A 57,671-nucleotide genomic window follows, 5' to 3' on the forward strand; every position below is an offset into this window, starting at 1 on the left:
GGCGTTCACGCCCTGCGTGCCGGAATCCGTCACATCCCCCACGAACCGTGCCCCCCGTGATGTGCCGCTGGGCCTGCGCCCGGCGGCAGGTCTCAGAACCGCCGTGTCGCGGACGGGAATTGACCGCACCGAAGGGCATCGTACCCGGGCGGATGGTCCCGGACTAAGGGTGGCGCAGGCCCAAGAGAGACGGTGACCGAGGGTGAGCGAACCGCGTCACCAGGGGCCCCTGAGGGGGGCTGAGGGCAGAACGAAGCCCCCGATCACGGGGGAACAACCGGGGGCTTCGCGTCTGCGGCGGCTTCGAAAAGCCGCACATTGAGAACGTAAGACCTGTACGCCCCCCGGGTCAAGCGGAGTTGAGGCACTCAGGGGGGAGGTTTTCAGGCCGTTGTGGAGGGCGGGCCCTGATGGTCACCCACGGTGACGGAATGGTTCGGCAACGCTGTCGCGTAAGGTCCCGGGCGCCACTCGTACCCCTCCTGGCACTGGCGTACCAACAGGTCGGCGTAGGGCCGCGAGGGGTCCGTGGCGAAATGACGTGTCTCCGCCGCCGTCCACCCGTCCCAGAAGTCCGCCTGCGCCGGCCCGTCCCTGCGCCGCCCGCGCGCCCACGACTCCCGGGCGTCCAGATCCATCCAGAGCAGCCGCGCGAGCTCCGTCCGTACGGCGGCCCGCCCGGCCCCCACGCCCTCGACCAGCACCACGGGCGCGGGCTCCAGCGGGCGCGCCGGCCCGAAGCGGCGCAGCGTCCAGTCGTACGCCGCGTACCGGGCGCGCTCGCCGCGCGAGAACGGACCCGTCACCTGCTCGCGCAACCGGTCCGTCCACGCGAAGAGCTCCTCGTGGGTCGCCAGGTCGTCGAGGTGCAGCACGGGCGCCCCGCCGAGCGCCGCGGCCAGCCGGGCGGCGAAGGTGCTCTTGCCGGACCCGGCGTGCCCGTCCAAGGCGACCAGGCGCACCGGGCCGCAGGAGGGCTGTAGCGCGCGCAGGGAGGCGGCAAGCTCGTCGAGGCGTTCCACGCCTCCACCCTAGGCGGCGGGTGCGGTGCCGGCTCACGCCACCGGTCCACACCAATATTGGTGGAGCGACGCGGTCCGAAGTGCTGGCAGAAGCCCGTCGTCGGCGTCCATAGTTGGCGCACTGTCGTGCACCTGCCCGCGCATCCGCATCCGACTCGGGGGCCATGACCATGACCAGATCCACCTCCCGCCGCACCGTCCTGACCGCCGCGATCGCCGCGGCGGCGGGCGCCGTGGCGGCGCCCGCCTCCCCGGCCGCCGCCCTCGGCGCCGCCCCGCCCCGCCTCGTGGACAACCGCTTCTGGTCCTCCCTCAAGGACTGGCGCTCCGGCGAGGCCGCCGGCACCCGGGTGGTGGCCGGACGCAGGCCGGGCGTGGTCATCGGTACGCCGTCGGGCCGCACCGAGTACACCGACCCGCACACCGGCACCACCTCCACCTGGGAGAGCGCCACCTGGACCTCCCCGGTCCACCGCTCGGCGGTCCCGGCGAGCGAGGTCGTCGCCTCCTGGAACGCCCGCACGCCGGCCGGCACCTGGATCGAGGTCGAGCTGCGCGGCACCTACGCGGACGGCGCCGCCACGCCCTGGTACGTGATGGGCCGCTGGGCGGCGGGCGACACGGACATCAGGCGCACCTCCGTCGACGACCAGAGCGACGGCCGCAGCAGCGTCTGGACCGACACGTTCGCCATGAACAGCTCGGCCGGCGCGCTGCGCCTGGCGTCGTACCGGCTGCGGCTGACTCTGCACCGCAGGCCCGGCACCGGCCTGACCCCCACGGTGTGGCGCGTGGGCGCGATGGCCTCCGACATCCCCGACCGCTTCACCGTGCCGGCCTCACCGCCCCGGGTCGCCCGGGAGCTGGACGTGCCGCGCTACTCGCAGAACACGCACATCGGCCAGTACCCCGAGTACGACAACGGCGGCGAGGCGTGGTGCAGCCCCACCTCGTCGCAGATGATCATCGAGTACTGGGGCCGGCGGCCCACCGCCGAGGACCTGGCCTGGGTCGACCCGGCCTTCGAGGACCCGCAGGTGTGCCACGCGGCGCGCTTCACCTTCGACCACCAGTACAGCGGGTGCGGCAACTGGCCCTTCAACGCCGCCTACGCCGCGACGTACAGGGACATGAGCGCCGTCGTCACCCGCCTGCACTCCCTCACCGAGCTGGAGACCCTGATCCGTGCGGGCATCCCGGCCATAACGTCGCAGTCCTTCCTCAAGGAGGAGCTGACGGGCGCGGGCTACGGCACGGCGGGCCACCTGATGACCGTCGTCGGCTTCACTCCCGACGGCGACGTGATCGCGAACGACCCGGCCTCCCCGGACAACCCGGCCGTACGCCGCGTCTACCGGCGCCGCGAGTGGGAGAACATCTGGCTGCGGACCAAGCGCTACAACGCGAGCGGGAAAGTGGTGTCCGGCACAGGAGGCGTCTGCTACCTCTACTGGCCCGCCCACCCCACGGCCGCCCAGCGGCGGGCCCTCGCGGCCGTCGGCATCCGCTGACCTCGCCGGCCGGTCCCCCGGGGCGTGACGAACGTCATCTTCCCCGGGGGCGGTCCCGGTGGGCACTGTGGATGCCATGACAGCGACCACTGCCGACATCACCCGCACCGCGTCCAGGGCCGGCACCGGCGGCCCCGACGACGACGGCCCCGCGATCCTGGAGCACGTCATGGGCTGGACCCTCGTCGTGGTCCTCGCCATGTTCGTCACCCGGGCCGGCCTCATGTAGCCGACGCCTCCAGGGTCAGCCCGTCCGTGACGATCGAGTCCGAGGTGACCAGCGCCTGTTCGGCGCGCACGTCGGTCATGAAGACGAACGGGGGAACCACCGGCGGCACCGGCAGGCCGTCCGGGGTGAAGGTGAGGCAGAGAACGCCCTCCAGGCAGCCGCTGAACTTGGTGAGGTAGAGCGTCACATCGCCGCTCAGGTCCAGGGTGTCGGCCCCCAGGGCGAGTTCTTCGCGGCCGTCGCGGGTCCTGAGGCGGTAGTCGGTGAGGGACGCGGACCGCATCCTGAGGACCATGGCCTTCACCGGACCTCCCGCGGTCGGCACCTCCCGCACCCCCGCGATCAGGAAGCCGTGCGGCGCGAACAGCGTCGTGGTCACGACCGGCGGCGTACGGGCCGCGACGACGCCTCCCGGCTCCGGAGCCTCGCGCACCGGGCTCTGACCGAGCGCCGCCAGCAGGACGACCGGCAGCGCGGCGGCGAGCGTCCGGGTCCCCTGCCCGTCCCGCGCGCCGTCCCGTACGGGCGTCCAGCCGAAGCCCATCGCGCTGCCCGCGATCCCCAGCGCCGTCCCGGCCACGAAGCCGCCGAGGTTGGTCGCGGTGAAGGCCAGCACGGACAGCAGCAGCGCGTGGACGCTCACGTAGTGGCGGGTGTGCGGCAGGAACCACAGGAACAGGCCCGCCGCGATCAGCGCGAGCCCGATGCCGATCGCCGCCAGCCCGCCCAGTCCGAGACTCACCAGCACCGTCAGCGGCGACAGCGGGACCAGCAGCAGCTCGGCCCCGCCGAGGATCAGCAGCAGCCCGCCCCAGAACGGGCGGGTCCGCCGCCAGGACCGCAGCCGGCGTCGCGCGTCCGGGTACGGCAGCCGGTCCGCGAGCCGCCCCCTCGCCGGACGGCGGCGGGTCAGAAACACTTCTTGCCGTCCAGGCTCACATCGATGCCGAGCCCCTTCAGCCGGAAGTTCCCGCCGGTCGCCGACCAGGCGTGCGACTTCACGCCCGCCACCTCGATGTCCCCGGCCTGCAGCCCGAACTTCCCGGCCTCGCCCCTGACCCCCGGCACCTGGTCCAGGGTCGAGGCGTCCCGGCCGATCTGCGCCGTGCCGAAGCGGGCATCGCCGACGAGGTCCTCGGCGTCGATGACCAGGCTGCTGGCCGTCACCTCACCGGCCTTGCCGCCCGCCGTCAGCTTGAAGACGACCTTGCCGACGGGAGTGCCGACCTCGGCGGCCTGGCAGATGTCGCTGAGCCGGGCGTCGCCGATACCGAGCAGCGCGACCGGATGCCCCTTGCCGTCCGCCGACCGGTCCGTCTGGACGTAACTGGACAGTCCCTGGCTCGTCAGCTTTCCCGACGCCACCTGGAAGCTGGTCCCCGACACGGCGAACGACGCGGCCAGCGCTCCCTGGCCCATCATCGACGCCATCACCGCGACCGCGAGGACCGCCGGCGTCGCGACGACCGCTGTCTTCTTCCATGCCGTCCTGCCCTCGGCGGGCGGCTGTTCGGATGCGCTCACTTGTTCCTCCCGTACGTCGTCCGGTGCGCAGGGGAAGTGCGTGGGGGTGCGTGATGCGTGGAGGTGCTCTGGAAAGTACGCGCGCACACGTGCGGAATCCGCCGACAGACCGACAGGGAAAGGGAGTTCGCGCAGGTCTGCCATACTGCGGACATCCTGTGGCAGTTGGAGACTAGGGCCGGTATTGAATATTAGTCAACAGCGTGGATCCACCGGGCGATCTCAGGTGCGCCGCGCCGAACTCATCGCGACCGGGCGGAAGTTGTTCGCCGACACGTCGTACGACGCCCTGTCGATGGACGACATCGCCCGGCACGCGGGCGTCGCCAAGGGCTTGATCTACTACTACTTCAAGAGCAAACGCGGCTACTACCTCGCCATCGTCGAGGAGTCGGTCGCCGAACTGGTCGCCCGGGCCGGCAGCGACCGCGACCTGCCGACCGCCGAGCGTGTCCAGCGCACCATCGACGGCTATCTGCGCTACGCCCAGCACCACCAGGCGGCGTACCGCACGATCGTCACCGGCGGGGTCGGCTTCGACGCCGAGGTGCAGGCCATCCGGGACGCGGTGCGCGAGGAGCTGATCGCCACCCTCGCGGAGGGCGCGTACGGCCGCCGCGACATCCCGCTGACCGCCCGGTTGGCCCTGATCGGCTGGATGACCGGGGCCGAAGGGGTCACGCTGGACTGGCTGGGTCATCAGGAACTCGGCCGCGACGCCGTACGCGAGCTGCTCACCAGGCTGCTGCGCGCCACGCTTCGTACGATCGAGGAACTGGAACCGAGCTGCCCGGCGCCGTCCACCACCCCGTGACGGAAGTCGTTCCATCGGGCATACTCAACGCGCCACAGCCGCTGGCCAGCGACTTCCGTGATCCGGAGGGGTGCCGGCGGCCAGGCAGTGAGACCGGCGGCGCGGCCACACCCTGCGCGCGCGACCGCCGCAGCGCCCGACAGGGAGGAGAGCGCCCCCATGCCCGACCGTGCCCCGCAGCCGGTGGAACGACAGCTGCCCACCGAGGAGTCCCGGGATCTGCTCGCGCTCGTGCGCGACATGATCCAACGGGAGATCGCCCCCCGGGCCGCAGCCGAGGAGGACGCCGGGCACTTCCCGCGCGAGGTCTTCGCGCTGCTCTCCGAATCCGGTCTGCTCGGTCTGCCGTACGACGCCGAGCACGGCGGCGGAGACCAGCCGTACGAGGTCTACCTCCAGGTTCTCGAAGAGCTCGCCGCCGCCCGCCTCACGGTCGGCCTCGGCGTCAGCGTCCACAGCCTCGCCTGCCACGCCCTCGCCGGCTACGGCACCAAGGAGCAGCAGGCCGCGCACCTGCCCGCCATGCTCGGCGGCGGCCTGCTCGGCGCCTACTGCCTCTCGGAGCCCGCCTCCGGGTCCGACGCCGCCTCGCTGCGCACCAAGGCCGTGCGCGACGGCGACGACTGGGTCGTCACCGGCACGAAGGCGTGGATCACCCACGGCGGCATCGCCGACTTCTACACCGTGCTCGCCCGTACGGGTGAAGAGGGCCCCCGGGGCATCACGGCCTTCCTGGTGCCCGGCGACGCCGAGGGGCTGAACGCCGCGGCGCCCGAGAAGAAGATGGGGATGAAGGGCTCGCCCACGGCCCAGCTCAACTTCGACGGCGTACGGGTCCCGGACGCGCGCCGCATCGGCGAGGAGGGGCAGGGCTTCGCGATAGCGCTGTCCGCGCTCGACTCGGGGCGGCTCGGCATCGCCGCCTGCGCGATCGGCGTCGCCCAGGCCGCCCTGGACGAGGCGGTCTCGTACGCCACCGGCCGGCAGCAGTTCGGCCGGCCGATCTCCGACTTCCAGGGCCTGCGGTTCATGCTCGCCGACATGGCCACCCAGATCGAGGCGGGCCGGTCGCTGTACCTGGCGGCGGCGCGCCTGCGGGACGCCGGGCGGCCGTTCTCGCGGGAGGCCGCGATGGCGAAGCTGTTCTGCACCGACGCGGCGATGCGGGTGACGACCGACGCCGTCCAGGTGCTCGGCGGCTACGGGTACACGCTGGACTTCCCCGTCGAGCGCTTCATGCGCGAGGCGAAGGTGCTCCAGATCGTCGAGGGTACGAACCAGATTCAGCGCATGGTCATCGCCCGCCGTCTCGTGGGTCCCGAGACGCGCTGAGCCGCGCCGTGTCCGGCCAGGCCGGGGACGCCACGAGCCGGACCCACTCCGGATCGCGGCGTCCCGGCAGGGTGCGGCCTTTGCTGTGCCACTGCCGCAGGAGCGCTCGGAACAGGGGCGGGTCCGAGGGATGCGGAACCGATTCTGCGGTAACGGAGGGCGGGGGAACGAGGCGCCGGCGTCCGTCGCCGACCGGGGTGTACTGCAGGGTCATATCGGGCCAACAGCCGCAAGGCCGCCCGGGTTATCGCCGACACCATTCGGGCGTCCGTTCGCGCGGTGAACCGCGCCGGCCCGGGCGACGACGCGCGTATGGCCCTGGGAGGGGATTCTGACGTACCGTCAAATTCGCCGCCGTGGACCGCACCTCCGGGCGACGCGCACGCCGTATCCCGCTGTGTCCGCGCCCAGGAGGACCGCCGTGGCCGAGGACCGTCCCATCGCGCTCGACGAATACCCGATCCACCAGGCCCCGTTGTCGATGAAGCACGTCGCCACCGGCGACCGCAACGCCTACGACCGCTGCATCTTCCACCTCGTCGACCACACCGGCCGCGCCCTGCTCATCGCCGGACTGGGCGTGTACCCGAACACCGGGGTGATCGACGCCTACGCCACCCTGCGCGTCGGTGACCGGCTGCACGCCGTACGGGCCTCGGACGCCCTCACCGACGACCGTATGAACCTCTCGGTCGGCCCGCTGCGGATCACCGTGGACGAGCCGCTGCGCCGCTTCACGCTCCACTGCGACGCCGACCCCGCCGACCCGGACTCCCTCGCGTACGACGTGAGCTGGACGGCGCACTTCCCCGCCGTCTGGGAGCCGCACCACGTCCAGCGGCGCGGCGACCGCCTGATGCTCGAAGGCCGTCGCTTCGTCCAGGCGGGCGGCTGTACGGGCGTGATCCGCGCCGGGGGAGAGGAGATACGGCTGGCCGCGGGGGAGTGGACCGGCACCCGGGACCGGAGCTGGGGCGTGCGCCCGATCCCGGGCGAGGACGGCGGCCGGGCCGCCGAGGAGCACCGCCCCGAGGGCTTCCACTGGCTCTGGATACCCGCACGCTTCGACGACCGCTTCCTGATGGTGATCGCCCAGGAGGACGCCGACGGCCACCGGACCCTGAACGAGGCGCTGCTCGTGCGCGAGGGCGAGCGCGACGTCCAGCTCGGCTGGCCGCACACCGACATCACCTACCGCCCCGGCACCCGCCACCCCGAGCGCGCCGTCGTCCACCTGACCGGACCCGACCGCAAGCCGCTGGAACTCGGCGTCGAGATCCTGAACTCCTCGCCGCTGGCCGTCGGCGCCGGCTATCCGCCGGCTACGGACTGGCAGCACGGCAGCTGGCAGGGGCGCGGCTGGACGGACCGGCGCACGTACGACCTCTCCGATCCCGCGGCGCACCCCATGGCCGCGTACGGCGTGACCGACCACGCCGCCCGCTTCACCCTCGACGGCCGGACCGGCCACGGCGTCTTCGAGCACGGCACCTTCGGCCGCCACGACCCGAGCGGCTTCACCGGATACGACTCGCCCGCGCCCTGAGAGCCGCCTCACGACAGGAGTACGGCATGGCAACCGCACCCCGCCCCCGCACCACCACGCGCGACCCCGAGGAACTCGTCCGCCGCCTGACCGCCTGGCTCGGCGCCCGGCTGCCCGGAGCGCGGGTCGGCGGCGTCGACGCGCCCGCCTCCAACGGCATGTCCAGCGAGACGCTGCTCTTCGACCTCGTCCACCCGTCGGCCCCGGTGTCCGCCTGCGCCCTGCGGCTCGCCGCCGACCCCGCCGCGTACAGCGTCTTCCCGGTCTACGACATGGCCCGCCAGCACCGCGTGATGAGCCTCGTCGCCGAGCACACCGACGTGCCGGTGCCGCGCGTCCTGTGGCTGGAGGAGGATCCCGGGCCGCTGGGCGCGCCCTTCTTCGTCATGGAGCGCGCCGCCGGGCGGGTCCCGCCCGACGTGATGCCCTATACGTACGAGGGGAACTGGCTGCACTCCGCCACCGACGCCGAGCGCGCGCGCCTCCAGGACACGACGCTGAGCGTCCTCGCGCGCCTGCACGACCAGTTCCCGGCGGAGGAGGCGCGGTGCCTGACGGAGCCGGGCACGGGTGATCCGCTGCGCCGCCACGTCGACGCCCAACGCGCCTACTACGACTGGGTCGTGGACGGCGTCGCCCGCTCGCCGCTCATCGAGGCGGCCTTCGACCGGCTGGAGGAGCTGTGGCCCCGTGATCCGGGCCCCGCCGTGCTGAGCTGGGGCGACGCCCGTATCGGCAACATCGTCTACGACGGCTTCGAGCCCGCCGCCGTACTCGACTGGGAAATGGCGTCCTGTGGCCCGCGCGAACTCGACCTGGCCTGGACCGTCTACCTCCACCGCTTCTTCCAGGACCTCACGGTGGGGTTCGGACAGCCGGGCCTGCCGGATCTCCTGCGGCGCGACGCCGTCGAGCGGAGGTACGCCGAACTGACCGGCCACACACCGCGGGACATGGAGTTCCACACGCTGTACGCCGCCCTGCGCCACGCCGTGGTGATGCTGCGCATCGCCTACCGGCAGGTGCACTTCGGCGAGGCCCGGGTCCCGGAGGACCCGGACACGATGATCCTGCACCGGGCGTCACTGGAGGCGATGGTGCGCGGGACGTACTGGCCGGCGCCCTGAGGGCGTTGCCCCCTAGGCGGCGCGGCGCAGCTGCGACGCCTTGAGCGGGCGCGAGCCGGGGCCGCCGACGTGCGAGAACGGCTGCGTCCGCCAGTCGAGCCCCTGAGGGAGCGTCAGGAGCAGCGCCGTCTCCTGCTCGTGGACCTCCAGCGTCTCGTCGGCGGGCTCGGCGTCCGCCGCGGGGCGGCCGGTGCCCTCGCACGCCGTGAGCCCGAACGGGTTCCACGGGGTGGGGCACTTCGCGTGCTGGGGCAGGACGTTCTCGTCCGCCAGCAACGCGATCGGCTGGACGCAGTCCGGGCAGATCACCCGGAACATCTCAAAGGTGTCGTACCCGTCGAGATCGTCGATCTCGTCGTCGTCGACGCGTTCAACAGGCTCCGGTTCGGTACGTCCGGTGCGCTTCAGGTTCTGCATGGAGACACTCCCCCTCGGGTGGGCCGACAAGGTGCTGCGACCTCGACCACAGCAAGCACTTCCCCCCGCGCACGCGCGGTAATCGCGTGGGCCCGATGGACACGGCCTGCACCCTGTGGCGTTCGTCACATGCCCGCCGCAGGTGCCCCTCCCGTGAGACTCCGGCTGTGCCTGAGGGCCTCCGGGGCAATAGGTTGACCCGCTATGGAGGAGCTGGATCGTCAGATCGTGGATTTGCTCGTCAAGGACGGGCGGATGAGCTACACCGACCTGGGCAGGGCCACGGGCCTGTCCACGTCAGCCGTGCACCAGCGGGTGCGCAGGCTGGAACAGCGGGGTGTCATCCGCGGCTACGCCGCTGTGGTCGATCCCGAGGCCGTCGGGCTGCCGCTCACCGCTTTCATCTCGGTGAAACCGTTCGACCCCAGCGCCCCCGACGACATCTCGGAACGGCTCGCGGGCGTTCCCGAGATCGAGGCGTGCCACAGCGTGGCGGGCGACGAGAACTACATCCTCAAGGTACGGGTCGCGACCCCGCTCGAACTGGAGCACCTGCTGACCCGGATCAGGTCCCTGGCCGGCGTGTCCACCCGTACCACCGTCGTCCTGTCCACCCCGTACGAAGCCCGTCCGCCCCAGGTCTGACCGCCGGGGCCGACCGCTGTCCACGCCCCCGCGCACGGCCCGTCCGGCGCGAGGGGCGAGACTGTTCACCATGACCGAGCACAACGCCTCCACCCCCCGGGCCGACCACCGCACCGTTCTGCTGCGGGGCGGAGAGGTCCACAGCCCCGCCGACCCCTTCGCCACCGCGATGGTCGTCGAACGGGGGCACGTCGCCTGGGTGGGCTCCGAAGGGGCGGCCGACGCGTTCGCCCCGGGCGTGGACGAGGTGGTCGACCTCGAAGGGGCACTCGTCACCCCCGCGTTCACGGACGCACACGTGCACACCACCTCCACCGGCCTCGCGCTCACCGGCCTCGATCTGTCCGGGACGCGCGGCCTCGCCGACGCGCTGGAGCGCGTGCGGACCCACGCGGCCGCCGCCCCGGCGGGCCGGATCCTCCTCGGACACGGCTGGGACGCCACGCGCTGGCCCGAACAGCGGCCCCCGTCCCGCGCCGAACTCGACGAGGCGGCCGGCGGCCGTCCGCTGTACCTGCCCCGCGTCGACGTCCACTCGGCCGTCGTCACCACCGCCCTGCTCGACCTGGTCCCCGGCATCACCGCCCTCGCGGGGTACCACCCGGACGCCCCCCTCACCGCCGACGCCCATCACGCGGTGCGCGCCGCGGCGCACAGCGCCGTCACCCCGCGGCAGCGCGCCGAGGCACAGCGCGCGGCGCTCGCCCACGCGGCCTCCCTCGGCATCGGCACGGTCCACGAGTGCGCCGGACCCGAGATCTCCTCCGAGGAGGACTTCACCGCCCTGCTGAAGCTGGCGGCCGGTGAGCCCGGCCCCCGTGTGTTCGGTTACTGGGCCGAGCAGGTCGAGGGCGCCAAGAGCGCCGAACGCATCCGCGAACTCGGCGCTTCCGGCGCGGCGGGCGACCTCTTCGTCGACGGGTCACTCGGCTCGCACACCGCCTGCCTCCACACCCCGTACGCCGACGCGTCCCACACGGGCACCGCCTTCCTCGACACCGCCGCCGTGGCCGCCCATGTCACCGCCTGCACCGAGGCCGGGCTGCAGGCGGGCTTCCACGCCATCGGCGACGCCGCGCTCACCTCGGTGGTCGACGGGGTGCGCGCCGCGGCCGACAAGCTCGGCCTCGCCCGGGTCCGCGCCGCCCGCCACCGGGTCGAGCACGCCGAGATGCTCACCCCCGCCACCATCGCCGCCTTCGCCGAGTTCGCCCTGACCGCGTCGGTGCAGCCCGCCTTCGACGCCGCCTGGGGCGGCGAGGACGGGATGTACGCCCGGCGCCTGGGCGCCGGGCGGGCCCGGACGCTCAACCCGTACGCCGCCCTGCTGCGCGCCGGTGTGCCGCTGGCCTTCGGCTCCGACAGCCCGGTCACCCCGCTCGACCCGTGGGGCACGGTCCGCGCCGCGGCCTTCCACCGCACTCCCGAGCACCGCGTCTCCGTACGCGCCGCGTTCACCGCCCACACCCGCGGCGGCTGGCGCGCCGTCGGCCGCGACGACGCCGGCACGCTGGTCCCCGGGGCGCCGGCCGACTACGCGGTCTGGCGCGCCGACGCTCTCGTGGTGCAGGCGCCCGACGACCGGGTCGCCCGCTGGTCCACCGACCCGCGCTCGGGCACGCCCGGCCTGCCCGACCTCACACCCGGCGTCCAACTCCCCGTCTGCCTGCGGACGGTGGTCTTCGGACAAACTGTTTACGAGCGGCCGAACGAGTGATGTGCGCCGGCGGCTTACGGCCGATCGGTGATCCACCGGGGTCTCGTGCCACCTGCGTATCTTCCGCACTGACCTGGTGATTTGTGCAAACACCCCAGGTCAAACGACTGTTGACAGAAAGCGGCCACCGGCGGGTAGGTTCGGCGGAGTCCACCGCAGGACGTCCGGCCGGCAAACCTCCACGCAGTCGTCGAACGCCGCTGGGTCATGGGGTGGTGCGCCGCACCGGCGCACCAGTACTCGGAGCCAGGTTCAGCGCCCGCGCCTCGGGGGCGAGGGAAGGTTTCGGCCGACCGGCAGGTGGGACCGGGGTGGGGCCCGGACGTTCAGTAGACAACGGCTCTCGGCCGACCCGCAGCCGGCGGGCCCGGGGCCGGCCCGAAGGACACCGGGCCCCGACCCGCAGAAACGACTTCTCGCTTCCCGGCCGCCGGCCGTGCGGGCCCGTCGACCATGCTCGCTATGGTGGGGCAACGGTGTACGGACATTAAGGGGAAGCAGTGAACGACGGCGGTCAGAGGCGTTACGGCCCGCTCGGCAGAGCCTTGGTGATCATTCCGACCTACAACGAGGCCGAGAACATCAAGCCGATCGTCTCCCGGGTGCGTGCCGCGGTGCCCGACGCGCACGTCCTGGTCGCCGACGACAACAGCCCCGACGGCACCGGCAAGACCGCCGACGAGATCGCGGCCTCGGACGACCAGGTCCACGTACTGCACCGCAAGGGCAAGGAGGGGCTGGGCGCGGCCTACCTGGCGGGGTTCCGCTGGGGCATCGAGCACGGCTACGGCGTGCTCGTCGAGATGGACGCCGACGGTTCGCACCAGCCCGAGGAGCTTCCCCGGCTGCTGACCGCCCTGAAGGGCGCCGACCTGGTGCTCGGCTCGCGCTGGGTGCCGGGCGGGCGCGTCGTCAACTGGCCCAAGCACCGCGAGGTGCTCTCGCGCGGCGGCAGCACGTACTCGCGGGTGCTCCTCGGCGTGCCGATCCGGGACGTGACGGGCGGCTTCCGGGCCTTCCGCGCCGAGACCCTGGAGGGCCTCGGCCTGGAAGACGTCGCCTCGCAGGGGTACTGCTTCCAGGTCGACCTCGCCCGCCGCGCGGTCGAGGCGGGCTACCACGTCGTCGAGGTGCCCATCACCTTCGTCGAGCGCGAACTGGGCGACAGCAAGATGAGCCGGGACATCGTCGTCGAGGCGCTGTGGCGGGTGACGGCGTGGGGCGTCGGCTCCCGGGCGAACAAGCTGCTGGGGCGCAAGCCCTCCTGACCTCCCCTTTACGCCGCCCAGGCACCCGTCCAGGCACACTGGGGGGCATGACGACCGGCTCACCGCCCCCGACAGCTTCCCGGCGCTCGCGCGCCCGCACCTTCGTACCGCTCGGCGTCGCCGCCTGGCTGGGACTGGAGATCTGGCTCCTGACCCTGGTGGCCGACGCCGCCGGCGGCCTCACGGTCTTCCTGCTGCTCCTCGCGGGCGCCGTGCTGGGCGGCGTGGTCATCAAGCGGGGGGGCCGGCGCGCGTTCAAGAACCTCACCGAGACGCTCCAGCGCCAGCAGGCGGGCGAGACGCCCGCGCAGCGCCGGCTGGGCAGCGGCAGCGGCTTCCTGATGCTCGGCGGCCTGCTGCTGATGCTGCCCGGACCGGTCTCGGACGTGGCGGGGCTGCTGCTCCTCGTACCGCCGGTTCGGACGTTCCTCGGAAGGCGCGCCGAGCGTTCCCTGGAGCGCAGGATGAGCGCGGCGGGCGCGGGCGGTCTGGGCGACGCCTTCCAGCAGGCCCGCATGCACCGGCCGGACGGCAAGGTCGTGCAGGGTGAGGTCATCCGGCAGGACGGGTCGCCCGCGCCCCGGCGTGACGACGGCCCGCGGCCGCCGCTGACCCCCTGAGGACCGGGCCCGGCCCCTCGCGCCGCGCGCGGGCCGGGCGTGCTCCCGTGAACCGTGCCGCGCCGCCGGGACGCCCGGCGCGTCGCGCGAAGACCGCCCGTGGAACGACAAGAGCCGCGGGGGTGTGACACAGACTCGCTGTGTCACACCCCCGCGGCTCTTGCCGATGTGCTGACTGCCGTCAGGCGCAACGCCGGGGCGCTACGCGGACTTGCGGCTGTCCCGCGGATGCACCGCAATGTTCATGGCGCCGGATCGCAGTACCGCAAGCCTTTCGGCCAGGACCTCTTCGAGTTCCTCGCGGGTGCGCCTTTCCATGAGCATGTCCCAGTGCGTACGCGCGGGCTTGCCCTTCTTCTCCTCAGGCCCGTCGCCGTCCACCAGGAGTGCCGTGGCGCCGCACGCCTTGCACTCCCACTCCGGCGGAATCTCGGCCTCTACCGAGAACGGCATCTCAAATCGATGTCCGTTCGGGCATGCGTACTCCACCGCCTGGCGCGGGGCCAGATCGATGCCGCGGTCGGTCTCGTAGCTTGTCACCACGAGTCGCGTGCCGCGGAGAGCTCGCTCACTCATGAATCGTGCCTCCCGGGCTTGTCGCCCACAGGACAGGTGTCGCTGTCGTCGTCATCCGGTCAACGTCCGGTCGGCGGTAAAGATTCCCGTTGCGGGTCATGCGTCGCCCGTCGTGCCGCTGCTTTTCCCAAGGGTTGGGTACCCACCAGTGCCCGGTTTGTCACTTATGGCAGCAGATGTCACCCAGCGTGGTCGATTTCCGAGCGCGCAGTAACGGTCCGCCTGGCAGGCCAAAGGCGTACACTACCGGCCTTTCACTTCAAGGTCTAAATTCGCTCCGGCACGGGGTTTCCCGCCGCCTCCACCGCGCGTCGTACGGGTACCCGTACGAGCAGGACGAAACCCAGCGCGAAGAAGGCCACGAGCGAGATGATCGCGTCCCGGTAGCTGCCGGTCAGCTGGTAGGCGAGTCCGAAGACCAGGGGCCCGAGCCAGCTCATGCCCCGGTCGCTCATCTCGTACACCGAGAAGTACTCCGCCTCCTTGCCGCGCGGCACCAGGTGGGAGAAGAGGGAGCGGGACAGGGCCTGGCTGCCGCCGAGGACCAGGCCGATCGCCGCGGCCAGCGCGTAGAACCAGACGGGCTCCCCGGCCGGCAGGAAATAGCCCGCCCCGATCGTCAGCGTCCAGGCGGCGAGCGACCCGAGAATCGTGCGCTTGGCGCCGAACCGCTGGGCCAGCCGGCCCATGCCGAGCGCCCCGGCGACCGCGAGCACCTGCACCAGCAGGATGGCCGTGATGAGGGTCGTCTGGTCGAGACCCAGCTCCTCGGACCCGTAGACCGACGCCTGGGAGATCACCGTCTGGACGCCGTCGTTGTAGACCAGATAGGCCAGCAGGAAGGACAGCGTCAACGGGTGGCGGCGCATGTCCTTCACGGTGGCGACCAGCTGGCGCCATCCCGCGCCGACCCGCCCCGGCGCACGGTCGCCGCCCGCCCCGCCCGCCGCCGCCTTCCGGTCGCGCAGCCGGCGCAGCGGTACGAGCGTGAAGGCGCCCCACCACAGGCCCGCCGACGCCAGGCAGATCCGCACGGCCTGGGACTCCGTGATGCCGAAGCTCTCGTGGCCGGAGTACAGGATCAGGTTGAGGACGAGGACGAAGGCCCCGGAGGTGTAGCCGAAGGCCCAGCCGCGCGAGGAGACGCGGTCGCGCTCGTGGGGTTCGGCGATCTGCGGGAGGTAGGCGTTGTAGAGCACCATCGCGACGGACTGGGCGGCGTTCGCGACGATCAGCAGGAACGCGCCGAGCAGGTAGCGGTCGCCGTCCAGGAAGAACATGCCCGCCGTCGCGGCCGCCCCGACGTACGCGGCGGCCGCGAGCAGCGGCTTCTTGCGGCCCGTCCGGTCGGCGACCGCGCCCACCAGGGGCATCACCAGGACGGCCACCACGACGGACACGGAGACGGCGTACGCGAACACCGAGCCCGCCCGTACCGGGACGCCCAGCGGGTGGACGAAGCCGTCCGCGTCCGCCGCGGTCTTCGCGACCGCCGTCAGGTAGGGGCCGAGGAAGACGGTGAGCACGCTCGTCGAGTACACGGAGCACGCGAAGTCGTAGAAGTACCAGCCGCGTTGCTCGCGTATGCGGGCGGCCGGTCCGCCGGGACCGCCCGCCTCGTCCGTGCCGTCCGAACGGTCCACGGTGCCAGCGCTCACCGGGCGCCCCCTCGCTCGTCCCCGTGCCGCTGCGCGCCACGGGGTGGATGCCCGGGCTCAGGCCCAGGCGCCCCGCTCGGTCAGGACCGTGCGCAACGACTCGATGTGATCCGTCATGATGCCATCCACGCCGAGATCGAGGAGCGCTGCCATCCGGCCCGGATCGTTCACCGTCCATACGTGGACCTGGAGGCCGAGCGCGTGTGCGGTGCGTACGAAGCGGTGGTCGACGACCCGGACGCCGTTCTGCGTCTCGGGCACCTGGGCGCACACCGCGCCGCGCCGCACGGCGGCCGGCAGCGAGCGCGCGCGCAGCCACAGTCCGAGGACGCCGGCGGTGCCGAAGGAGGTGGCCAGCCGGGGGCCCGCGAGGCGCTGCGCCCGGGCGACGCGGTTCTCGTTGAACGAACCGACGCAGATCCGGTCCCACGCTCCCGTCCCGCGGATCAGGTCGACCAGGGGCGCGAGAGCGGCCTCCGCCTTGATGTCGACGTTCCAGCGCGCGTCCGGAAACTCCTCGAGCAGTTCCTCGAAGAGGGGCAGCGGTTCCTTCCCCGCCACCCGCGCCCGGCTGACGGCGTTCCAGGGAAGCGCCGCGATCCTGCCCCGCCCGTCCGTCACCCGGTCCAGCGTCGCGTCGTGGAACGCCACGAGCCGGCCGTCCGCCGTGGCGTGCACATCGGTCTCGAAGTAGCGGTACCCGGCCTCCGCGGCGCGCCGGAACGCCGCCGAGGTGTTCTCCAGGCCGTCGGCCGCCCCGCCCCGGTGGGCGAAGGCCAGCGGCGCGGGGTGGTCCAGATAGGGATGGCGTACGCGGTTCACCGGGGGATTATCACGCCTCGCGGTGTACGGGCGGCGACGACCGTGCTGCCGGCGTCCGGCGCGGGTACGGCGAAGACGCGCAGGAAGAACTGCGCGAGCGGGCCTATGGCGAGGGCGTAGAGCACGGTGCCGACGCCGAGCGAGCCCCCCAGGGCGAAGCCGGTGGCGACGACGGCCACCTCGATCGCGGTGCGTACGAGGCGGAGGGAGCGCCCGGTGACCCGGTGCAGGCCCGTCATCAGCCCGTCGCGCGGGCCGGGGCCGAACCGGGCGGCGATGTAGAGGCCGGTCGCCACGCCGTTGAGCACGATGCCGGCGAGCAGCAGCGGGATCCGGCCCGCCAGGGCGTGCACCTCGGGCACGAGGGCGAGCGTGCCGTCCATCGCGACGCCGATCACCACGACGTTGGAGACGGTGCCGAGCCCGGGGCGATGGCGCATCGGGATCCACAGCAGCAGGACGGCGGCGCCGACGGCGATGGAGACCACGCCGATCGTCAGCCCGGTCTTCTCGGACAGGCCCTGATGCAGCACCCCCCAGGGCTCCAGGCCGAGCCCCGCCCGGACCAGCACCGCCGAACTCACTCCGTACAGCGCGAGACCGACGTACAGCTGCGACAGCCGACGCGTGAGTTCCCTGGACACGTGGTGCTCCCTGGGTAGAGGTGGTGGCGTGAGTGGACCGCCGCATGACACTCTGTGGCTTGGCACGAGATGCCATCCATGGCCAATTTGACTTAGGTGGACTGGAAATCATGGCGCAGTGGACTTCGGCGGTCGGCGCGGCGCAGCTCGCCAGGCAGCTCAACGCCCAGCAGACCCGCCCGCCGGGCCCCGGCACGCGCAAGCCACCGGCCTACCGCGCCCTCGCCGACGGCATAAGGCTGCTGGTCCTCGAGGGGCGGGTGCCGGTCGCGGCGCGGCTGCCCGCCGAGCGCGAGCTCGCGGTGGCCCTGGCCGTCAGCCGCACCACCGTCGCGGCGGCGTACGAGGCGCTGCGGGCCGAGGGCTTCCTGGAGTCCCGCAGGGGCGCCGGCAGCTGGACCGCCGTTCCCGCCGGGAACCCGCTCCCCGCGCGCGGCCTCGAACCCCTGCCGCCCGAGTCCCTCGGCTCCGTGATCGACCTCGGCTGCGCCTCACTGCCGGCGCCCGAGCCGTGGCTCACCCGGGCCGTGCAGGGCGCGCTGGAGGAGCTTCCGCCGTACGCGCACACTCACGGCGACTACCCGGCCGGGCTGCCCGCGCTGCGCCAGATGCTCGCCGACCGGTACACCGCGCGGGGCATCCCCACCATGCCCGAGCAGATCATGGTCACCACCGGCGCCATGGGCGCGATCGACGCCATCTGCCACCTCTTCGCGGGCCGCGGCGAACGCATCGCCGTCGAGTCGCCGTCGTACGCCAACATCCTGCAGCTGATGCGCGAGGCGGGTGCCCGGCTGGTGCCCGTCGCCATGGCCGAGGGGCTCACGGGCTGGGACCTGCCCCGCTGGCGGCAGGTCCTGCGCGACGCCGCGCCCCGCCTGGCGTACGTGGTGGCGGACTTCCACAACCCGACCGGCGCCCTGGCCGACGAGGACCAGCGGCGCGGGCTCGTCGACGCGGCGCGTTCGGCGGGAACGGTGCTCGTCGTGGACGAGACGATGACGGAGCTGTTCCTGGACGCCGGTATCGACATGCCGCGGCCGGTCTGCGCCTTCGACCCGTCCGGCAGCACGGTCCTGACCGTGGGTTCCGCGAGCAAGGCCTTCTGGGCCGGCATGCGCATCGGCTGGGTGCGGGCGGCGCCCGACGTGATCCGCAGCCTGGTGGCGGCGCGCGCGTACGCCGACCTCGGCACGCCCGTACTGGAACAGCTCGCCGTCACCTGGCTGATGAGCACCGGGGGCTGGGAGGAGGCGGTGGAGATCCGCCGCGCGCAGGCCCGCGACAACCGCGACGCCCTGGTGGCGGCGGTCCGCAGGGAGCTGCCGGACTGGGAGTTCGACGTTCCGGGCGGCGGGCTGACGCTGTGGGTGCGTACCGGCGGGCTGTCGGGGTCGCGGCTCGCCGAGATGGGGGAGCGCGTCGGCGTACGCGTCCCCTCGGGGCCGCGCTTCGGGGTCGACGGGGCCTTCGAGGGCTACGTGCGGCTGCCGTTCACCGTCGGCGGTCCGGTGGCGGACGAGGCGGCGGTGCGGCTGGCCGCGGCCGCCCGGCTGGTGGAGAGCGGCGCGAGCAACGGGTCCGAGGCCCCGCGGACGTTCGTCGCCTGACGGGGCCTCGGGCGCCCGCCCGGATCACCCCTCGGCGGGCACCGGTTCCGGTTCCTGCGCCGGGGGCTGGATCCGGGCCTGCCCCTGGGGTTCGGTCTCCGGGGGGAGGACGCGCTCGGGGAGCAGCTCGACGACGGCCTGCCGGTGCGCCTCGCTCGTCGCGTCGTCGTACGGGTCGGGCGTGGCCGGGACCTGGAGCCGCATCACGGGGCCCGTGCCCAGGCGCGCGTAGCCGCGTCCGGGCGGGGCGTCACGCGGGGGCGTCGTGTGCGGCGGTTCGCCGAGGACGGCTTCGACCTGCCCGGCAGTGGCCGGACCGAGCACCACGCGCGCGCGTGTGTGGGTGCGCACGGTCTCGCTGAGCGCGTCCACGGCGTCGAACTGTTCCGCCACCACCACGGTCACGTTCGCCGCCCTGCCGTGCCGCAGGGGCACCTGGAGCAGCTGCTGCGGATCGGTGCGCCCCTCAGCGGCCGCCAGATGACCGAAGACGCTCGGCCGGTCCAGCAGGATCCACAGCGGACGCCGGGTGTCCTCCGGAGCGGGGTGCCCGGCCTGCCGGGCGCGGTTCGCGGCGATCAGCCGCCGCTCGGTCTCGTGTGCGGCCCATTCCAGGCTGGCGAGCGCTCCCGGGAGGCCGCATTCGACGGCCAGTACGCCGCCGCGTCCGGTGAGGCACGCGTACTCGCCCGTGCCGCTGCCCTCGACGATCACCACGTCGCCGTGCTGGAGGGCCTGCAGGGCGATCGAGCGCAGCAGGCTGCTCGTACCGCTGCCCGGCTGACCCAGGGCGAGCAGGTGCGGCTCTGTCGAGCGCGTCCCCGTCCGCCAGATGACCGGCGAGGCGTCGTACGTCCTGTCGCCCTCGGTGACCGGCACCGTCCGCTGGACCGCGTCGGCGTCGGTGAAGCCCAGGACGGTCTCGCCGGGGGCGGTGACGAAGCGCTGGGCGGCGATCGAGGTGGCCAGCGGGGGCAGCACGGTCATCAGGAGCTGGTTGCCCTCCTCGTCCCACGCGAAGCGGTACTCGCGGCCGCGCCCCGACTTGGCGTGCAGCAGTTGCTCGACGCGCGCGCGGGACGCGGGCTCGCCGTCGGTGAAGTACGCCGGGTAGCGCACCAGCAGCCGCACGAGGCGGCCGTCGTCGAAGTCGTACTCGGGGAACGCCTTGTCCCACTCACCGCCGTGCGCGAAGAGCGGGGCGGGGTCCTCGGCCACCGAGAAGTACGGCACCAGGGCCTCGTACAGGGCCCGCAGCCGGTCCGTCTCGGCCTCGCCGGGGCCGTTCCGCGCGGGGGTGCGGTCGCGCCCTTTCCAGGCGGCCGCGGCCATCACCGTGATCAGGGCGAGCAGCGGCCCGTACGGGATGAGCGCGACCACCAGGACGACGGCCGCCGCCAGGAACAGGGCAGACCCACGCCGCTCCTTGGGCGTGTCGGACCACTTGCGCCGGCCGGCGGCGACCAGCTTCCGCAGACCACGCGTCAGCGTGATCACGGGATGGAGAACGTCGGTGGCGCTGTCGGCTGCGGTGCGCGCGATCTCGCGGCTGCGGGTGATCGCGGCACTGCCGCTGCTCAGCATGCGAGGGAGTTGACGAGGTCGCCGGGCCACTTCGGTCTCCTGGGGGTGTTGACGCGGTGGTGGCGGGTCAGAATTTGATCCCGCCCAGCAGGCCGGCGAGGCTCGCGCCGCCGGCCTTGATGCTCGGTGCGATCGCCGTGCCCGCGAGGTAGAAGCCGAACAGGGCGCAGACGAGGGCGTGCGAGGCCTTGAGGCCGTCTTTCCGGAAGAAGAGGAAGACGATGATGCCGAGAAGCACGACGCCTGAGATGGACAGGATCATGAGGTTCTCCTGGTTGAGGGGACAGTCACCATGAGTTCTTCCAGGCTCACAGGATGTATCTATACGACAAAAGGTGCAAATGGGTTACTTTTCGGCTTTTTCACTGGAGTGGCGGATGGGTGCCGGTGGGACGTCCGGTTCGCCCTGAATCTTTGCCGCCGTCGCGCCGCGTCATGTCGGTCAACGGGCAGTACCCTGACGATTCACTCGTACGGCGCTGGTGCCGTACATACAGGTCACAGCAGTGAACGGCAGTGGAAGGCGGTCCGTCCGATGAGCGAAACCCCGGATCCCGGAGTGATCGAACTGGCCGGCAAGGTCTTCGATCTGGCGCGTCAGGGAGAGGCCGACGCGCTCGCCGCGTACGTCGACGCGGGCGTGCCCGCGAACCTCACCAACGACAAGGGCGACACCCTCGTGATGCTCGCCGCCTATCACGGCCACGCGGCCGCCGTGGACGTCCTGTTGAGCCGGGGCGCCGACCCGGACCGGGTGAACGACCGGGGCCAGACGCCGCTCGCCGGCGCCGTCTTCAAGGGCGAGACGGCGGTGGTCCGCGTACTCGTCGAGGGCGGCGCCGACCCGGCCGCCGGAACGCCGTCCGCGGTGGACACCGCGCGCATGTTCGACAAGAAGGACCTGCTGGAGCTCTTCGGGGCCCAGTGAGCGGGCGCCGTAAATGTGGTCGCGTCGGTGAAATGACTGGGTCATCATGACGTCGGATTCACATGCACGTGATGCGGGCAGAAGTTGCCGGATCACGGGGAATGTGAGCGGGCCCACTCCGGGCCCACCGACGAGAGGCAGAGGAAATGGTCTACAACGAGCGAGAGATGACGGCGGACGCCGGCCGGACATGTTGTCGCGCGGCCTAGACAGGCACGTATCCCGGTTGCGTCGACAGCTTGATGTGAGGCTTTTTCCATGTTCGATCCAGTCATAGCGCCGAGCGGCACCCTGCTCGGCCTCCTGCAGAGGGGCCGCGGCGACGGCACGCTGCACGCGCTCGCCGCGCCCCGCCCCGAAGCGCTCGCGGCCCTGAACCACTGCGTTCTCGACGATCCCCGCCAGGACTGGCAGGTCGAGAACCGCTCCCTGTACTACGCGCGCCTCTATCTGGATCTCGACGGCGGGCTCGACGCGATCGAGCGGCACCTCTTCGACGCGGAGGACCTCGTCGACGACGACGAGGGCAGGACCGGTCTCGCGCTCGCCGTACTGGGCCACCTCGCCTCGTACGGCAGGGACGACGCCCTCGTGCTGCTGCGGCGGTACGCCAGGACCGGCGCCAACTGGACCTGGGCCCTCGACGAGCTCGCCCTGCGCGACGACGACGCCGGACTGCGCGGCCTCGCCGCGTCCGTCCTCGGCCGGTTCCCCGGCACCCCGGAGGGCGACGCCGCACTGGCCGCCGCCGTACGGGACGCCTTCGAGCCGCGGCCGTGGCGGCTGTGGTCCGAGGACCCGCGCGAGACCGTCGGGGCCCGTGTGCGCGCGGCCCGCGAACAGGGCTCCTTCCACCGCTGGCAGCGGCAGATGAGCCCGGCGGGGCCCCGCCCCGAGTGGAGCGTCCAAGCCGTGTTCGACTGGGCCCAGCAGGGTCTGGACCGCGGTACGCCGCTGCACGTGCCGGCCGCCAGGTGCCTGGGCGCGGTCGCCGGACCCGGGGACCGCACCGCGATCGTCGAGGCCGCCCGCGGCGGCCCGGACGGCGCGCGCTGCACCGCGCTGCACTACCTCGCCGAATCGCGCGACCCCGCGCTGCTCGACCTCGTCGAGTCGGCGGTGCGCGGCCCCTCCCGTACCGTCGCGGACGCGGCCGTGGCCGCCTTCGAGCGGATGTGCGGCGACGACGCCGTGGACCGGGCACGCGGCTGGGTGCACCGCCCGGACGCCCTCGGGGCGTCCGCCGCCGGGGTGCTCGCCTGCCGGGGCGGGGCCGAGGACGCCCCGCTCGTCCTCGGCGCGCTGCGGGAGACCGTACGGGCGGACGGGCCCGACGCACCGCACCTGTGGACCCTCGTGGACGGCGCGGGGCGGCTCGGCGTCCGCGCCGCGGCGCCCGTACTGCGCCACGTCTACCGGGAGACGGCCTCCTCGCACCTGCGCGGTCGCGCGGCGCGCGCTCTGGCCGCCACCGATCCCTCGTTCGCCACCGGATTCGCCGTCGAGTGCCTGTGGGACTGCGAGGAGACCACCCGGGAACTGGCGGCGCTGCACGCCGAGACCGGCGACGCGCGCGTGGCGGAGCGCCTGCGGCGCCTCGCCGCCGATCCGGCCGAGGAGGCCGAGGTCCAGACCGCCGTGCGGAGCCGGATCGGGCCCGACGCGCCCGCCGTCTGAGCGGGCGCGGAGCGGCGGGAGGCGGAGGTGACGGGCGCGGGGGCCAAACGCTCATAGGACGTTCCTCGCCCGGACAGATCCAAGTCGGCCGGGACTCTCGTGGCACGACGACAACACGGGTATGCCTTTGCGTGTCGTCATCGTCACCGAGTCCTTTCCCCCCGATGTCAACGGCGTTGCCCACTGCGCCCTGCAGACCGCCCGGCACCTCGCCGCACGCGGTCACGAACCGCTCGTCATAGCCCCCGCCGCCGCCGGGGCGGCCCCCAGCGCTTCCGGGTCCGCGTCGGCGTCAGGGTCCGGGCCGGCGGCGCCCGCCGGGTCCTGGGCCGGCACCTGGTCGGGCTCCTGGTCCGGGGCCGGGTGCGCGTCCGACAGCGGGCTGCCGTACCCCGTGGTGCGTGTGCCCTCGCTGCCGCTGCCCGGCTATCCGCAGGTGCGGGTCGCGCTGCCCAGCCGACGGGTGGCCGCCGCCCTCACCGCCCACCGGGCCGACATCGTCCACCTGGCCGGGCCCTTCGTACTCGGCGCGCGCGGCATGGCGGCCGCCGCACGCCTGGGCATCCCGGCCGTCGCCGTCTACCAGACGGACCTCGCCGGGTACGCCCGTACGTACGTGGGCGCCGGGGAAGGGACGGCGTGGCGGCGCCTGCGGGCCGTGCACAGCGCGGCCGACCGTACCCTCGCGCCCTCCACGGCGGCGCTGCGCGACCTGGAGGAGCACGGAGTGCCCCGGGTGCGGCTGTGGGCGCGTGGGGTCGACACCGAGCGCTTCCGGCCCTCCCTGCGCGACGACGCGCTGCGGCGCGCTCTCGCGCCGGGCGGGGAACTGCTCGTCGGGTACGTCGGGCGGCTCGCCCCCGAGAAGCAGGTGGAGCTGCTCGCGGGGGTGTGCGGGCTGCCGGGCGTACGGGTGGTGGTCGTCGGGGACGGACCGAGCGAGCCCTCGCTGCGGGCCGCGCTGCCGGGCGCCGTATTCCTCGGGCGCAGGACGGGTGACGAACTCGCCCGGATCTTCGCCTCCCTGGACGCCTTCGCGCACACCGGACCGTACGAGACCTTCTGCCAGACCGTTCAGGAGGCCATGGCGAGCGGCGTTCCCGTGATCGCTCCGGCGGCGGGCGGCCCGCTCGACCTGGTCCGTCACGGGAACACCGGGCTGCTCGTCGAACCGCGCGACCCGGCAGCCGTACGCGCGGCCGTCTCGGCGCTCGCCGGCGACGCCGGGCTGCGCGCCGCCTACGGCCGGGCCGGGCGGGCGGCCGTCGAGACCAGGACCTGGGCGGCCGTCGGCGACGAGTTGATCGGCCACTACACGGACGTACTGCGCGAGCGTACGGCGGTGGCGGCATGAGCGGGGGCGGGAACGGCGGGGCGCTGCGGATCGTCCGGCTGGCCAACTTCGTCACCGCGTCGTCCGGCGGGCTGCGCACCGCCCTGCGGGAGCTGGGGCGCGGCTACGCGGCCGCCGGGCACGAGCCGGTGCTCGTCGTACCGGGGGAGCGCGAGAGTGACGAGATCACCGCACAGGGGCGCGTGATCACGCTGCCGGGCGTGGAGCTGCCGGGTACCGGCGGCTACCGGGTCCTCGCGGGCCGCCGCCGGCTGCGCGCCCTCCTGGAGACGCTCGCGCCGGACCGGCTGGAGGTGTCGGACCGTACGTCGCTGCGCTGGACGGGGGAGTGGGCGCGGCGCAACAGGGTTCCCTCGGTGATGGTGTCGCACGAGACGGCGGACGGGGTGCTGCGCACCTGGGGGCTGCCGGAGGGGGTCGCGGGGCGCACGGCGGACCGGTTGAACGCGCGCAGCGCGTGGGCGTACTCCCGGATCGTGTGCACCACGGAGTGGGCGGAGCGCGAGTTCGTGCGCATCGGCGCGCGCAACGTGGTGCGTGCCCCCCTGGGCGTCGATCTGCGCGCGTGCCGTCCGGAGCTGCGCGGTACGGGACTGCGCGCCCGGCACGCACACGGGAACGACGTCCTGCTGCTGCTGTGCTCGCGTCTGTCGGTGGAGAAGCACCCGGGAACGGCCCTCGACGCGCTCGCGGCGCTTCGCGGGAACGGCGTACGCGCCGCACTGGTGGTCGCCGGGGACGGGCCCCTTCGGGAACGGCTGACGCGCAGGGCGCGTGCGCAGCGGCTGCCGGCCGTGTTCCTGGGGCACGTGGGGGAGCGCGGCGAACTGGCGGACCTTCAGGCCGCCGCGGACGTGTGCCTGGCGCCCGGGCCCGCCGAGACGTTCGGGCTGTCGGCGCTGGAGGCACTGGCGTGCGGCACCCCGGTCGTCGCCAGCGCCTCCAGCGCGCTGCCGGAGGTCATCGGGGACGCGGGGCTCGCGGCCGCCGATTCCGGCGCCGCCTTCGCCGGCGCCGTACGGCAACTGCTCGCCCGCCCCGAGGAGGCGCGCCGTGCGGCGGCCAGGGCACGGGCGGAACTCTTCGGGTGGCCCGCGGCGGTGGACGCGTTCCTGGCCGCCCACGACGCCCGGACGCCGGTGCGGTCCCCCGAGGTGAAGGGATGACCCTGGACGCTCGTACCGAGGCCCTGGCCGGCGCACTGCGCGGTGGCGGGGCGGCCGGCACCGTCGTACGTGCCGGAAGGGAGGCGCCGGGGCACCAGGGGGCGCGTACGCGGGCCTCGGACGGTCCCGCCCTGCTGCGCACGGCTCGTGCGCCGGCGTTCCCGCGCGACCACCCGGTCCGTGCGGTTCTCCACGACCGGGCGCCCGAGCCGCGCGGCCGGCAGGCTGCCCGGGCAGGCTGGTGGCCGGGCCACGGCGGTGCGGTGCGGTTCGTGGCGCTGGGGGACTCGCTCACCGAGGGCGTCGGGGACCCGGTGGGCGAGGGGTGGCGCGGCTGGGCGGCGCTGCTCGCCGCCGGCCTCGCTGCGCGCGGCGAGGCGGCGGAGTTCCGGAACCTCGCCGTGAGCGGGGCGCTCAGCCGCGATGTCGTCGAGCACCAGGCGCCCCGGGCCCTGGCCTGCGCCCCGGACATCGCGTCGGTCGTCGTCGGCGTCAACGACACCCTCCGCCGCGGCTTCGACATCCACGCGTTCGCGGCCGGACTCGACCGGGTCTGCGCCGCCCTGGCCGGGAGCGGCGCCGTACTGCTGACGGCGTGTCTGCCCGATCCCGGGACCATGCTCGGCCTGCCCGCTCCGCTCGCACGTCCGCTGGCCCGCAGACAGCGTGCCGTCAACGCGGTGACACACGCGCTGTCCGCCCGTTACGGCGCCCTGCACCTGCACATGGCCCAGGGCACGTGGGTGGCCGACCGGAGCCTGTGGAGCGCGGACCGCCTGCACCCGGGCGAACGCGGCCACCGGCTGATAGCGGCCCGCTTCCACGCGCTGCTCGCCGCCGAGGGACTCGCGGCCGGGGACCCGCCGGGACAGGAACCCGAGCAGCCCCCGCCCACCCGCGCGGCCGCCCTGAGGTGGCTCCTGACCGCCGGCACCGGCTGGCTGGCTCGCCGCTCCACCGACCTGCTGCCGCAGCTCCTGGCCCTGGCGGCGACAGAAGTACGCCACGGGGCGCGCGGCGCCGGCGGGCGGCTCGACCTGCGCGCCTCCCAGGCCCTGTCGGCGGCGCTGGCCGCCCTGCCGGCGCCGCCCCGCGCCAGAATGGGGGAATGAGCGGGCGCTGGGAATTCTGGGTCGACCGTGGCGGCGCCTTCACCGACGTGGTCGGCCGGCGGCCCGACGGACGGCTCGTGACCCGCAAGCTGCTCTCGCACCACCCGGAGCGCTACCGGGACGCGGCCGTCGCCGGGATCCGCCTGCTGCTGGGGCTCGCTCCCGGCGAGCCGGTCCCGGCCGACCGGATCGACGCCGTCAGGATGGGCACGACGGTGGCCACCAACGCGCTCCTCGAACGGCGCGGCGAGCCGACCGTACTGGTCGTCACCGAGGGCTTCCGGGACGCCCTGCGCATCGCGTACCAGAACCGCCCCCGGCTCTTCGACCGCCACATCGTCCTGCCCGAGGCGGTGTACGAACGCGTCGTGGAGGTCCCCGAGCGGATCGACGCGCACGGAACGACCGTACGGCCGCTGGACCTGGCGGCCGTAACCGCCCGACTGCGCGCCGCGCGCAGCGACGGTCTGCGCAGCGCGGCCGTCGTGCTGATGCACGGCTACCGCCACCCGGCGCACGAGCGGGCCGTCGCCGCCGCGGCGCGCGAACTGGGGTTCACCCAGGTGAGCTGCTCGCACGAGGTCAGCCCCCTGATCAAGCTGGTGCCGCGCGGCGACACGACCGTGGTGGACGCCTACCTCTCGCCGATCCTGCGCCGGTACGTCGACGAGGTCGCCGAGGAACTGCGGGGCGTGCGCCTGATGTTCATGCAGTCCAACGGAGGCCTGCGGGAGGCGGCGCACTTCCGCGGCAAGGACGCCGTGCTCTCGGGCCCGGCGGGCGGCGTCGTCGCAATGGCCCGCACCTCGGAACAGGCCGGGTTCGGGCGGGTCATCGGTTTCGACATGGGCGGCACGTCCACCGACGTGTCGCACTACGCCGGCGCGTTCGAAAGGGACTTCGGCACGCGGGTGGCGGGCGTACGCATGCGCGCTCCGATGATGAACATCCACACCGTCGCGGCGGGCGGCGGCTCCGTGCTGCACTTCGACGGCAGCCGCTACCGCGTCGGCCCCGACTCGGCCGGCGCTGTTCCCGGGCCCGCGTGCTACCGGCGCGGCGGCCCCCTCACCGTCACCGATGCCAACGTGATGCTGGGGCGCGTCCAGCCGGACCACTTCCCCGCCGTCTTCGGGCCGCGCGGCGACCAGCCCCTCGACACGGAGACGGTGCGCCGCCGGTTCGCGGCCCTCGCCGACGAGATCGCGGAGGCGACCGGCGTACGGCGCGGCCCCGAGGAGGTCGCCTCGGGCTTCCTCGACATCGCGGTGCTCAACATGGCGAACGCCGTCAAGAAGATCTCCGTACAGCGCGGGCACGACGTCACGCGGTACGCCCTCACCAGCTTCGGCGGCGCCGGCGGACAGCACGCCTGTGCGGTGGCCGACGCGCTGGGCATCGGCACGGTGATCGTGCCGCCGCTGGCCGGAGTGCTCTGCGCGTACGGCATCGGACTGGCCGACGCCACCGCCATGCGCGAGCAGTCGGTCGAAGCGGAACTCGACGAGGCCGCACTGGGGCGCGTACGCGAACTGTGCGACCGGGTGGCCCGCCGTACCCGCGGGGAACTGCGCGCCGACGGCGTCGAGGACGCGGCGATCAGCACGCACGCGCGCGTGCTGCTCCGTTACGCCGGTACGGACGCGAGCCTGCCGGTGCCCCTGGGCGGCGTGACGGACATGACGGCGGCCTTCGAGGCGGAACACCGCGCGCGGTACGCGTTCACCATGGACAAGCCGCTGGTCGTCGAAGCCGTGTCGGTCGAGGCGGTCGGGACGGCGGGAGCCGACGTTCCCGGGAACGTCACGCGGGATCGGCCCCGCACGGGAACGGCGCGGGCCCGTGCCTCGGTACGGATGTTCACCGAGGGACGGCCGCGGGACACCCCGCTGTACCGGCGCGCCGACCTGCTGCCCTCCGACACCGTGGAAGGACCCGCCGTCGTCGCCGAGGACGACGCCACCACCGTGGTCGATCCCGGCTGGCGCGCGTCCGCCGGAGAGCACGGACATCTGCTGCTCACCCGCGTGCGCCCGCTCCCCGCCACGACGGCGGTCGGAACGGACGTGGACCCCGTCATGCTGGAGGTGTTCAACAACCTCTTCATGGCGGTAGCCGAGCAGATGGGCGTACGCCTCGAGAACACCGCCCACTCCGTCAACATCAAGGAACGCCTGGACTTCTCCTGCGCCCTTTTCGACGCGCACGGGAACCTCGTCGCGAACGCTCCGCACATTCCCGTGCACCTCGGTTCCATGGGAGAGTCGATCAAGGAGGTGCTGCGGCGCAACGAGGGCGTCATGCGCCCCGGCGACGTGTACGCCGTCAACGACCCCCATCACGGCGGCACGCACCTGCCCGACGTCACGGTGGTGACACCCGTCTTCGACGCCGAAGGGGGGCCGTTGCGCTTCCTGGTGGCCTCGCGCGGACACCATGCCGAGATCGGCGGCATCACGCCCGGCTCGATGCCCGCCTTCAGCCGTACCGTTGACGAAGAGGGCGTCCTGTTCGACAACTGGCTCCTCGTGAGGGACGGCGTGCTGCGCGAGGCCCCGACGCGGGAGCTGCTGACCACCGCCGCGTACCCCTCGCGCGACCCGGACGCCAACCTCGCCGACCTGCGCGCGCAGATCGCCGCCAACGAGAAGGGCGTCGCCGAACTGCGCCGCATGGTGGAAGAGTTCGGCCTCCCGGTGGTCCAGGCGTACATGCGGCACGTCCAGGACAACGCCGAGGAGTCGGTGCGCCGCATCGTGGCGGGCCTGCGGGACGGCGAGTACGCCTACGAGACCGACAGCGGAGCGGTCATCCGTGTCGCCCTGCGGGTGGACCGCGAGGCGAGGAGCGCGGTCCTCGACTTCACCGGTACGGCGCCCCAGCAGCCGGGCAACCTCAACGCCCCCAAGTCGGTGGTCATGGCGGCCGTCCTGTACGTCTTCCGGACCCTGATCGACGACGACATCCCTCTCAACAGCGGATGCCTCAAACCCCTGGAGGTGCGGATCCCGGAAGGATCGATGCTCGCGCCCGCCCCTCCGGCGGCGACCGTGGCGGGCAACGTCGAGACCTCCCAGGCCGTCACCGGCGCCCTGTACGCCGCCCTGGGCGTGCAGGCCGAGGGCTCCGGGACGATGAACAACGTCACCTTCGGCAACGACCGCGTGCAGTACTACGAGACCGTGGCGAGCGGCTCGGGGGCGGGCGACGGCTTCCACGGAGCCGACGCCGTGCAGACCCACATGACGAACTCGCGCCTCACCGATCCCGAGGTGCTGGAGTGGCGCTTTCCGGTGCGCCTGGAGAGCTTCGCCGTGCGGGAGGGCAGCGGGGGAGACGGCCGGTGGCGGGGCGGCTGCGGCGTGATCCGCAGGATCCGGTTCCTGGAGCCGATGACCGTGGCCCTGCTCTCCGGCCACCGCCGCGTCCCTCCGTACGGCATGTCGGGCGGCGCACCGGGAGAGACCGGCGGCAATCGCGTCGAGCGGGCCGACGGCACCGTCACACGGCTGGAGGGCTGTGACACGGCCGACGTCGGCCCCGGGGACGTCCTGGAGATCCGCACGCCGGGCGGGGGCGGGTACGGCGCCCCGGGCGGCTCGTGAGCGCCTGAGAGGGCCGCTGAGGGCCTTCTCGGGCCGTCACCGGTCTCCTTCACCGCCGCCTTTCAGTGCCTTCCCGTCAGGACGAAGCGGATGGGCGTGCCGGGGGCGGCCTGCGCCGCCGCCGCGAGGTCCCGCTCCCGCACGACAGCGATCACCGGGTACCCGCCCGTGGTGGGGTGGTCGGCCAGGAACACCACGGGCCGCCCGTCCGGGGGCACTTGCACCGCCCCGAGGACCATGCCCTCGCTGGGCAGCTCGCCGTCCACGGCGCGCTCCAGAGGGGGACCTTCGGTGCGCAGCCCGATGCGGTTGCCGGTGGGGGAGACCCGGTAGACCGCCGTGGCGAGCGTGCGCAGCGCCCGTGCGGTGAACCAGTCCGTACGCGGCCCGGGACCGGCCCGCAGCACCAGTTCGCGCGGCGGACCCTGCCACGGCACGGCATCGGCGTACACCGGCGGACCCGCCACCGGGCCCAGCGGCAGCACCGTACCGTGGGTCAGGGGAGCGGGCCCGAGGCCCGACAGGAGATCGGTCGAGCGGCTGCCCAGTACGGGTTCGCACGCGATGCCTCCGGCGAACGCGAGGTAGCTCCGCACGCCGTCCGCGGCGCTTCCCACGTCGAGCACCGCTCCCGCCGCCACACGCACCGGCGCGCCCCAGGCCGCGGGACGGCCGTCCACGGTGACCCGGCACGGCGCACCGGTCACCGCGACGGTGACCGCGCAACGCGGCCGTACGGCGCAGCCGTTCAGCGTCGTCTCCAGAACGGCTGCTCCGGACGGGTTGCCGACCAGCCGGTTCGCGAGATCGCGCGCGGGCTCGTCCAGCGCCCCCGAGCGCGGCACTCCGAGGTGGGCGTGCCCGGGCCGCCCCCGGTCCTGCACGGACGTGAGCGCACCCGCCCGCACCACGGCGAAAGCCCGGTCCGTCACCCTTCCTCCGGTACGAAGCGCACCCGGGTGCCCGGGGTCAGCAACGCGGCGGGCACGCGCGCGTGGTCCCACAGCACGGCGTCCGTCGACCCGATCAACTGCCAGCCGCCGGGTGACGAACGCGGATACACCCCGGTGTACGCGTCGGCCAGTGCGACCGCTCCCGCGGGCACCGCTGTGCGCGGCGTGCTCCTGCGCGGTACGGCGTACCGCTCGGCGAGGCCGGTCAGATAGCCGAATCCGGGCGCGAACCCGCAGAAGGCCACCCGGAAGAGCGTCTTCGCGTGGATCCGCCCCACTTCCCCGGCCGGTACGCCCCACAGCTCGGCCACCGCCGCCAGATCGGGCCCGTCGTAGCGCACCGGGAGCTCGACGGTGCTCCCGGCGCCGGGCACGAGGGGCGGGATCTCCCAGTCCGCGAGCCCCTTCGCGAAGCGCGCGGGATCGTCGAGGCCGTCGAGCAGCACGGTGCGCGCCGCCGGAACGATCTCCCGCACGGCGGGGAGCGTGCCCTGTGCGCGGCGCCTCAGCAACTCGGCGTGGAACGCCTCGGCCTCCTCGCCGCTGCCGAGTTCGACCAGCAGGGCGCGGTCACCGGCCGGCAGCACCCTCATGGTGCTCACGCGAACGCCTCCACGCGCACGCCGGCGGCCTCCAGGCGTTCCCGTACACGGCGGGCCAGGCCGACGGCGCCCGGGGTGTCGCCGTGCAGGCAGAGCGAACGTGCCCGTACGGCGACCTGGCGTCCGCACAGCGAGGTGACGACACCGGAACGGGCCATGGACAGGGAGCGTTCGACGACCGCTCCCGGGTCGGTGACGAGAGCGTTCTCCTGTGCGCGCGCAACGAGCGTCCCCTCCGCCGTGTACGCGCGGTCCGCGAACGCCTCCGCGACGACGGGCAGCCCGGCCTTCGCGGCGATGTCGAGGAACCGCGACCCCGGCAGCCCGAGGACCGGCCGCCCGCCGCCCGCGAGCAGCACACCGTCGACGACCGCGGCGGCCTGTTCCTCGTCGCGCACCACACGGTTGTAGAGCGCGCCGTGCGGCTTGACGTACGACACCCGTGAACCGGCCGCGCGCGCGAACACTTCGAGCGCCCCTATCTGGTAGGCGACTTCGGCGGCCAGTTCCCCGGAAGGGACGTCCATCGAGCGCCGCCCGAAGCCCGCCAGATCGCGGTACGACACCTGGGCGCCGATCCGTACCCCGCGCTCGGCCGCCAGGTCGCAGACGCGTCGCATGGTCGCCGCGTCGCCGGCGTGGAAGCCGCAGGCCACATTGGCACTGGTCACCACGGAAAGCAGCTGTTCGTCGTCGGTCAGCCGCCACCGTCCGAAGCCTTCTCCGAGGTCGGCGTTCAGGTCGATCACAGCCGAGGTTGGGTCCGTTCCCCTGTCCGGTGCCGCGCCGTTCACCAGCGTCACAAGAGTTCCCTTCCGCGCGTCTCGGGAAGCCCGAGCAGCGCCAGTACGGCGAGTCCGTAACCGACCGCTCCGAAGATCAGAGCGCCGCCCACTCCCCAGCTGCCGGCCAGGAAGCCCACGAGCGTAGGGAAGAACGCGCCCACGGCACGCCCCGTGTTGTACGTGAACCCCTGACCGGTCCCGCGAACGGCCGTCGGATAGAGCTCACTCAGGAACGAGCCGAACCCGCTGAAGATCGCCGACATGCAGAACCCCAGCGGGAAGCCAAGGACGAGCACCACGTCGTTCGCCCCCGAGGGAATGTTGGTGTACGCCACGACGCAGGCGGCGGAGAGGAACGCGAAGAGCGCGATGTTCTTCTTGCGGCCCAGCCTGTCCGTGAGGTACCCACCGGTCAGGTAGCCGATGAAGGCGCCCGAGATCAGGAACGTCAGGTAGCCGCCGGTACCGACGACGGTGAGGCCCCGTTCCGTCTTGAGGTAGGTGGGCACCCAGGTGGCGAGCGTGTAGTAGCCGCCCTGGACACCGGTGGAGAGCAGCACGCCGAAGAGCGTGGTGCGCAGCAGGTCCTTCCTGAAGATCGCCGCGAACGACCCCTTGTCGCTGCTCGCGAGACGCCGCCGGGTCGCTTCCGGGGCGTCGCTGACATGACGGCGTACGTAGATCACCAGAAGCGCGGGCAGAGCGCCGGTCCAGAACATCACGCGCCATGCCGTGTCCGGGTCGAAGTACTGGAAGACCACGGTGTAGACGACGACCGCGAGCGCCCAGCCGACCGCCCAGGCGCTCTGGACCGCTCCGAGCGTACGGCCGCGGTGCCGGGCGGAGGAGTACTCCGCGACCAGGATCGCGCCCACCGCCCACTCGCCGCCGAAACCGAGGCCCTGGAGGGCCCGGAAGACCAGCAGCGTCTCGTAGTTGGGCGCGAAGCCGCACAGGACGGTGAACAGCGCGTAGGTGATCACCGTGATCATCAGCGCCTTGACCCGGCCTATCCGGTCGGCGGCTATGCCGGCGACGGCGCCGCCGATCGCGGAGACGACCAGGGTGACGGTCGTGAGCAGCCCGGTCTGCCCGGTGCTGAGGCTGAAGTACGCGGAGACGGCGACCATGCCCAGCGGCAGCATGAAGAAGTCGTAGGAGTCGAGGGCGTATCCGCCGAACGCCCCGCCGAAGGCCCGGCGGCCACGCGGGCCGAGGGCACGCAGCCAGGCGAACGCGCCGGTGTCGTCGGGGCGTTCGTCCTGCTTCGGCTGTTCCTGGGTGGTACTCATCTGCACCTCGCGAGGGGGAGGAGTGCGCTGGAGACCGTGCGGTGACGCCAAGGTATGGGATTGTTGAACGATCCGACAAGAGTCATGTCAGCTCGTTGCTGCTTCTACGATGGGAGCGCGCGCCCGGCGAGAGCGGCCGGTGCGGGAGAGCCGAGGGAGACACGTGCTGTGAGGACGACGGAGTCCACGACCGGCGGACTGGCCGACGACCGCCCGTTGCTGGGCCGCACCAGCACGGCGGAGCGCGTCGCGGACATCCTCCGCACCCGGATCGCCGAGGGGTACTTCCCGCCGGGGGAGCGCCTCTCGGAGGACGCCATCGGCAAGGCGCTCGGCGTCTCCCGCAACACCCTGCGCGAGGCCTTCCGGCTGCTGACCCACGAACGGCTCCTCGTTCATCAGCTCAACCGGGGTGTATTCGTCAGAATCCTGGCCATCGAGGATGTAGAGGACATTTACCGGACCAGGTGTCTGGTCGAGTGCGCCGTCGTCCGCGGCCTCGGCGCGCCGCCCTTCCCTCTCGGCGGCCTGGACAAAGCCGTCGCCGACGGTGAGCGGGCGGCCGGCAGGCAGGAGTGGGCGGGGGTGTCGACCGCCAACATCCACTTCCACCGCGAGCTCGTCGCCCTCGCCGCCAGCCCCCGCACCGACGAACTGATGCGCGGCGTCCTGGCCGAACTGCGTCTCGCCTTCCACGTGGTGGCCGATCCCCGTCGGCTGCACGAGCCGTATCTCGTACGAAACCGCCAGATTCTGGAACATCTGCGCGCGGGCGACGGCGCGGGGGCCGAACGGCTGCTCGCCGGCTACCTCGACGACTCCCGCAGCCAGCTCGTCGAGGTCTACGCACGGCACATCGAGGCCGCGACACGGGGTACTTGAGGGGCCCTGGGCGCCGCTGATCCGGTCCCGCGCGACGGGTCGCTTCTGCGCCGTTTCGACCGTTGTCGGTGCGAGGACCTAATCTGTGCCACGTGACTTCGCCAGCATCGACGGAATTCGTTCCGCCCCAGCTCAGCGCGGGGCCGCGGCCCGCGCAGGGCCCGGCCGCCGACGAGGGGCTCGCGCGGCGGCTCCGCGCGCTCGCCTGCACGGCGCCGCTGCACGATCTCGACGTACGCAAGGCGAATCTCGCGGGCGAGTACTCGGTCTACGCGATGGCCGAGGTCGCACTCGCCGCGATCGACCTCGTCACGCTCAACATGGACTTCGACACCGGCGCGGACCACGAGCAGATAGTGGCCAGGCTGCTCCCGCGCGTCGCCGCCCAGGCCCCGCACCGTCCACTCGCCGAGCACGAGCGCGTCGCCCGCTGGGTCCTGGAGAACCTGATCAACGTCGGGAGCGTGGACCGCGGCTTTCGCGCGGTGTACGGCACTTTCGGCCCGGACGGTGCCTATGTCCGCAGGGACTACGACTTCAAGCTCATCGAGGAGGTCCCCGGGTACGGCGGCGGCGTCTACCTGCGCACCACCGACGAAGCGGTCAACGTGCTCGTCGGCGCCCTCGACACGGACGTCACCAGCGCCCAGATCGCCGCCGAGGTCAAGCTCGAGGTCCTGATCAGCCGGGGCCGGCTCGCCGACGCCCAGCTCGCCGCCGAGCAGGCCCGCTACCGGACCGTGCAGTACGCCGAGACGCTCCGCAGGACCCTGGAGGCGACCCGGCGCAACGTACGCGCCGTCGACTGGCTCAACGCGGTGCCCGACATGATCGCCGAGGCGCTCGACCACGTCGCCGACCGCTACCGGCACGAGAACGCGATCCTCACCAACATCCGCAAGGCGCGGGACGAGGCCGAGGAGCCCGAGAACAAGCGGCGCGCGGCCGAGCTCGTCGACATCGTCAAGGACTGCATCCGCAGGCACACGCAGCTCCAGTCGCGCCTGCTGGACGCCGGACCGCTGTTCCGCGCCGAGCAGGACCGCCAGGCCTTCGCCACCCCCACGGCGGGAGCCGGACTCGATCTCTACGGCCAGCTCCTCGCCCCGCTGCTGCCGCTGCCCGTCGAGCAGGCCATCCGGGTCACCGACGCCTTCTTCGCGCACGGCACCGGCCTGCGCACCCCCGTGTCCGTACGGGTCGGGGACCTGGTCGACATACTGCTGACGCCGCCGGTGGAGCGCGAACACCTCGGCGCCGAAATGCCCGAGCCGGACCTGATCGCCACCCCCGACGACAGCCGCTTCAGCGAGGAGCAGCTGGCGCGCGCGATGGAACTGCTCGACCTGCCGCACGACGCGCCGCGCCGGCTGTCCGGACTGCTCGCCGAAGCCAGGCGCGGCGACCCCGATCTGCCGTACCTCGTCGCGCTGCTCGCCGTCCACGCGGCGAGCCCGCCGGTCGGCACCGCCTACCGGCAGGGCGAGAAGCGGCTCCTGTTCGCCGTGGACGACGGCACGCAGCTCGACGACCCGGAGTTCGGCGGCGCCGACCTGATAGTGGGCACGGCGCTGCTGGACGCGGCCGGCATGGCGGCGGACCGGACGGAGGCGGCATGACCACACGACAAGCAGCGGGCGGGCCGCGCTCCGAACGCGCCGCGGCGCACCTGCGGGCCCGGGGCAGCGCCCGTCGCGCCGGCGCCGGAGCGTTCTGCGCGCCGGACCCGGGGCGCGTCGTCCCACCCGTACCGAGAACTGAGAACTTCCGCACCGAGGAGCACCAGTCGTGAGCGACCACCGCGCAGAGCACGCCGACGCGTGGAGCGAGCGGGCGGTCGCCGGCGCGCCCGACACTCCGGACCCCGGCTCGGCGGCTGTGACCGGCGAGGCGACCGCGGCGGCCCCCTCCGCCGCCGGGCACGGCGCCGTGACGCCCGCCGACGCGGCCGACGCCGCCCGGCTCGTGTCCTTCGGCCTCCAGCCCAAGCTGCTCCCCGCCCGCGACATGGAGTACGCCGACCTCCTGCGCCGCTACCGCGAGGAGCCCGCCTTCGCCCGGCTCGCCGACGCCGTGGCGACCGGGCTCGGGCTCGTCGTCCTCGAAGTCTCCCCGCGCGCCGGCATGGCGGTCTGCGCGGCGGAGGACTCGGTCTTCGCCGTACGCATGGGCGACTACGCGCGGCGCGCCTCGGCCGACTCCGCCGACCGGTTCCTGCACGGCCTCGCCCACCTCGCCGTCGCCGCGCTGGCCTTCCCCCGCCCCGAGGACCTCGCCGACGACGGGTACATCGGCCGCATAACAGTCAACGGCGTCGACGCCTTCGTACGACAGGCCTGCCGCCGCCTGGAGGAGCGCGCCGACGAGCAGGGCGAGAACACCGACCCGGCCACCGAGGCCCCGGGCCTCGAAGCCGCCTGGCGGATCTACGCGCGCCGCAGTGCGACCGGAGCCACCAAGGACGCGCGCCGGCTGGCCGGTTCCACCACGGGCATCGTCGGCAAGGCCGTCGCCTTCCTCAGCGAATCGGGCTTCCTGCACCGCACGGGCGACGACGCCGGAGGGGCCTACCGCACCACCGCCCGTTACCAGTTGCAGGTGCGCGACATGGCGGGCAGCGCCGCCATGGCCGAACTGCTGGAACTGGGCGTGGTCCCGGTCACCGACGGCAGCGCGACGCTGGTGCCGCCGTCGGACGCCGACGACCTCGAACTGACCGCCGAGGCCGGCCTGCCCTTCCACGCCTGACCGGCCGACCGGCCTTCGCACCCCCGCCGCTTCACGACTTACGACGAGAGTCCGCCGCCATGTACGAGTTGTCCCGGGTCCGCCTCTACTCCATCGGGCCCGCCGGTGCGCGCTACGCCGACACCGTGCTTGACCTGCGCGGAGTCGGCGAGCCCGTGCCCAACCCCGCGCCCACCCAGGCGGAGTTCTTCCAGGACGAGCCGGTCGGACCGCCGCGCCGCCCCGCGCCCGCCGGCGTGCTCTTCCTGGAGAACGGCGGCGGCAAGTCCGTCCTGCTCAAGCTGATCTTCTCGGTGATGCTGCCGGGCCACCGCAACACGCTCGGCGGCGCGAGTTCCGGCGTACTGCGCAAGTTCCTGCTCGCCGACGACTGCGGACACGTCGCGCTGGAATGGCAGCACACGCTCACCGGTGAGTGCGTCGTCGTCGGAAAGGTGAGCGAGTGGCGCGGGCGCCAGGTGTCCAACGACCCGCGGAAGTTCGCCGAGGCCTGGTACTCCTTCCGGCCCGGCCCCGGGCTCAGCCTCGACTCGCTGCCGGTCGCCGAGTCCACCGCCGTCCGCCCGTACGGCGAAGGCGTTTCCGGGGCGCAGGGCCGCCGCCGCACCATGAAGGGCTTCCGGGACGCCATCACCGAGGCGGGCAAGGCCTATCCGCACCTCGACATCCACTGGGAGGAGATCCACGACCGCTGGAACGAGCACCTCGGCAACCTCGGACTCGACCCGGAACTCTTCCGCTACCAGCGGGAGATGAACGCCGACGAGGGCGAGGCGGCCGGACTCTTCGCGGTCAAGAAGGACTCCGACTTCACCGACCTGCTGCTGCGCGCCGTGACCGACACCAGGGACACCGACGGTCTCGCCGACCTCGTCCACGGCTTCGGCAACAAACTCGGCCGCCGGGCCGAGCTCACCGCAGAGCGCGACTTCACCGCAGGCTCCGTCGACCTGCTCGGCCGCATCGTCGACGCCGCCGAGACCCGCGTGCGGGCCCGCGACGTCCACGCGGGGGCCGAGCGCAGGACCCGTACGCTCGCCCGCCGGCTCTCCGCCCGCGCCGGCGAGGAGCGCGGCCGCACCGCCGAGCTCGCCCAGCAGGTCACCGCCACCGCGCACACCGTCACCGAGGCGGAGCAGGCGCGCAGCCGCAGCTCCCTCATCGCCAGCGAACTCGCCTACCGGCACGCCTCGCTCGCCCTCACCGCCGCCGAGAAGGCGGCGGCGTCACAGCGCCGTGAGCTCGCCGACGCCCGCACCCTGCACGCCGCCTGGCAGGCCGCCGAGGCCGTACTGCGCCACCGCGCGGCAGCGGACCGCGCCGCCCGGGTGGCCGTCGCCATCCGCGAGGCCGAGCGGGACGCCGCCCCGGCGCTGGCCGCCCGCGCCACCGCCGCGGGCGAGCTCGTACGGGCGCTGCACGCGGCGGCCGAGGACGGCGAGCGCGTCGCCGCCGAGGAGGAGGAGCGCTCGGCAGCCCTCCAGGAGGCGGGCGAGACGGCGCACCGCGACGCCACCACGGCCGCGACCCAGGCACAGCGCGCCCGCAGTGAGGCGGGGCACCTGCGCCAGCGCCTCTCCGAGGTCGAACAGGAAACCGCCGAAGCGGTGAGCGCCGGCTGGCTCGACGACACGGCCCCCGACGCCGACCCGGCGCGCGCGGCGCTCGCGGCGACCGACGCGGAGAAGACGGCGGTCGCCGCCTGGGAAGCGGCGCGCGAGGCCGCGCGGGCGACGGCCGACCGCGCGAAGGAGGCCGCCGGCGTGGAAGCGCGGGCCGAACTCGCGGCGGCCCGCGCGGCAGACGCGGCGCAGGGCGCGGAACACGCGTACGAGGCGGAGCGCCGGGCGGCGCAAGCGCTGGCCGCCGAGGACCGCCTGGCCGAACTGCTCAGCCTGCCCTCGGCTCCGGCGGCCGCGGCGTCCGTGCCGCAGCCCCGCCGAGGCGTGGCCGCCCCGGACGGCGCGCGCGCCGTCGGCGCAGACGGCCGCCCTCCGCGCCAGGATGCGCGGGCCGACGCCGGGGAGGACCGGCCGGCCGACGCGTCCGGGGCCGCGAGCGACGCCGACGGCCAGGGCGCGGACGCACGCCCCGGCACGGGCGATGCGGGCCACCCCGCCGCCGAGCAGGCCGACGCCGCGGACCAGGCGGCCACCGCCGCCCGCACCGACGCCTTCGGCCGGTCCACCGCGCCCGCGCCCCGCCGCACGACTCGGCGCACAGCCGAAGGACCGCTCACCACGGAGGAGCTGGACCGCAACGCGGAGGACCTCCTCGTCCTCCTCGACCAGGGCATCACGTCCGCCGAGCGGCAGCTCTTCGAGCTGCGCACCGCTGCCGCCGACGACGCCCGCATCCTCGGCGCGCTCGGCGACGGAGGGCTGCTGCCCCCCGGCCCGGACGTCCTGGCCACCGTCGAGTTCCTCGGCGAACACGGCATCCCCGCCCTCCCGGGCTGGCGTTACCTCGCGCAGAGCGTCGACCCGGCCGACCACGCAGCCGTCCTCGCCGCCCGGCCCGAACTGGTCGACGGCGTCGTCATCACCGACCCCGACGCGCACGTACGGGCCCGCGAAGCCCTCGCCGGGGCGGCGCTGCTGCCCCGCTCCGCCGTCGCCGTCGGCACCGCCGCCGCGCTGCTCGCGCCCGTACCGTCGCCGCACGACGCCCCGTCCGGCCGGGCCGACGTCTTCCTCGTACCGCCGAACCCCGCCATGCACGACGAACACGCGGCCGACGAGGAACGGCAGGCGCTGCGCGCCAGGGCGACCGCCCGCGACGAGGAGATCCGCAGGCTCGCCGCCCGCCTGGCCGGCGACCGCACACTCGCCGCCCGGCTCGGTTCCTGGCGCGCCGACTGCCCGCCCGGGATGCTCGCCGAACTGGCGCGGACGGCCCGGCAGGCGGGCGAGGCGGCCGAGGCCGCCGAAGCCGTGCTCGCCGAAGCCCGTACGGCCCGCGCCGAGGCCGACGAGGCCGCCGCCGACGCCGCCCGCGTGAGGGACGAGCGCCAGGACGCGGCCCAGCGCGCCCGACGCGTCGCCGACGCCCTCGCGGGCCTCGCCCACCGGCTGCGCGAGCGCGCCGGCTGGCTGGTCAGGGTACGAGAACTGACCGAGGAGGCAGCGGAGTCGGAGGCCCGGGCCACGGTCTGCCTCGAACGCGCCAAGGCGGCCGACGAGGACCGCCGCGCCGCCCAGCGCGCCGCCGACGACGCCCACAGGACGGCGCGCACCCTGCGCGCCGAGCGGGCCGAGATCGCGGGCGTGCCCGAGACGCTGCCGGAGCCGGCCCCCGGCGCACCGCGCGTCGCGCTGCCCGCGCTGCGCGAGGCGTACCGCGCCGCCTCCCAGCTGTACGAGAAGGTCGGCGTCGGCGCCGACCTGCGCGCCGAGCAGGCCAGGGCGGAGAGCGACGAGAGCGCCGCCCTCGCCGAGCTCAACCGGCTGAGCAACAAGGTGCGCACCAGGGCCGCCCTCATGCTCGAAGGCACGGACGGCGCCGACGGCCCGTCCCGCCAGGCCGCGGTCGCCCGCGCCGAATCGCTCGTGCAGATGCTGGAGTCGCGGGCGTCCGCGGCCAGTGAGCAGCTCGGCAGGCTGCGTGGCGAGGCCGAGCGCCTCGCCCCCGAGGACGGCGCCGCGCACACCGAGCTGCCCGAGGACCTCGTGCCCCGCGACGCGGAGCACGCGCAGACGCTCCTGCGCACCGCCACGGCCGAACTCGCCGCCCGCACCGACGCGCTGGACTCCGCCCGCACCGCCCACGCCGAGCTGCTGCGGGCGCACCGGGCGGCCGAGGACGCGGCGGGCGGCTTCGACGAGACGGCCGCGCTGCTGCGCGACCTGCTCAGGGACCACCATCCGGAGGACGAGGCGACGGAGGACCCCGATCCGTATCCGGGCAGCCTGGAGGAGGCGCGCCAGTCGGCCGCCGACTCCCGCCGTTCGCTGCGCGGGTGCGCGGCCGACCTCTCCGCGGCCGAGACCGCGGTGCGCGAGGCGAGCGACGTGCTCGTACGGCATGCCAACTCGACGCGGTACGAGCAGGTACGCACCCCGGCGCGCCAGCAGATCCGCGAGCTGCCCGCCGCCTCGCTGCCCGAGCACGCGGCGGCCTGGGCGGCGGCGTTCGAGCCCCGGCTGCGGGTACTGACCGACGAGCTGGCGCAGCTGGAACGCAACCGCGACAGCATCGTCGACCGGCTCCGGGGCCTCGTGGAGTCGGCCCTGGCGACGCTCCGTTCGGCGCAGCGGCTCTCGCAGCTGCCCGAGGGGCTGGGGGAGTGGTCCGGGCAGGAGTTCCTGCGGATCCGCTTCGAGGAGCCGGACCAGGCGACGCTCGTCGAGCGGCTCGGCGAGGTCATCGACGAGGCGACCAGCGCCGCCGTCAAGAAGAACTCCGACCTGCGCAGAGACGGGATGTCCCTGCTGCTGCGGGGTGTTCAGGCCGCCCTTCAGCCGAAGGGGATCTCGGTCGAGATCCTCAAGCCGGACGCGGTACTGCGCGCCGAGCGGGTGCCGGTCGGGCAGATGGGCGACGTCTTCTCCGGCGGGCAGCTGCTCACGGCGGCGATCGCTCTGTACTGCACCATGGCCGCGCTGCGCAGCAACGACCGGGGCCGTGACAAGCACCGGCACGCGGGCACGCTCTTCCTCGACAACCCCATCGGACGCGCCAACGCGACGTACCTGCTGGAGCTCCAGCGGGCGGTGTCCGACGCGCTCGGTGTGCAGCTGCTGTACACGACCGGGCTGTTCGACACGACCGCGCTGGCCGAGTTCCCGCTGGTCATCCGGCTGCGCAACGACGCCGACCTCCGGGCGGGGCTGAAGTACATCAGCGTGGAGGAGCACCTGCGGCCGGGGCTGCCCCAGCAGGACCCCGAGGGCGAGACGGTGCACGGCGAGATCACGGCGACGCGGATCTTCAAGCGCACACCGGCACCGGCCGAGTAGGTATCCGCGGACCGGCCGGCTGCGCGAGGCACCCGGCCGGCCCGGGCACCCGGCCCGTCGGGACGTGGCCGTTCGCGGCGCGGGGCCTCAGGCCTGGGAGAGCCTGCGCGTGCTCCTGCGGCTCCGTTCCTCCCGTTGCCGCGTACGCGCCGTCCTGCGGGCGACCCGGCGTGCCTTCCGCCGCTCGCGGCGCAGTTGGCGCGCTGTACTGCTCGGAACGGACACGACGCCGTTGCGCTGGTTCCACACCTGGCGCGTGACCCACACGTCCAGCACGCCCCAGGTGGCCACCACCGTGCTGCCCACACTGCTCAGCACCATCGGGAAGGCCAGCCAGGACCCGGCCAGTGTGCACAGGTAGGCGACCATCGCCTGCATCAGCGTCAGCGACGTGATGATGACCGCGCGGACGGCGGCGGTACGCACCGGGTCGGGCAGCCGCGGCCGCACCGCGGGCTCGTCGACCCACAACTGCCGCTGCGCACCCGGCGCCTCCCCGGCCCGGGAATCCCCGGCGACCTCCATCCCGGCCTCGGCCTTGCCCGCGATCGTCACGGGCGCTGCGGACAACGCCTTGGGGCGCTCTTCCGTGTCCATCGAACCTTCACTCCCCACCGCCGCCTGGCATGCCCCTCAACTCGGGCACGGAACTTCCGCCTTCACGAGTGGCTGCCCGCCTTGCGCCCTTTTACGCTGTCCCCCGCGGTGCGAATGCGACGCGTACGGCCTCATCCGGTCCGCTTCCCCCGTACACCAGGACGAACGGGCCGCCGTGAAGATTCCCGCGGAACGGGCAATTCCAGCCATCCGCCTCCATCGGGCCGCAGGCGTGTGAACAGGTGTCCCTTGCCGCAGTGGTGCCCGCCAACTCCCGGAATGGCATGACAACTCATGATCAACGCCCCATGGTGCGGCCGAAAATCGTCCGGACGTGCCTTCGAGTTGTGCGAGTGGCAGTAGTAGGCTCACGCCGTTTGTTGACGGAACACCACCTCCGCCCGACGGAGGTCGAGCTGGGGGAGGCCATGCGCTTTCGCGGGAAGTCCATCCGCCGGAAGATCGTGGCGTTGCTGTTGGTGCCGCTCGTGTCCCTCACCTCGCTGTGGGGCTTCGCCACCGTGATCACCGGCCGCGAGGCCAACCAGCTGCTGGACGTCGCCCACATCGTGGAGCAGGTGGGCTATTCCATCGAGGACACGGTCGAAGTCATACAGCGGGAGCGCCGGCAGACACTGATCTACCTGGCGGACCCCCGCGCCTCCGACGCCCTCGCCGCTCTCCGCCGCGAACGCGTCGCCACCGACGAAGCCGTCGAGAAGATCGCGGCCCGCGCCGAGGATCCCGGCGTACGCGACGACCTGCGCCCCCAGGCGGCGAAGCGTCTGGCCTCTCTCCTCGAGGCGTTCGAAGGCATCGCGACGCTGCGCGGCTCCGTCGAGAGCAGCAATGTGACCCGGCGCCAGGCCCTCGACCGCTACAACCGCCTCATCGACCCCTGCTACTCCTTCCTCACCACCCTCCACGCCCTCGAAGACGTGGAGATGGACAAACAGGGACGCGCCCTCGTCGGCGTCACCCGCGCCCGCGAAATGCTCTCCCGCGAGGACGCGCTCGTCATGTCCGGCCTCGTCGCCGGCCAGTTCGACGCACCCGAACTCCGCGAGATCGCTTCCCTCGCCGCGAACCGCGAGCTGCTGTACGACGTCAACCTCGAAATCCTGCCCGCCGCCGAGCGCGAGGCCTTCGCGGGTTACTGGGACAGCCCCGCCACCGAGCCCCTGCGCACCGCCGAGGAACGCCTCATCACCGCCGGCGCCACCACGGATCCCCGCGCCGTCACCGCCAAGAGCTGGAACGAGGCCGCGACCGGCGTGCTCGACCACCTCGCCCGCGAGGGCAAGGAGGCGGGGGACCGCTACCAGGAAGCCGTCGAGCCCGTCGCCGTCGGTGTCCTCGTCAAGGCGGGAGCCGCCGGCGTACTGGGCTTCCTCGCCCTGGTCGTCTCGCTCTTCCTGTCCGTGCGGATCGGCCGCTCCCTCATCCGCGACCTCTCGCGACTCCGCAAGGAGGCCCACGAGATCTCCGGCGTCCGGCTGCCCAGCGTCATGCGCAGGCTCGCCGCCGGCGAGGACGTCGACGTCGAGACCGAGGCCCCCCGCCTGGAGTTCGACAAGAACGAGATCGGCCAGGTCGGCCAGGCCCTGAGCACGCTGCAGCGCGCAGCCGTCGAATCGGCCGTCAAGCAGGCCGACATGCGCCGCGGCGTCTCCGAGGTCTTCGTCAACCTGGCCCGCCGCAACCAGGTGCTCCTGCACCGCCAGCTGACGCTCCTCGACACCATGGAACGCCGTACCGAGGACACCGAAGAACTCGCCGACCTGTTCCGCCTCGACCACATGACCACGCGCATGCGCCGCCACGCGGAGGGCCTGGTCATCCTCTCGGGAGCCGCCCCGTCCCGGCAGTGGCGCAAGCCTGTCCAGCTCATGGACGTCGTACGGGCCGCCGTCGCCGAGGTCGAGGACTACGAGCGCATCGAGGTACGCCGCCTGCCGCGCATCGGCGTCGGCGGCCCCGCGGTCGCCGACCTGACCCACCTGATCGCCGAACTGCTGGAGAACGCCACGGTGTTCTCACCCCCGCACACCGGCGTGCAGGTCCTCGGCGAGCGGGTCGCCAACGGCTTCACCCTCGAAATCCACGACCGCGGCCTCGGCATGACGCCCGAAGCCCTCCTCGACGCGAATCTCCGGCTCGCCGAGACGCCCGAGTTCGAGCTGTCGGACACCGACCGGCTCGGTCTGTTCGTCGTCAGCCGGCTCGCCCAGCGGCAGAACGTGCGCGTCTCGCTCCAGCAGTCGCCGTACGGCGGAACCACCGCCGTCGTCTTCATTCCGGCCGCCCTGCTCACGGACGCGCCCGAGACCAACGGCACCGGCTTCCGGCTCGACCGCAAGCATTCCACCGGCGAACGGGACGACGGGAAGGCAGGACCGGACGGGCATCGCAGGTCCCTGACGACGCTCTCCCGCCTGCCGGCCGAACTCGCCGCTCAGGCCGTTCTGGACGGCCCCGTCGAACTCGAACCGCCGCTGGGTGCACTGGGCCTCGAAGAGGCGTCGCTCAGCGGCGTCACGGAGATCGCGGGAGCGACCGACCTCGACGACACGGAGAGCGAGCGGGGCGGGCTGTTCCAGGCCCGCGACCGTTCCCGGGACCGGTCGCGGGGGCGTCCCGTGGAACGGTCGCGCGACCGTGCCCGGGAAGCGGCCGGCGAGCAGCACCAGCAGGCGTCGGACCACCTTCCCGGGAACGGTGAGAGCGTCCGTCCCGCCGGCCCCGTTCCGCTGCCCCGCCGCAACGCACCGACCCTCGTCGCGGACAACGGCCGCCGTGTCGGCGGCCGCGGGCACAGCCCCACCGCTCCCACGGCGCCGTCGGCGGCACGCACCGCACCCCACGCACCACCCGCCCGCGAACAGGCCCCCAGCAACGAGCCCCAGGACCACCTCACGCTGGGCGGACTGCCCCGCCGCGTCCGCCAGGCCAACCTCGCCCCGCAGCTGCGCGACACCTCCACCGCCCGCCCCGAACCCGCCGCCGACGTACCGGCCACCGCGCAGGACGCCCAGCGCGAGGCGGAGCAGGCGCGCAGCCGGATGGCTTCGCTCCAGCGCGGCTGGCAGCGCGGCCGCCGGCAGAACGCCGAGGACGAGACGGGCCCCGGCGGCACAGCTCCAGGAACCAGACCAGAGAGGGACGGTCGATGACCGCACCGAACGCCACAGCACACGACACCACCGGCCGGGGCTCGGGGGAGCTCAACTGGCTCCTCGACGAGCTCGTCGACCGCGTGGGCAGCATCCGCAAGGCCCTGGTGCTCTCCAGCGACGGGCTCCCCACCGGCACCTCCGGGGACCTCACGCGCGAGGACGGCGAGCACCTCGCCGCCGTCGCCTCCGGTTTCCACAGCCTCGCCAAGGGCGTCGGGCGTCACTTCGACGCGGGCCGCGTGCGCCAGACCGTGGTGGAACTGGACGACGCCTTCCTGTTCGTCACGGCCGCGGGCGACGGCAGCTGCCTCGCCGTGCTGTCGGACTCCGACTCCGATGTCGGACAGGTGGCGTACGAGATGACACTGATGGTCAAGCGGGTCGGCGTGCATCTGACGACCGCGCCCCGCTCCGGTCTGCCCGCCGGAGGGTGAGTGGGCTGACATGAGAGCAGCAGGCCAGCAGGGATCGCCGCACTGGTTCGACGACGACGCGGGCCCGGTGGTGCGCCCGTACGCGATGACGCGTGGCCGTACGAGCAGTGCGAGCCGGCACCGGCTCGACCTGATCGCGCTGGTCGTCCCCGAACCGGCCGCGGACGATCCCGGGCGCGACCAGACGCTCGCTCCCGAACACGTCGAGATCGTAGAACTGTGCAGTGAGACGCCGCAGTCGATCGCCGAGCTCGCGGCGGGCCTCGACCTCCCCGTGGGGGTGGTCAGAGTGCTCGTCGGCGACCTCGTGGAGGACGAGCTCGTGCATGTAACCCGACCCGTACCTCCGGCCGAGCTGCCGGACGAGAGCATCCTTCGCGAGGTAATCAATGGCCTTCGGGCGCTCTAGCCGCAAGAAGCGACTGGTCGAACCGGTGACGCTCAAGATCCTCGTCGCGGGTGGTTTCGGGGTGGGCAAGACCACCCTGGTGGGCGCGGTCAGCGAGATCAGGCCGCTGCGCACCGAGGAGGCGCTCACCGAGGCGGGCCGCCCCGTCGACGACCTCGAAGGCGTCGAGAGCAAGAACACCACCACCGTCGCCATGGACTTCGGGCGGATCACACTCCGCGAGGACCTGGTCCTGTACCTCTTCGGTACGCCCGGCCAGGACCGCTTCTGGTTCCTGTGGGACGAGCTGGCCCAGGGAGCGCTCGGCGCGGTCGTCCTGGCCGACACCCGCCGCCTGGAGGACTGCTTCGCGGGCATCGACTACTTCGAGCGCCGGGGCATCCCCTTCGCCGTCGCCGTCAACTGTTTCGAAGGCGCGGACCGCTACCCTCCGGAGACGGTACGGGCGGCCCTCGACCTCGACGAGGGCGTACCCCTTCTGCTGTGCGACGCGCGGGACCGGGAGGCCGTCAAGGCGGTGCTCATCGCGGTGGTCGAGCACGCACTGGCGCGTTCCGCGGACCGGCGCCAGACCGCGTCCACCTGAGCGGTCCGTACCCCCACCGACAGGGGTACGGACCGCGGTCACGGGTCGCGCCGCCGGCGGGCTCAGCCCTGCCCGCCCTCATCGTCCCAGCCGAAGCTCCGCTCCACGGCCTTGCGCCAGTTGCGGTACTCGCGGTCGCGCTCCGGCGCCTCCATCCGGGGCGTCCACTCGACGTCCCGCTGCCAGTGCGACTTCAGCTCGTCCAGGTCCGACCACACGCCGGTCGCCAGCCCAGCGGCGTACGCCGCGCCCAGACAGGTCGTCTCGGAGACCTTCGGCCGGATCACGGGAACGCCCAGGACGTCGGCCTGGTGCTGCATCAGCAGGTTGTTCTTCGTCATGCCGCCGTCCACCTTGAGCGTGGTGATGGCCACGCCCGAGTCCTGGTGCATCGCGTCGACGACCTCCCGCGTCTGCCAGCTGGTGGCCTCCAGGACTGCCCGCGCCAGATGGGCCTTGGTGACGTACCGGGTGAGACCGGTGATCACACCGCGCGCGTCGGAGCGCCAGTAGGGCGCGTACAGCCCGGAGAAGGCCGGCACGATGTACGCTCCGCCGTTGTCTTCGACGCTTCCCGCGAGCGTTTCGATCTCGTCCGCGCAACGGATGATCCCGAGCTGGTCCCTGAACCACTGGACCAACGCACCAGTGATCGCGATCGACCCCTCCAGACAGTAGACCGGCGCCTCGCCGCCGATCTTGTACCCCATGGTGGTGAGCAGCCCGCTCTTCGAAGGAACCGGCCGGGCACCCGTGTTGAGCAGCAGGAAGCTGCCCGTCCCGTACGTGTTCTTCGCCGTCCCCACGTCGTAACAGGCCTGCCCGAACACAGCGGCCTGCTGATCACCGAGGGCCGAGGCCACGGGCACGCCCGAGAGCTGCCCCACGGCCGTCCCGTACACCTCCGCCGACGACCTGATCTCCGGCAGCACGGCCTCGGGAACGTTCATGGCGGAGAGGATCGCCGGGTCCCACTGGAGCGTCCGCAGGTCCATCAGCATGGTGCGCCCGGCGTTCGTCACATCCGTGACGTGTACCCGCCGTCCGTGCCGCCGGTGAGGTTCCAGATCAGCCACGAGTCGATGGTCCCGAAGGCGATGTCACCCCGCTCGGCGCGGGTCCGCAGCCCGGGAACGTGGTCGAGCAGCCAGGCCGCCTTCGGACCGGAGAAGTAGCTGGCGAGCGGCAGGCCGGTCGCCTCCCTGAACCGGTCCGGGCCGTCCGCGCCGCCCAGTTCGTTGCACAGGGCGGCGGTACGCGTGTCCTGCCACACGATCGCGTTGTGCACCGGCTTGCCCGTCGCCCGGTCCCACAGCACCGTCGTCTCGCGCTGGTTGGTGATCCCCAGGGCGCTCAGCTGCCCGGCGCGCAGGCCGGCCTTCGCGAGGGCGCCCGCGACCACTGCCTGCACCTTTGACCAGATCTCGGTCGCGTCGTGCTCGACCCATCCGGGCTTCGGGAAGATCTGGCGGTGCTCACGCTGGTCCATCGCGACGATCGCGCCGCTGTGATCGAAGATGATGCAGCGGCTGGAGGTGGTTCCCTGATCGATGGCTGCTACGTACTTCTCGGCTTGCCCGGCTCGTTCCGTCATGACGTCCCCTTGTCCGAACTCGGCTGAAAGCGTCGTGCTCCATGCTCGATGCGCGTGCTCAGTTCTGCGTGTTCAGTGGTAGGCGTGCAGTGGAACGTGCGCGTGCCGCGTACTCAGAAGGCCGTGTTGTAGATCAGACCCGACAGGGCCCCGCCGATCAGCGGCCCCGCGACCGGCACCCACGCGTATCCCCAGTCGGACGTCCCCTTGTTCGGGATCGGCAGCACGGCGTGGACGAGGCGCGGTCCCAGGTCGCGCGCCGGGTTGATCGCGTACCCGGTGGGCCCGCCCAGCGAGAGACCGATGCCGACGACCAGCAGGGCCACGATCAGCACCTGGGTACCGGACTCACCGAGCCCCTGCGTCATCCCGAACGCCAGGACCGGCAGCACCAGACCCACCGTCGCGATGATCTCGGTGACGAGGTTGGCGACCGGGCTGCGGATCTCCGGAATGGTGGAGAAGATCCCCAGGGTCGGAAGCGCCGTTTCCTCGTCCCTGTTCGCCGCGAACTGCGCGTAGTACACGAGATACGCCAGTACGGCGCCGAGCATCGCCCCGGCCATCTGCCCCAGGACGTAGAGCCACACCTGGCCCCACTCACCGGTGTCGACGGCGATGCCCACGGTCACCGCCGGGTTGAGATGGCCGCCGGAGAGCGGGGCGGCGGTGTACGCCCCCGCCAGCACCGCCATGCCCCATCCGAAGGAGATGACGATCCACCCCGAGGCCTTCGCCTTCGAGTGGTTGAGCGTGACCGCGGCGCACACACCGGCGCCGAAGAGGATCAGGATGGCGGTGCCGATGACCTCACCGACGAAGACGTCCCCGTTGCTCATGGCGGCTCCTAGGCCCTCGCCCGGGGCCCGGCCCCGGTTCTGAAGTGCAGGGTGCGTGTTCCATGGCTGATGAACCGGAGGCAGGGAGTGCCGTTCCCCGCCCGGCGTCCGAGCATGCCGGGCCGGCGCGATCGCCCGTGGGGGAGGCCCCTGAACAGCGACAGGGAGGACCCGGGAGCAGACTTACGAGCGTTCCCGGGAGCCGTCGTACGGCGACGCCGACTGACAACGGGAAGTGTTCACCGGTGGTGATGGGGCGTCAAGGTCGTGGACGGCAACCGCCGTCCGAAGCCGCTGCGGCCGACGACCGCGTGCACGGGTTCTCCGCGAGCCACTTGGCGGCGGTCTCCGCGAGCTCACGGTCACGCCCCGCCAGCATCGTCCGGATCATCTGTACGTCGCCGCGCAGCGACCAGAGGGGATGCCCGAACGTGGCGGGATTGTTCTTCTCGATCAGGAAGTGCGCCGGCCAGGCTGCGCCGTACCCGATCAGAGGCAGCGCGGCGGCGTACCGCTTCCGGCCGCGCGCCAGGCCGTAGACGCTGACCGCGAGCCCTGTGAGTGTGCCCGTGAGGTGCACCCACCGGGTCGCCGCCCTGGAGTGCATCGCGACGTAGTAGGGCCAGAATTCTTCGTACGAGTCACAAGTCCGCTGCTCCATACGCGCAAGGTAATGGCTCGGCGGAGAACCGGATACCGTCGTGCCGCGTCCGTAGGGGAGACGGGACGGGCGGCCGGGACCCACGGGGGTGGCCCCGGCCGCCCGTCCCTCCTTACTGCCGTCAGAGCGCGTCAGTGCCCGGCGACCGACCGGCGGGCGACGGGGAAGTCGAAGTACGTGTCCGGGAACGGCTCCGGCTTGTACGTGAAGTGCCACCACTCCTCGGCCAGATTCGCGAAACCGAGCGCGCCGAGCACTCCTTTGAGCAGCTGCCGGTTCGCGCGCTGAACGCCCTGGACGCGAGGGTCCTCCGTGTGGGACAGGGTGTCGAAGCAGTCGTAACCAGTCCCCATGTCGACAGAACTGTCGGGAAACCGTTCCGTCTTGGGCGCGTAGCAGGGGGCGAGCGGTTCACCGGGGACGTACGGCCTCGTGGCCTTCGCGGGAAGCTTCACCAGCGTCAGATCGACCGTGCTGCCCCGACTGTGCCCCGACTTCTCCGCGATGTAACCGTCCGCGAAAAGACGCGACTTGTCGACACTCGGATAGAACTCCGCCTTCATCGCCTCGTCGTCGAGATCCTTCGCCCACCGTACGAAGTGGTCCACGGCCCGCTGCGGCCGGTAGCAGTCGTACACCTTGAGGGAGTAGCCGCGCCGCAGCAGCTTCGTCTGCGCCTCGTGCAGGGCCTTCGCCGCTGGCCTGGTCAGGATGCAGACCGGCTGGCGATAGCCGTCCACGGGCACGCCCACGAAGTTGTGCGCGGTGGTGTAGCGCATCTCCTGGATGATCGACGGATCCACGGACCGCAGGGACACGAACTCCCCGGGGGCCTTGGGTTCGGGCTTCGCCTGCGCCGTCGGGGAAGCCGCTGTGACGGCGAGCAGGGTGACGGCAGCGATGGCCAGAGCGCGCGGTGATGGGGCAAGTCGTGTCATGGGCTCTCCATCTATCAGCTCAACCACCCTGCGGGGAAGGGCGATCCGGTACAGTCCGCGCGTGTCCGCACCCACGAAGAAGCCCGCCAGGGACTCCCACTGCTCCACCTGCGGAGCGCCGTACCGGCCGGCCGCTCACTGGCCCCGCACATGCCCCTCGTGCGGCGACACGGCCTACCGCAACCCCCTGCCCGTCGCCGTCGCCCTCCAGCCCGTTCACAACGCACCGGGCGGACGGGATGCTCCCGGCGGCGGACTGGTCGTCATCACCCGCAGCATCGAGCCGCAGCTCGGCGGGACCGCGCTGCCCGGCGGATTCATCGACCAGGGCGAGGACTGGCAGGACGCGGTCGTGCGGGAACTGCACGAGGAAACCGGCATCGAGGCGGCCGCGGACGACGTACGCCTCGCCGACGCGCTGAGCTCCCCGGCCGGCCACCTGCTCCTGTTCGGACTGCTCCCCGCACGCGCCGCCGCCGACCTTCCGCCGTCCGCCCCGACCGACGAGACAACCGGCTGGCACCTTCTGCGGGCGCCCGCGGACCTGGCGTTCCCGCTGCACACGGAAGCGGTACGCCGATGGTTCGCGGGAAGCTACGGCCCCAGCGCGTGACCGTTCCCCGGTACGTCGCCCAACCCGCCCTGCCGCGCCGCCCGCGAACGACCCGCCGTGCCGCCAGTGAAGCGTCGTACCTCTGCCTCAGCGGCCCCGAACCCGCACAGGGAGCCCCACGTCTCCGCCGCCCTTGCGCTCCACCACCACCCGGCCACCGCTCAGCCGCGTCGTGAACCGCTCGATCTCCACCCGCCCCGAACCGTCCCCGGCCTCCGTGACCACCATCCCGCCCCCGGTACGCCCGGCAGCCGGCGCCCACACATCGAGCGCCGGCCCGCCGTCGTCGCCGCACACGGGAATCACGGCGCCGGCCCGCGCCAGCACGGGGATACGCGACAGCGGCGCCTCCAGCAGGACCTGGCCCTGCCCCTCGTAGGCCCTCCCGGTGGCCGTGTCGTACCACCGCCCGCGCGGCAGGCGCACCGACCTGCGGTCCGCGCCGGGCTCCAGCACGGGAGCGACCAGCAAGCAGTCCCCGAGCAGGAAGGCGTCCTCACACTCGCGCAACGCCCGGTCCCCGGGAGTGGCCCACCACACAGGGCGCGCGTAGGGCGCCCCCGTGAAGCGGGCCAGGTGGGACAGCGTCACGAAGTACGGGCGCAGCCTCTCCCGCTCGGCGAGCGCGGCCTTCACATGCCCGAGCACCTGGGGGCCGAAGTGCCACGGCGCGCCCTGCCCCGTGAGGGCGGCGTCCCGGGTGCGAAGCAGCGGCAGATGGGCGCTCATCTGGAACCAGCGCACATACAGCTCGGGTGAGGGCGTACCGCTCGACCCGCCCACGTCCGTTCCCGAGTACGGCACCCCGCACAACCCGAGACCGAGCACCAGGGAGAGCGCGGAACGCAAACCCGGCCAGCCCGCGGGCACACCCCCCGCACACGTGCCGCCGTACCTCTGCGCACCCGCCCAACCCGAATCCGAGAAGAGAAACGGCCGTTCTCGGGAACGGCCCTCCGCCCGTACGCCCTGTGCCGCCCGCACGGGCGACGCCGCACCACCGACCGAGGGAGAGGGAAGGGACACCCCCTCGTTCCCCTCGTCGGACTGGGCACGCGCGCGTGAGCCGTCGGACGACGCACTGCCCGGCTCGGCCCGCACGGCAGAAGGAACAGCAGAAACCAACCGCACCCCCGACGCCCCGAGCTCCGCAGGGAGCCCCGGCCACCCCTCACCCGCCACCTCACCCGTGTCCGCCTCCACGTGCAGCGCGGACAGCGGCACCCCCCGCTCCTCGAACCCCGCGACGACCCGCCGCGCCTCGCGCTCGCCGCCGGCCCCCCGCCGCACGTGCTGCGGCCCCAGCGCCCACGACGGCGGAAGCACCGGCGCGCCCGTGAGCGCGGTCCAGCCCCGCAGCACGCGGGCCGGTGTCCCCGCCACCACCCAGCAGCGCAAGGGGCCACCGTCCATGCGCAGCTCACTCATGCCCGGCCGGTCGTGTCCGGACCCGGCACCCTCCTCGCCCTCCCGCAGTCTCATCCGCCCCTGTGACGCGGTGTCGTGGAAGACGAGATGGGTGCCCGCGTCGGAGACGACCACGTGCACCGGCATGGCGAGGGAAAGCGGCTCGTCACCGCCCGCCGGGCCACCGTCTCGACCGGAGTTCACCAGGGGGTAGGTGCCGTTCCGCAACCGGACCCCGCAAGGGCGCCCGCCGAGACCGAAGAAGCGCGCGTCGGCCGGCACCTCGCCGCGCTGCAACCAGCGCGCGGGCCCGCCGTCGACCGGCTCCCACCAGCGCGGCGGCAGGTCCCGGCGCAGCACCGCGCCGCCCGGCGTACGGACCTCGACCGCACCGTCGCGCGACACCGCGACCGTCAGCCGTTCCGACACCACCTGCCAGCCGCCGTTCTTGTCGGGCTCCAGTTCCGCCCTGGTGTCCGGCTCGGGACACGTCCCCTCGAGCGCGTACGACGGCTCCGGACCCGCACCGTCCCACCCCCAGAACACCGCGCCCCCGGCGGCGACCATCACCCGCAGCTCGGAACGGGCGAACCGCATCACCCCACCGCCCGGCTGGGGCTCCGCCCCCGTCACCCCACCGGGCACCCGGGCGCGCGCCGCGCCCTGCCGGCGCGGCCCCCAGGCGTCCGTGCGACGCCGCCACCACGATGGGCCCGCCAAGCCCAGCCCTCGCACCGTGCCGACCAGTTTCACCGAGCGCACCAGGTCACGACCGTCCATACGGCTCACCCTGCCACCCGCCGGGACGCGCGCAGGGGGCGTTCAACTGCCGTTCACCCGTGGTGTGCGCACATGACCCGATACCTGACTGTGGGCGGCCCGCCCTGGTGCGCAGGACGATCACGTGGCATCGTCCCTGTCAGCCGCCTCGTGCGCACACCCTTCGCACGTGCGCGCGACACACGCACACACGCGTACAGCCCGGGAGTCGCCCCATGTCCTCAGCAGCGAACACCGCGCCCCTCTGGCAGCCGGACGCGGACCGCATCGCCGCCGCCGCTGTCACCCGCTTCCAGAGCTGGGCGGCCGAGCGGTACGGAGCACCCGCCGACGGCGGGTACGCGGCGCTGCACCGCTGGTCGGTCGACGAGCTCGACACCTTCTGGAAGGCCGTCGCCGACTGGTTCGACGTGCGCTTCTCCACCCCGTACGAAACAGTCCTCGCCGACCGTTCCATGCCGGGCGCGCAGTGGTTCCCGGGAGCGACCCTCAACTACGCGGAGCACGCCCTGCGAACGGCCGAAGACCCGTCCCGCGTGGACGACCCGGCCCTCCTGTATGTCGACGAGACCCACGAGCCCATCCCCGTGAGCTGGTCGCAGCTGCGCCGCCAGGTCGGCTCACTCGCCGCCGAACTGCGCGCCCTCGGCGTGCGCCCCGGAGACCGCGTCAGCGGCTATCTCCCCAACATCCCGCAGGCCGCCGTGGCCCTGCTCGCCACCGCCGCCGTCGGCGGGGTCTGGACCTCCTGCGCCCCCGACTTCGGCGCCCGCAGCGTCCTCGACCGCTTCCAGCAGGTGGAGCCCGTCGTCCTCTTCGCCGTCGACGGCTACCGCTACGGCGGCAAGGAGCACGACCGCACGGACACCGTCGCCGAACTCCGCCGCGAGCTGCCCACCCTGCGCGCCACGGTCCACGTCCCCCTGCTCTGCACCGCGGCTCCCGAAGGCGCCCTGGACTGGTCCGCCCTCACCTCGGCCGACACCGAACCCGTCTTCGAGCAGGTGCCCTTCGACCACCCCCTGTGGGTCCTCTACTCCTCCGGCACGACCGGCCTCCCGAAGGCCATCGTCCAGTCCCAGGGCGGCATCCTCCTGGAGCACTTCAAGCAGCTCGGCCTGCACTGCGACCTCGGCCCCGAGGACCGCTTCTTCTGGTTCACCTCCACCGGCTGGATGATGTGGAACTTCCTCGTCTCCGGCCTGCTCACGGGCACCACGGTCGTCCTGTACGACGGAAGCCCCGGCTATCCCGGCACGGGTGCCCAGTGGCGCGTCGCCGAACTCACCGGGGCGACCCTGTTCGGCACCTCGGCCGCGTACGTCATGGCCTGCGCCAAGGCGGACGTCCACCCCGCCCGCGACTACGACCTCTCCGCCGTCAAGTGCGTCGCCACCACCGGCTCCCCGCTCCCGCCCGACGGTTTCCGGTGGCTCCACGACGAGGTCGCGGCCGGCCTGTGGATCGCGTCCGTCAGCGGCGGCACGGACGTGTGCAGCTGCTTCGCCGGCGCGGTCCCGACGCTCCCCGTCCACATCGGCGAGCTCCAGGCAGCCTGCCTGGGCACCGACCTCCAGGCCTGGGACCCCCAAGGCAAGCCGCTGACCGGCGAGGTCGGCGAACTCGTCGTCACCAACCCCATGCCGTCCATGCCGGTCCACTTCTGGAACGACCCCGACGGCAGCCGCTACCACGACAGCTACTTCGACACCTACCCCGGCGTATGGCGGCACGGCGACTGGATCACCATCACCGGCCACGGCTCGGTGGTCATCCACGGCCGCTCCGACTCCACGCTCAACCGCCAGGGCGTCCGGATGGGCTCGGCCGACATCTACGAAGTGGTCGAGCGGCTGCCCGAGATCAAGGAATCTCTCGTCATCGGCCTCGAAGAGCCGGACGGCGGCTACTGGATGCCGCTCTTCGTCCACCTCGCCGCCGGCGCCACCCTCGACGAGGCCCTGCGCACCCGCGTCAAGCAGGCCATCCGCACCGCCCTCTCCCCGCGCCACGTGCCCGACGAGATCATCGAGGTCCCCGCGGTCCCGCACACCCTCACCGGCAAGCGCATCGAGGTCCCCGTGAAGCGACTCCTCCAGGGCACCCCGCTCGCCAAGGCGGTCAACCCCGGCTCGGTCGACAACCTGGAACTCCTCCACTTCTACGAGGCCCTGGCCCGCACCCGCCGCTGAGAAGCGGCGCCCCCTCCCTCACGGACGGTCGCATTGTCAGTGCGGTCGGTTACGGTGAGTGAGCAATGATCGACTGCGCTCAGGGGGAATCATGGCGCGCACCAAGTCCACGAAGCACCACCGGAACAGGACGATGCGGCGTACGCTACGCCGCGAAGTCCCCAGCGTCGTAGGCCTGCTGGCCGACGAGCAGGACTTCGCGGCCATGCGGGCCTACCGCAGCTTCGCCTTCGACGACCACCAGGCCTACCTCCAGGAAGTGGACGGTCTGCTACGAGCCCTCGCGGCCCAAGGCGTGCACACCACCGTCGCGCTCTTCGACCCCGAAGACTTCCTGGAGTACTGCGGCGCGACCGGAATCGACCCCGACTCGACGGAGAGCCGCACCCGCTTCACCGCGGAGATCGCCGCCTCCGGCGCCTGCGTCCCGTACGCAGGCCAGCCCGTCGACAGCATCGTGCCAGTGCTCGTCGACCAGGCGGTCCGCCAGGCGACCTGGGAATACGCGACGCTGCTTCTGGCCCGCCTCGGCGACTGCGCCGAGTGCGGCGAGGACATCGGCCGCGAGTCCTTGCGTCGGGCCCAGCGTCTCGTCACACGCCTGGTCGAACAGGCCGGCCCCGGCAGCCACCACCTCGTGTGCAGCGTCCCGGCCGAGGAGGAACAGCTCCTCGCCGTGCTCCACGCGGAGCGCACCGGAAACGAACCGGTCCAGCT

49 protein-coding genes and 1 pseudogene (2 of these 50 running past the window's edge) are annotated in these 57,671 nt (G+C 73.0%); 29 read left to right on the forward strand and 21 right to left on the reverse strand.

Annotated features, from left to right (window positions below; all coding sequences use genetic code 11):
• Positions 1–42: the beginning of an AAA family ATPase gene (locus tag IE185_RS06490; protein ID WP_138906098.1), read on the reverse strand. It extends 1,872 nt beyond the left edge of the window; only the first 42 of its 1,914 coding nucleotides appear in the window; the start codon lies at positions 40–42; its stop codon lies off the left edge, out of view.
• A gap of 341 nt (positions 43–383) precedes the next feature.
• A complete protein-coding gene (locus IE185_RS06495; RefSeq protein WP_138899352.1) occupies positions 384–1,022 on the reverse strand; it encodes a uridine kinase family protein in 639 nt (212 codons plus the stop codon).
• A gap of 170 nt (positions 1,023–1,192) precedes the next feature.
• Between IE185_RS06495 and IE185_RS06500 the strand changes: the two genes are divergently transcribed.
• Both IE185_RS06500 and IE185_RS06505 read left to right on the forward strand, forming a co-directional pair.
• Positions 1,193–2,533 (forward strand): C39 family peptidase, encoded by a 1,341-nt coding sequence (locus IE185_RS06500; protein WP_138906108.1) that lies wholly within the window; start codon positions 1,193–1,195, stop codon positions 2,531–2,533.
• 76 nt (positions 2,534–2,609) lie between these two features.
• Positions 2,610–2,762 carry an SCO1431 family membrane protein gene (locus tag IE185_RS06505; RefSeq protein WP_138895971.1) on the forward strand — a complete coding sequence of 51 codons (153 nt, stop codon included), beginning with the start codon at positions 2,610–2,612 and terminating at the stop codon, positions 2,760–2,762.
• Here IE185_RS06505 and IE185_RS06510 read toward each other — a convergent pair.
• Together IE185_RS06510 and IE185_RS06515 are read right to left on the reverse strand one after the other, a co-directional pair.
• Positions 2,755–3,681: a DUF6114 domain-containing protein gene (locus tag IE185_RS06510; protein ID WP_373303692.1), complete on the reverse strand. Its 927-nt coding sequence runs from the start codon at positions 3,679–3,681 to the stop codon at positions 2,755–2,757. The genes IE185_RS06505 and IE185_RS06510 overlap by 8 nt on opposite strands.
• A complete protein-coding gene (locus IE185_RS06515) occupies positions 3,672–4,193 on the reverse strand; it encodes a DUF6230 family protein (RefSeq protein WP_373303695.1) in 522 nt (173 codons plus the stop codon). The genes IE185_RS06510 and IE185_RS06515 overlap by 10 nt, the downstream gene beginning before the upstream one ends.
• A 277-nt stretch (positions 4,194–4,470) precedes the next feature.
• Between IE185_RS06515 and IE185_RS06520 the strand changes: the two genes are divergently transcribed.
• The 4 genes from IE185_RS06520 (at position 4,471) to IE185_RS06535 (ending at position 9,105) form a co-directional block, all read left to right on the forward strand.
• Positions 4,471–5,100, forward strand: a complete 630-nt coding sequence (locus tag IE185_RS06520; protein WP_138895973.1) for a TetR/AcrR family transcriptional regulator — start codon at positions 4,471–4,473, stop codon at positions 5,098–5,100.
• A gap of 159 nt (positions 5,101–5,259) precedes the next feature.
• Positions 5,260–6,432, forward strand: coding sequence for an acyl-CoA dehydrogenase family protein (locus IE185_RS06525; protein WP_138895974.1), 1,173 nt, complete (start codon positions 5,260–5,262; stop codon positions 6,430–6,432).
• Positions 6,433–6,853: 421 nt separating this feature from the next.
• The gene (locus IE185_RS06530; protein ID WP_138895976.1) at positions 6,854–7,978 is read left to right on the forward strand and encodes an Rv3169 family protein; all 1,125 of its coding nucleotides are present in this window, start codon (positions 6,854–6,856) and stop codon (positions 7,976–7,978) included.
• Positions 7,979–8,004: 26 nt separating this feature from the next.
• Positions 8,005–9,105 (forward strand): phosphotransferase family protein, encoded by a 1,101-nt coding sequence (locus IE185_RS06535; protein WP_138895977.1) that lies wholly within the window; start codon positions 8,005–8,007, stop codon positions 9,103–9,105.
• Positions 9,106–9,117: 12 nt separating this feature from the next.
• On the opposite strand, the gene IE185_RS06540 is transcribed toward IE185_RS06535, so the two are convergent.
• Entirely contained in the window at positions 9,118–9,522 is a 405-nt protein-coding gene (locus IE185_RS06540) for a hypothetical protein (protein ID WP_138895978.1), read from the reverse strand.
• Between the two features lie 204 nt (positions 9,523–9,726).
• Here IE185_RS06540 and IE185_RS06545 point away from each other — a divergent pair, with 204 nt between their 5' ends.
• The 4 genes from IE185_RS06545 (at position 9,727) to fxsA (ending at position 13,772) form a co-directional block, all read left to right on the forward strand.
• The gene (locus IE185_RS06545) at positions 9,727–10,167 is read left to right on the forward strand and encodes an Lrp/AsnC family transcriptional regulator (protein WP_138895979.1); all 441 of its coding nucleotides are present in this window, start codon (positions 9,727–9,729) and stop codon (positions 10,165–10,167) included.
• 70 nt (positions 10,168–10,237) lie between these two features.
• The gene (locus IE185_RS06550) at positions 10,238–11,884 is read left to right on the forward strand and encodes an amidohydrolase (RefSeq protein WP_138895980.1); all 1,647 of its coding nucleotides are present in this window, start codon (positions 10,238–10,240) and stop codon (positions 11,882–11,884) included.
• A 500-nt stretch (positions 11,885–12,384) separates the two neighbouring features.
• Complete coding sequence (locus IE185_RS06555; RefSeq protein WP_138895982.1) at positions 12,385–13,152, forward strand: polyprenol monophosphomannose synthase; 768 nt, start codon at positions 12,385–12,387, stop codon at positions 13,150–13,152.
• A 47-nt stretch (positions 13,153–13,199) separates the two neighbouring features.
• A complete protein-coding gene (gene fxsA, locus IE185_RS06560; protein ID WP_138895983.1) occupies positions 13,200–13,772 on the forward strand; it encodes an FxsA family membrane protein in 573 nt (190 codons plus the stop codon).
• A gap of 201 nt (positions 13,773–13,973) precedes the next feature.
• Here the strand turns inward: fxsA and IE185_RS06565 are convergent, their stop codons facing one another.
• The 4 genes from IE185_RS06565 to yczE all read right to left on the reverse strand — a co-directional run bounded on the left by IE185_RS06565 (position 13,974) and on the right by yczE (position 17,472).
• On the reverse strand, positions 13,974–14,348 hold the full coding sequence (locus IE185_RS06565; protein ID WP_014044757.1) for an RNA polymerase-binding protein RbpA: 375 nt from the start codon (positions 14,346–14,348) through the stop codon (positions 13,974–13,976).
• Positions 14,349–14,614: 266 nt separating this feature from the next.
• Positions 14,615–16,006, reverse strand: coding sequence for an MFS transporter (locus IE185_RS06570; protein WP_189714780.1), 1,392 nt, complete (start codon positions 16,004–16,006; stop codon positions 14,615–14,617).
• A 57-nt stretch (positions 16,007–16,063) separates the two neighbouring features.
• On the reverse strand, positions 16,064–16,828 hold the full coding sequence (locus tag IE185_RS06575) for a glycerophosphodiester phosphodiesterase family protein (RefSeq protein ID WP_138896877.1): 765 nt from the start codon (positions 16,826–16,828) through the stop codon (positions 16,064–16,066).
• Complete coding sequence (yczE, locus tag IE185_RS06580) at positions 16,825–17,472, reverse strand: membrane protein YczE (RefSeq protein ID WP_138896876.1); 648 nt, start codon at positions 17,470–17,472, stop codon at positions 16,825–16,827. Before yczE ends, IE185_RS06575 begins: the two co-directional genes overlap by 4 nt.
• Positions 17,473–17,582: 110 nt before the next feature.
• Between yczE and IE185_RS06585 the strand changes: the two genes are divergently transcribed.
• Positions 17,583–19,082: an SCO1417 family PLP biosynthesis transcription factor gene (locus tag IE185_RS06585; RefSeq protein ID WP_138896875.1), complete on the forward strand. Its 1,500-nt coding sequence runs from the start codon at positions 17,583–17,585 to the stop codon at positions 19,080–19,082.
• 24 nt (positions 19,083–19,106) lie between these two features.
• On the opposite strand, the gene IE185_RS06590 is transcribed toward IE185_RS06585, so the two are convergent.
• Both IE185_RS06590 and IE185_RS06595 read right to left on the reverse strand, forming a co-directional pair.
• Complete coding sequence (locus tag IE185_RS06590; protein WP_138896874.1) at positions 19,107–20,696, reverse strand: hypothetical protein; 1,590 nt, start codon at positions 20,694–20,696, stop codon at positions 19,107–19,109.
• A gap of 37 nt (positions 20,697–20,733) precedes the next feature.
• Positions 20,734–20,928: a hypothetical protein gene (locus tag IE185_RS06595; RefSeq protein WP_028814016.1), complete on the reverse strand. Its 195-nt coding sequence runs from the start codon at positions 20,926–20,928 to the stop codon at positions 20,734–20,736.
• A gap of 273 nt (positions 20,929–21,201) precedes the next feature.
• Between IE185_RS06595 and IE185_RS06600 the strand changes: the two genes are divergently transcribed.
• From IE185_RS06600 to IE185_RS06625, 6 genes are all read left to right on the forward strand, one after another.
• Entirely contained in the window at positions 21,202–21,594 is a 393-nt protein-coding gene (locus IE185_RS06600; RefSeq protein ID WP_138896873.1) for an ankyrin repeat domain-containing protein, read from the forward strand.
• A 258-nt stretch (positions 21,595–21,852) separates the two neighbouring features.
• A complete protein-coding gene (locus tag IE185_RS06605; protein WP_138896872.1) occupies positions 21,853–23,271 on the forward strand; it encodes a HEAT repeat domain-containing protein in 1,419 nt (472 codons plus the stop codon).
• Between the two features lie 127 nt (positions 23,272–23,398).
• Positions 23,399–24,625 carry a glycosyltransferase family 4 protein gene (locus tag IE185_RS06610; protein ID WP_189714802.1) on the forward strand — a complete coding sequence of 409 codons (1,227 nt, stop codon included), beginning with the start codon at positions 23,399–23,401 and terminating at the stop codon, positions 24,623–24,625.
• Positions 24,622–25,791 carry a glycosyltransferase gene (locus tag IE185_RS06615; RefSeq protein WP_189714782.1) on the forward strand — a complete coding sequence of 390 codons (1,170 nt, stop codon included), beginning with the start codon at positions 24,622–24,624 and terminating at the stop codon, positions 25,789–25,791. Before IE185_RS06610 ends, IE185_RS06615 begins: the two co-directional genes overlap by 4 nt.
• Positions 25,788–26,903, forward strand: a complete 1,116-nt coding sequence (locus IE185_RS06620) for an SGNH/GDSL hydrolase family protein (RefSeq protein ID WP_189714784.1) — start codon at positions 25,788–25,790, stop codon at positions 26,901–26,903. The genes IE185_RS06615 and IE185_RS06620 overlap by 4 nt, the downstream gene beginning before the upstream one ends.
• A complete protein-coding gene (locus IE185_RS06625) occupies positions 26,900–30,508 on the forward strand; it encodes a hydantoinase B/oxoprolinase family protein (RefSeq protein ID WP_138894977.1) in 3,609 nt (1,202 codons plus the stop codon). The genes IE185_RS06620 and IE185_RS06625 overlap by 4 nt, the downstream gene beginning before the upstream one ends.
• 62 nt (positions 30,509–30,570) lie before the next feature.
• On the opposite strand, the gene IE185_RS06630 is transcribed toward IE185_RS06625, so the two are convergent.
• Genes IE185_RS06630 through IE185_RS06645 form a run of 4 tightly spaced genes read right to left on the reverse strand, consistent with a single transcriptional unit; the run spans position 30,571 to position 34,140 of the window.
• Positions 30,571–31,440 (reverse strand): 5-oxoprolinase subunit C family protein, encoded by an 870-nt coding sequence (locus IE185_RS06630; protein WP_138894978.1) that lies wholly within the window; start codon positions 31,438–31,440, stop codon positions 30,571–30,573.
• Positions 31,437–32,054: a 5-oxoprolinase subunit B family protein gene (locus tag IE185_RS06635; protein WP_138894986.1), complete on the reverse strand. Its 618-nt coding sequence runs from the start codon at positions 32,052–32,054 to the stop codon at positions 31,437–31,439. Before IE185_RS06635 ends, IE185_RS06630 begins: the two co-directional genes overlap by 4 nt.
• A 5-nt stretch (positions 32,055–32,059) precedes the next feature.
• Positions 32,060–32,812 (reverse strand): LamB/YcsF family protein, encoded by a 753-nt coding sequence (locus IE185_RS06640; RefSeq protein ID WP_138894979.1) that lies wholly within the window; start codon positions 32,810–32,812, stop codon positions 32,060–32,062.
• 50 nt (positions 32,813–32,862) lie between these two features.
• Positions 32,863–34,140: an MFS transporter gene (locus tag IE185_RS06645; protein WP_138894980.1), complete on the reverse strand. Its 1,278-nt coding sequence runs from the start codon at positions 34,138–34,140 to the stop codon at positions 32,863–32,865.
• A gap of 168 nt (positions 34,141–34,308) precedes the next feature.
• On the opposite strand from IE185_RS06645, the gene IE185_RS06650 reads away from it, so the two are divergent.
• From IE185_RS06650 to IE185_RS06670, 5 genes are all read left to right on the forward strand, one after another.
• Positions 34,309–35,022, forward strand: coding sequence for a GntR family transcriptional regulator (locus IE185_RS06650; protein ID WP_229843366.1), 714 nt, complete (start codon positions 34,309–34,311; stop codon positions 35,020–35,022).
• A 92-nt stretch (positions 35,023–35,114) separates the two neighbouring features.
• The gene (locus tag IE185_RS06655; protein WP_138894982.1) at positions 35,115–36,641 is read left to right on the forward strand and encodes a hypothetical protein; all 1,527 of its coding nucleotides are present in this window, start codon (positions 35,115–35,117) and stop codon (positions 36,639–36,641) included.
• A complete protein-coding gene (locus IE185_RS06660; RefSeq protein ID WP_167518920.1) occupies positions 36,638–36,814 on the forward strand; it encodes a hypothetical protein in 177 nt (58 codons plus the stop codon). The genes IE185_RS06655 and IE185_RS06660 overlap by 4 nt, the downstream gene beginning before the upstream one ends.
• An 86-nt stretch (positions 36,815–36,900) precedes the next feature.
• On the forward strand, positions 36,901–37,770 hold the full coding sequence (locus IE185_RS06665) for a hypothetical protein (protein WP_373303696.1): 870 nt from the start codon (positions 36,901–36,903) through the stop codon (positions 37,768–37,770).
• Between the two features lie 59 nt (positions 37,771–37,829).
• Positions 37,830–42,728: a hypothetical protein gene (locus IE185_RS06670; protein ID WP_138894984.1), complete on the forward strand. Its 4,899-nt coding sequence runs from the start codon at positions 37,830–37,832 to the stop codon at positions 42,726–42,728.
• Positions 42,729–42,815: 87 nt separating this feature from the next.
• Here the strand turns inward: IE185_RS06670 and IE185_RS06675 are convergent, their stop codons facing one another.
• Entirely contained in the window at positions 42,816–43,325 is a 510-nt protein-coding gene (locus tag IE185_RS06675; protein WP_373303693.1) for a hypothetical protein, read from the reverse strand.
• 428 nt (positions 43,326–43,753) lie between these two features.
• On the opposite strand from IE185_RS06675, the gene IE185_RS06680 reads away from it, so the two are divergent.
• Genes IE185_RS06680 through IE185_RS06695 form a run of 4 tightly spaced genes read left to right on the forward strand, consistent with a single transcriptional unit; the run spans position 43,754 to position 47,930 of the window.
• Positions 43,754–46,498, forward strand: a complete 2,745-nt coding sequence (locus IE185_RS06680) for a nitrate- and nitrite sensing domain-containing protein (RefSeq protein WP_189714804.1) — start codon at positions 43,754–43,756, stop codon at positions 46,496–46,498.
• Positions 46,495–46,935, forward strand: a complete 441-nt coding sequence (locus IE185_RS06685) for a roadblock/LC7 domain-containing protein (protein WP_138898038.1) — start codon at positions 46,495–46,497, stop codon at positions 46,933–46,935. The genes IE185_RS06680 and IE185_RS06685 overlap by 4 nt, the downstream gene beginning before the upstream one ends.
• Positions 46,936–46,945: 10 nt before the next feature.
• Positions 46,946–47,344, forward strand: a complete 399-nt coding sequence (locus IE185_RS06690) for a DUF742 domain-containing protein (RefSeq protein WP_138898037.1) — start codon at positions 46,946–46,948, stop codon at positions 47,342–47,344.
• Positions 47,325–47,930 (forward strand): GTP-binding protein, encoded by a 606-nt coding sequence (locus tag IE185_RS06695; protein ID WP_138898036.1) that lies wholly within the window; start codon positions 47,325–47,327, stop codon positions 47,928–47,930. Before IE185_RS06690 ends, IE185_RS06695 begins: the two co-directional genes overlap by 20 nt.
• Positions 47,931–47,992: 62 nt before the next feature.
• Here the strand turns inward: IE185_RS06695 and glpK are convergent.
• The 4 genes and pseudogenes from glpK to IE185_RS06715 form a co-directional block, all read right to left on the reverse strand.
• Positions 47,993–49,524, reverse strand: a pseudogene (gene glpK / locus IE185_RS06700) (glycerol kinase GlpK).
• Positions 49,525–49,637: 113 nt separating this feature from the next.
• Positions 49,638–50,363, reverse strand: a complete 726-nt coding sequence (locus IE185_RS06705; RefSeq protein ID WP_138898035.1) for an MIP/aquaporin family protein — start codon at positions 50,361–50,363, stop codon at positions 49,638–49,640.
• A 259-nt stretch (positions 50,364–50,622) separates the two neighbouring features.
• Positions 50,623–51,024, reverse strand: a complete 402-nt coding sequence (locus tag IE185_RS06710) for an Mpo1-like protein (protein WP_138898034.1) — start codon at positions 51,022–51,024, stop codon at positions 50,623–50,625.
• A 131-nt stretch (positions 51,025–51,155) separates the two neighbouring features.
• Positions 51,156–51,962 (reverse strand): M15 family metallopeptidase, encoded by an 807-nt coding sequence (locus IE185_RS06715; protein ID WP_138898033.1) that lies wholly within the window; start codon positions 51,960–51,962, stop codon positions 51,156–51,158.
• Between IE185_RS06715 and IE185_RS06720 the strand changes: the two genes are divergently transcribed.
• Positions 51,961–52,575, forward strand: coding sequence for an NUDIX domain-containing protein (locus tag IE185_RS06720; protein ID WP_189714786.1), 615 nt, complete (start codon positions 51,961–51,963; stop codon positions 52,573–52,575). The genes IE185_RS06715 and IE185_RS06720 overlap by 2 nt on opposite strands.
• A gap of 87 nt (positions 52,576–52,662) precedes the next feature.
• On the opposite strand, the gene IE185_RS06725 is transcribed toward IE185_RS06720, so the two are convergent.
• Entirely contained in the window at positions 52,663–54,762 is a 2,100-nt protein-coding gene (locus IE185_RS06725; protein WP_189714788.1) for a glycoside hydrolase family 31 protein, read from the reverse strand.
• A gap of 215 nt (positions 54,763–54,977) precedes the next feature.
• Between IE185_RS06725 and IE185_RS06730 the strand changes: the two genes are divergently transcribed.
• Together IE185_RS06730 and IE185_RS06735 are read left to right on the forward strand one after the other, a co-directional pair.
• On the forward strand, positions 54,978–56,954 hold the full coding sequence (locus IE185_RS06730) for an acetoacetate--CoA ligase (RefSeq protein ID WP_138897900.1): 1,977 nt from the start codon (positions 54,978–54,980) through the stop codon (positions 56,952–56,954).
• Between the two features lie 91 nt (positions 56,955–57,045).
• Positions 57,046–57,671, forward strand: partial view of a DUF8829 domain-containing protein gene (locus IE185_RS06735; protein ID WP_138897901.1) — the 5' portion only. It continues 274 nt past the right edge of the window; the window shows 626 of its 900 coding nt (coding positions 1–626); its start codon is at positions 57,046–57,048; the stop codon falls past the right edge of the window.

Origin of the sequence: Streptomyces chryseus, assembly GCF_014650755.1 — a bacterium.
GTDB lineage: Bacteria > Actinomycetota > Actinomycetes > Streptomycetales > Streptomycetaceae > Streptomyces > Streptomyces chryseus.

Bases quoted from the DNA above. Each gene is read 5' to 3' on its own strand.
- IE185_RS06515 (WP_373303695.1), bottom strand. From the start codon at position 4,193: ATGGCGTCGATGATGGGCCAGGGAGCGCTGGCCGCGTCGTTCGCCGTG.
- IE185_RS06545 (WP_138895979.1), top strand. From the start codon at position 9,727: ATGGAGGAGCTGGATCGTCAGATCGTGGATTTGCTCGTCAAGGACGGG.
- IE185_RS06615 (WP_189714782.1), top strand. From the start codon at position 24,622: ATGAGCGGGGGCGGGAACGGCGGGGCGCTGCGGATCGTCCGGCTGGCC.
- IE185_RS06675 (WP_373303693.1), bottom strand. From the start codon at position 43,325: ATGGACACGGAAGAGCGCCCCAAGGCGTTGTCCGCAGCGCCCGTGACG.
- IE185_RS06620 (WP_189714784.1), top strand. From the start codon at position 25,788: ATGACCCTGGACGCTCGTACCGAGGCCCTGGCCGGCGCACTGCGCGGT.
- IE185_RS06705 (WP_138898035.1), bottom strand. From the start codon at position 50,363: ATGAGCAACGGGGACGTCTTCGTCGGTGAGGTCATCGGCACCGCCATC.
- IE185_RS06645 (WP_138894980.1), bottom strand. From the start codon at position 34,140: ATGAGTACCACCCAGGAACAGCCGAAGCAGGACGAACGCCCCGACGAC.
- IE185_RS06600 (WP_138896873.1), top strand. From the start codon at position 21,202: ATGAGCGAAACCCCGGATCCCGGAGTGATCGAACTGGCCGGCAAGGTC.
- IE185_RS06550 (WP_138895980.1), top strand. From the start codon at position 10,238: ATGACCGAGCACAACGCCTCCACCCCCCGGGCCGACCACCGCACCGTT.
- IE185_RS06525 (WP_138895974.1), top strand. From the start codon at position 5,260: ATGCCCGACCGTGCCCCGCAGCCGGTGGAACGACAGCTGCCCACCGAG.
- IE185_RS06505 (WP_138895971.1), top strand. From the start codon at position 2,610: ATGACAGCGACCACTGCCGACATCACCCGCACCGCGTCCAGGGCCGGC.
- IE185_RS06635 (WP_138894986.1), bottom strand. From the start codon at position 32,054: ATGAGGGTGCTGCCGGCCGGTGACCGCGCCCTGCTGGTCGAACTCGGC.
- IE185_RS06730 (WP_138897900.1), top strand. From the start codon at position 54,978: ATGTCCTCAGCAGCGAACACCGCGCCCCTCTGGCAGCCGGACGCGGAC.
- IE185_RS06565 (WP_014044757.1), bottom strand. From the start codon at position 14,348: ATGAGTGAGCGAGCTCTCCGCGGCACGCGACTCGTGGTGACAAGCTAC.
- IE185_RS06540 (WP_138895978.1), bottom strand. From the start codon at position 9,522: ATGCAGAACCTGAAGCGCACCGGACGTACCGAACCGGAGCCTGTTGAA.
- IE185_RS06660 (WP_167518920.1), top strand. From the start codon at position 36,638: ATGACCACACGACAAGCAGCGGGCGGGCCGCGCTCCGAACGCGCCGCG.
- IE185_RS06715 (WP_138898033.1), bottom strand. From the start codon at position 51,962: ATGACACGACTTGCCCCATCACCGCGCGCTCTGGCCATCGCTGCCGTC.
- IE185_RS06725 (WP_189714788.1), bottom strand. From the start codon at position 54,762: ATGGACGGTCGTGACCTGGTGCGCTCGGTGAAACTGGTCGGCACGGTG.
- IE185_RS06710 (WP_138898034.1), bottom strand. From the start codon at position 51,024: ATGGAGCAGCGGACTTGTGACTCGTACGAAGAATTCTGGCCCTACTAC.
- fxsA (WP_138895983.1), top strand. From the start codon at position 13,200: ATGACGACCGGCTCACCGCCCCCGACAGCTTCCCGGCGCTCGCGCGCC.
- IE185_RS06680 (WP_189714804.1), top strand. From the start codon at position 43,754: ATGCGCTTTCGCGGGAAGTCCATCCGCCGGAAGATCGTGGCGTTGCTG.
- IE185_RS06625 (WP_138894977.1), top strand. From the start codon at position 26,900: ATGAGCGGGCGCTGGGAATTCTGGGTCGACCGTGGCGGCGCCTTCACC.
- IE185_RS06605 (WP_138896872.1), top strand. From the start codon at position 21,853: ATGTTCGATCCAGTCATAGCGCCGAGCGGCACCCTGCTCGGCCTCCTG.
- IE185_RS06720 (WP_189714786.1), top strand. From the start codon at position 51,961: ATGGGCTCTCCATCTATCAGCTCAACCACCCTGCGGGGAAGGGCGATC.
- IE185_RS06670 (WP_138894984.1), top strand. From the start codon at position 37,830: ATGTACGAGTTGTCCCGGGTCCGCCTCTACTCCATCGGGCCCGCCGGT.
- IE185_RS06690 (WP_138898037.1), top strand. From the start codon at position 46,946: ATGAGAGCAGCAGGCCAGCAGGGATCGCCGCACTGGTTCGACGACGAC.
- IE185_RS06685 (WP_138898038.1), top strand. From the start codon at position 46,495: ATGACCGCACCGAACGCCACAGCACACGACACCACCGGCCGGGGCTCG.
- IE185_RS06695 (WP_138898036.1), top strand. From the start codon at position 47,325: ATGGCCTTCGGGCGCTCTAGCCGCAAGAAGCGACTGGTCGAACCGGTG.
- IE185_RS06535 (WP_138895977.1), top strand. From the start codon at position 8,005: ATGGCAACCGCACCCCGCCCCCGCACCACCACGCGCGACCCCGAGGAA.
- IE185_RS06500 (WP_138906108.1), top strand. From the start codon at position 1,193: ATGACCAGATCCACCTCCCGCCGCACCGTCCTGACCGCCGCGATCGCC.
- IE185_RS06595 (WP_028814016.1), bottom strand. From the start codon at position 20,928: ATGATCCTGTCCATCTCAGGCGTCGTGCTTCTCGGCATCATCGTCTTC.
- IE185_RS06585 (WP_138896875.1), top strand. From the start codon at position 17,583: ATGGCGCAGTGGACTTCGGCGGTCGGCGCGGCGCAGCTCGCCAGGCAG.